The sequence below is a fragment of the Microbulbifer maximicatervae (SeqCode) genome (assembly GCF_052467815.1).
Window position 1 is genome coordinate 900,001 of record NZ_CP174326.1, and the last position, 57,671, is coordinate 957,671.

A 57,671-nucleotide genomic window follows, 5' to 3' on the forward strand; every position below is an offset into this window, starting at 1 on the left:
CCCTGCCGCCTGAAACCTCTTCAAGGTCAGCAACGGTACTAGACTGCCTATATGAAGGGAGTCTGCAGTGGGATCAAAACCGCAATACAGGGTTCGACTCTCCGACAAATGCTGCGTCAGTTCGCCGTCACCAGTCGCTTGATTAATTAATCCGCGACGGTCCAAGTCTTCAAGCAGTGTCATGTCGACCCCAGCCATGCTTTCCCCTCATATATAGGCTTGAAATTAGCGCCACCAAGCGGCGGCAAAATGCGCTGCAACATTACCGAAGTTTGCGGCAAATACAAGCGTGCAGCAGCCCAGTATCCGCACTAAAAACAAAATTCATGAGGAACCAAACCGTGCAAAGACGTGTCAATTATCTCGTGAACCAAGGCGGCTTTTTTGCTATAAAGCCCCTCCAATGCCTGTTTTTTAGACACTCAGTTTTTCAAGCGCAAATAACAACGACCGCCAGTACCATCCGCTAACGCCATGCAAAACCATCGTAAATCGAGTACAGACCTCCGTATTGGCGGCTTACCCAAGCATTTTCCCCGCGTTCATGCGCTGACCGCTGGCATCGCAGCCTTTGTCCTTATGCTGGCCGTTCTGATTCCTTCACCGGAGATTTCCTCTAAGCGCACATCCCTACCCGTCAAACTTTCAGAGGTCCCAAGCGGCGACAGCTCTGAAGCCAAACCTGCACTCACTTATACGCCGGCGGAGACCCCACTGCTTAACGTCAGTGTTGAGGCGGTCAAGTCGTTAAGCCTTGAAGTTCGTAATGGGGATACGCTGTCAGACCTATTTCAACGTGCAAAGATCAGCGCCAAAGAGATGTACCAGCTTCTGGGTAGCGGCAAAGAGGCAAAACAGCTGGCACGTCTAACTCCGGGTGAAGAGCTGACCTTTCAAACAAATAATGATGGCCAGCTGCAGTCCCTGAAATTACAGCGGGACCGACTCAATCAAATTGAGTTTACTCGCACAAATGCAGATAAGTTTGAACACGCACTGATAACTCGCGAGCCCGACAGCCACCCGGCTTACCGACAGGCCCAGATCGATAGCTCCCTATTCCTGGCCGGTAGCGATGCTGGGCTGAGTGACAGCCTGATAATGGAGATGGCGGATGTATTCAGCTCCGATATCGACTTTGCCCTAGATATTCGCAAGGGCGACAATTTTAGTGTGATGTTCGAAGAGTTGTTCCTGGATGGGGAGAAAATTGGCAACGGTCCTATCCTTGCGGTCAGTTTTACCAACCAGGGAAGAACTTTTAGCGCTGTACGCTATGTGGATAACAGTGGTGATGCCAATTACTACACGCCTGAAGGCAAAAGTATGCGCAAGGCATTTATCCGCACACCGCTGGACATAGTCCGCATCAGCTCTCACTTCAACCCGAGCCGCCTGCACCCAGTATTCAAGTCACGCCGACCTCATAATGGCACCGACTATGCCGCTCCAAGAGGCACCCCCGTTTACTCTACTGGCGATGGTCGGGTTATCGCGTCCGGCTATAGCAAACCCAACGGCAACTACGTATTTATCCAGCACGGCGAACGGTATGTAACCCGTTATCTCCACCTGACCAAGCGCAAAGTCAAAAAGGGCCAGCGCGTTAAGCAGCGCCAGGTTATTGGCACTGTGGGGTCTACCGGTTATGCCACCGGCCCGCACTTGCACTACGAATTCCTGGTGGATGGCAGACATCGCAACCCCGCCACCATTGTGCGCAAATTGCCCAAGGCAAAGTCGGTACCGACTTCCGAGATGATCCGTTTTAAAAACCAGACCCAGCCACTTCTGGCGAAACTAGAGAACTTCCAGGGGCCGGCTCTGGCTCAACTGGATGAAGAAAGCCCCTAACAAGCGCCAACGAATATGCCCGATCTGTTTATCGGCCTGATGTCCGGCACCAGCGTTGACTCCATTGACGCGGTGCTGGTCGATTTTGGCGATGAAGAAAAAATTAACACCCGTATCCTGGCTGCGCTAGCCCACCCGATTCACAGCGGCCTGCGCGAAGCTATCCTCAGCCTCTGCGCCCCCGGCCCTTCAGAGTTGGATCGCGCCGGACAGTTAGACCGGCAACTGGGACAGGTTTTTGCCGAGGCCACCAATACCCTGCTAGCCCGAGCCGGTGTTGAGGGTCAGTCTGTTACCGCCATTGGCAGTCACGGCCAAACCGTACGCCATCGCCCCCCAGGCACAGTGACTTCTCCCTTCACTTTGCAACTCGGTGACCCCAACACCATCTCAGCACTGACGGGCATCTGCACCGTTGCGGATTTCCGTCGCCGGGATATCGCTCTCGGTGGTCAAGGAGCGCCTTTAATGCCGGCGTTTCACCAGGCCGCCTTCAAAACTGATGGAAGCCGTGCGGTGGTCAATATCGGGGGGATGGCCAATATCACTGAGCTGACGGCAGATGGCCAGGTTTACGGCTATGACACAGGTCCAGGTAATGCATTGCTCGACTACTGGGTGAACCTACACAAAAACCAGCCCTACGATAGAAATGGAGACTGGGCCGCGAGCGGTCGCGCCAATGCTGAACTTCTCAACCGCCTGCTTTCAGATCCCTATTTCTCCGCCGAACCACCCAAGAGCACTGGCCGTGAAACTTTTAACCCCAGCTGGCTCGAACAGGCCTGCGCCGGTTTGGAAGTGGCGCCGGTAGATGTGCAGGCGACCTTGTCTGAAGTGACCGCAGCCAGTATCGCCGATGCCGTGCATAATTTTGCCGAAGGCGGCGAGCTGCTCACTTGCGGGGGCGGGGCAAAAAATAAGGACTTGGTTGCGCGATTACAGCGCCGCTTGCCCACCTGGTCTATTACTGACACAGGCAGTTACGGTATTGACGCAGACTGGCTTGAAGCCGTTGGATTTGCTTGGTTGGCCCGCCAGACATTGAGAGGGCTGCCCGGTAATTGCCCGGGAGTGACTGGCGCGCAGAAAGAGGCGGTGCTAGGGGCTATTTACCCGCCCTGATCAATAGGGCGGGTTAGGATTTCTCAAATAGAGAAAGAGGATCCGCAGCCACAGGTAGCGGACGCATTGGGATTTTGTACTACGAAGCGCGACCCCGAAAGGCCTTCTTCGTAATCAACATTGGCGCCAACCAGGTAGGGGTAGCTCATCGCATCCACCAAGACCTGAATGCCATCCTTTTCTATGATGGCATCATCTTCGGCAACCAATTCATCAAAGGTAAAACCGTATTGGAAACCGGAACAGCCGCCTCCGGTCACGAACACCCTGAGTTTCAACTCCGGGTTGCCCTCCTCTTCCAACAGGCTTTTTACCTTGGCCACAGCCTTGTCTGTGACCACGAGTGGCGCGGGAGAAAAGGATACAGCTTCTGACATAAGTCTCTCTCAACTCATCGGGACATTCACCGCTCGTATAAAAGTTATAACGAGTGCAGCCCCGGGGGCGTCATCTTGCTTAAACCCAGCAATTCAGTCAAGTATTAACCGGCAGGTGGGCCGGTACTACAAAGTACCAGCGCCAGCCAATACTACCCGGACTTAAGAGGCTTCAATGACAGTTTCATCTTCGGAATAGCCGAGCATATGGGGCTCACCCGCGCTACTCAAGTCGGCACTGGATACCAGAGCACCGTTTACCTGGGCACCTTTCAGCATCTCGATCAGCTTATAGTGTACATTGCCTTCTACCATTGCCTTGGAAGCCAGTTCCAGGTGGCGCGCAGCAAACACATCCCCTTTCACATTGCCATTGATCACTACCTGAGGCACACGAATTTCACCCTCAATGATGCCGCCATCCACAATTTGCAGGCGCGCATCACTATCACTGTGAGCGGTAACATTGCCACGCACCTTACCTTCGATGACCAGGTTGCCACGGAAGTGGATATCACCGCTGATCTCAGTCTGACGAGCGATCAAAGTCGTGTGGTTACTACCGGTATTGGCCATAGTTATCTGTTTCTCTTTTTTTCTTAACATAATCCCCAAAACCTCGTGCCTTTGGCACCTATGCTAACTTTCCTGTACTAACCAACCGTAGCGCTGCTCAATATTAAAGCCCTTGCGCCCAGAAGATTTAAGTGACAACTCCACACCTTCGGGCACAAACCCCTCCGGCAAGCGCAGCTCTCCCTCGATATTCTGAAAATATTTAAAACGCAGCTGAATCGACTCACTATTCACCTGCTCCGACAGTTCCTTCAGAGGGTAACTCTTCGGTTCCCCATCCTGACGGCCCACTACGGTAAATGTGGCCGTGCCTTTTACAACATCCCGACGCGCTGCGGACTGTTTGATCTGTAACTTGTACTGGTAACTTTTTGGATCGCCGGTCTGCGAGAGGATAAAGCGTCCAATGGACACCCCCTCACCCCCATCTTCAGGGGCCATGACGCCGCGATAGAAAGAAATTTCCTGCTTTAGCTCTGCGATCTGGCTCTCTTTCTGCACCAGTTCCGCACGCACCGACTCACTCGCCTGCTCACCGATAGTCAGCGACTGCTCTGCAGTGGCAACCCTCATTCGCAGGGATTCATTCTCACTCTGAAGCGCGGTAACACGATCGAGTACTTGAGTATGCTCCAGTGTCTTGCGATCGAGGCTCTGGCGCAGCTGATACTGCCCGGCGAAATAGGACCCGGCCGAGGTCACTAATACCAAAAAAACGACCCCCACTACGGCAATGACACCAGAGAAGGGTTTATGAGGCACCACTTTCATGCGGTACTGCTTGCTGCCTTTAACTTTGAGCACCATGAAATCTGCTAAGTCTTATCCGGGATTTATCGATTGTCGGGAAACACCCGATTCTAAGGCAGCAGTGCCGGGCTATCCAGGCCCAACGTCTCAGTTAAGCCAAACATAATATTCATATTCTGGATTGCCTGGGCGGACGCGCCTTTGGCCAGGTTATCAATGGCCGATAATACCAGTACCGTATCCCGCTCCTGGGGTTGCAATACCGAGATGCGGCACATATTGGTCCCTCTAACCGTACGAGTCTGAGGGTGGCTGCCCGCCGGCATCACATCTACAAAAGGCTCATTTTTATAGCGGTTTTCAAAGATCTGTTGAAGCTCATCGGCATCAACCTTCCCCACTGACCGGGCAAATAAAGTAGCGTGGATACCGCGAATCATGGGAAGTAAATGCGGTACAAAAGTCACCTGCGCGGGAGAGGATTCAGTGGCCTGCACTCGACGAAGCCCCTGTTCAATCTCGGGTAAATGACGGTGCCCGGCGGCAGAATATGCGCGGAAGTTGTCGCTATTCTCAGCCATAATCAAGTCGGTCTTACCCTGTCGCCCCGCACCACTGATACCACTGGCCGCACTGGCGATCAGCTCACCAGGTTCTACCAGGCCCTTTTCCAAAAGCGGTATCCATCCCAATTGAATCGCGGTGGGATAACAGCCCGGGCAGGCTATCAACTGCGCATTGGCAATCTGTTCCCGATTAACTTCTGGCAAACCATAAACAGCGCTTTGAGCTAATTCCGGAGCGGCGTGGGCCTGACCGTACCACTGCTCCCAGGTAGGTATATCTTTCAAACGGAAATCGGCGGACAAATCGATCACTCGAACTCCGCGTTCAATAAGTGCCGGTACCTGGGCCTGGGCAACGCCATGAGGTGTAGCGAAGAATACAACGTCACAATCCGCCAGCTGTTCGAGATCGGGGCTACAGAAAGACAGCTGCGAGTGCCCTCTCAGGCTAGGGAAAAGCTCGGCAACCGGGGTACCATTCAACGAACGGGAGGTGATTGCGGTAACTTCCGCTTGTGGATGTGTTGAGAGAAGCCGAAGTAATTCCACCCCTGTATAGCCGGTGCCCCCGACAATCGCTACTTTTATCACCTTGCTAAAATCTCCGGTATATCCGCCAACTGAGACGATAATCGTAAAACCAGACAGGCACTCTACCACAAGCCCCAGCATTTTAAGGATGTGCGGTGTCACAGCCCCCAAGGAACTCGCTAAAAAAGTCGTTTTCGCGTTATTTAGTTAGGCCTGGCAGCCTCGAAAATATACGCTTACAGCTTTCCTCCAAAGACGCGCTGGCGCCTTTACTGGGGATGGCCCTGATCACCGGCATCCTGGCCGGAGGGGTAACTGTACTTTTTCGGCTGGCGATGGAGTGGCCGACCACGCTGTTTTTATCAATCCCACAAAATTACGAATCCCTTCCCCCTTTCTGGCGCTTCGCATTGCCAGTCATCGGCTCTCTGGTAGTGGGATGTATCTATTTATTTCTAAATCCCAGACGCCGCCAGGTGGGAGTGGTCCATGTCCTGGACCGGCTCTACAATCACCAGGGGCAAATGCCAATGCAAAATGCCCTGCTACAGTTTTTTGCCGGCGCAATAATTTTAATTAGCGGCCACTCGGTGGGGCGGGAAGGCCCAGCTGTACACTTGGGGGCCGCCAGTGGCAGCTGGTTAGCTAGGGCGCTGAAGCTCCCCAATAATTCCGGTCGCAACCTACTGGGGTGTGGTGTAGCCGCAGCAATTGCGGCCTCCTTTAATACCCCGCTGGCGGGCGTAGTATTCGCGATGGAAGTCGTGATGCTGGAATATACTGTGGCAGGTTTTTTACCGATAATTCTCGCGGCTGTTGCCGGTAGCGCCATCACCCAGCTGACTTTCGGTAGCCAACCGGACTTTAATGTACCCGCGATTCAACTCAATTCCCTTGCCGAGCTGCCGCTACTTTTTGTGTGCGCACTGGTTATTGGGGTTCTCGCCGGATTATTTATCCGCTCCCAGCGTATTTTAATTCCCCAGCAGCGTTACTCCCCACTTCTTCGATTTCTCTTGGTTGGCCTTGTTACTGGCACCTTGGGTATCTGGGTACCGGAAATCCTGGGCGGTGGATATGACACTTTGCAGATGGCAATGCTGGGAGAGTTGGGGGTAGCGACACTCATTGCTATTGTCGCCGCGAAATTAGTTGCAACCGCTTTGGGGGCAGGGCTCGGAATTCCCGGTGGGGTAATAGGCCCCAGCCTGATTATCGGTGCCTGTATCGGTGGTATTGCCGGTGGCCTGGCTAACTTGTGGCTGGGTGAGCACACCGCGAGTCCAGGCTTTTATGCCATGGTGGGTATGGCGGCAATGATGGCTGCCATGCTCAATGCGCCTCTAGCTGCGCTACTCGCTATCTTGGAACTTACCTATAACCCACATATTTTATTCCCTGGAATGATGATGATCGTGGTGGCCACATTAGTAAGCCGCCAACTCTTTTCCACTATCGGTCTCTATCACGAAACGCTGCGAGCCCTGAATAAAGCGGGAATGCCAAGTTGGCGACAGCAAATGCTGAGCAGTGTCGGAGTTGCCAGCGAAATGAATCAGAGCTTTGTTGTGACTCCTAGGGAAATTACCCGCGCTGCAGCAACAGAATTAATTAATCAACACCCCGAGTGGATTCTTATCGATTTACCCAAGGAGCCGGCACCGCAACTACTGCGTGCAGCAGACTTGGCAACTTTTCTTCGCGGTGGTGCGAAAGAGGCGGCCGAGAGCGAAAAACAAGTTTCCTCCGCATCAGATAAATTACTAGACCCGGGAGAAATGATCGATTTATTGAGACTACCCGGCGAACGCAAACAGCTGGCGTCCCTAAGCTGGCGAGCGACAATGCTGGAGGCCTCGCAAAAGCTGGAGAGAAGTGGCGCGGATGGCCTATATGTCTGCCGTCATAAAAGCGGTTCGCTGGACAATCGCACGGCGGGCATTATTCTGCCGCTACAAATTAACAACTTTTACCGGAAGTAATTTTTCTTCCCGTTTCTTTTAAGGGGACTTTCAATGCTGTGGATCAAGGCTTTTCACATTATTGCGATGGTGTGCTGGTTTGCCGCACTTTTTTATCTGCCACGACTGTTTGTCTACCATGTCGATGCCACTGATGCCGTTAGTCGCGACCGCTTCTGTATTATGGAACGCCGCCTTTATCGCGGTATTGCCATTCCTTCCATGCTGGCCACCGTTGCCTTGGGCATTTGGCTCTACAGTTTGAACCCGGCCTACTACACCTCCGCCGGCTGGATGCACGCAAAACTGACTTTTGTTGTTCTCCTCCTGGGCTATCACCATATCTGTGGCGCCTATGTTCGCAAGTTTGCCCGGGGAACCGTTACCCGCAGCCGCCGCTACTTCCTAATATTTAATGAGTTCCCAGCAGTTGCACTTGTCGCCATCGTCATTTTGGTTGTCGTAAAGCCATTTTAATTTGGCGCGTATTCATTCCTTGTCAAAGGCGCTCAGCAACTAGAATTAGGCGCACAGCTAATGGCCGTCATGTAGAGCACTTATGGATACACCTCAGCCCGTTATTCTGACCGTTACTCACCACGACCCCAGCGGCAGCGCCGGAATTGCCGCAGATACTGAGACAGCGGTCAGTCTCGGCTGCCATGCGGCCTCGGCAGTTACCGCCATCAGCGTGTGTAACACCGGTGAATTGCTGGGTGTCGCCCCAGTCGACGACAGCCTGCTAATTGAACAAACCCGGGCCGTTTTGGAAGACATGCCGATCGCCGCGATCAAGGTCGGCTATCTGGGCTCCGTAGAGAATGTGCGCGCGCTTCACAGCGTACTCCACGACTACCCCGATATTCCCGTCGTTATCGACCCCGATGCCACACTGGCCGACAAAGAGAGCGTTCTCGCCCCGCCTCTGTGGGAGGCTATGGTATCGCTGTTGTTGCCCAAGGCGACCATGGTGTGCCCCAACCGCAGGGAAGCTCGCGCCATGGCTGTGGAGGCCGATGTCCTCGACGCCATGGCCCAGGAAATCCTCGAATCCGGCTGTCGCTACCTGTTGCTGACTGGCGTGCCCCACGAGCAACAATTACAGAACCGGCTCTACGATGAGCGCGGCCTCATGCGAGAGTTCAAGTGGGAGCGCTTGCAGCCAGCGGCCTATGGCGTCTGCGGCACCCTCGCTACTGCCATTGCCTGCCATATCGCCCACGGGCTGACCATTATCGAAGCCGTTACCCGCAGTCAGCAATACGCTTGGAGTGCGATCAAAGACAGCCGGCGCCTGGGCATGGGAAGGCCGATTCCCAACCGGCTGTTCTGGTGCGAACGCTAAACCTGGAGCTGCTGACACAAATTTCGCCCCTGCCCCGATCAATCTCACCGTCCCCATGACGGTGAGATCTTCTGTCTACACAGTCTGTGACCGGTCGTCGCCAATCTACACATTGTCCTCAGGCGCCACCCCCGCGATAATGCTCCCCAGGCCCTTTATGCAGAACCTGAATATAAGTTTATGAGTAAATCCGAGCAGCTCTTCGCAGAAGCACAGCAGTACATTCCCGGCGGCGTTAACTCTCCGGTACGGGCTTTTCGCGCAGTCGGCGGTACCCCGGTGTTTATCCGCCGTGCCGAGGGCGCCTACCTCTACGATGCAGACGAGAAACGCTACATCGACTACGTACAGTCCTGGGGCCCCATGGTGCTGGGCCACGCACACCCGGAAGTCATTGAAGCCGTGGTGGAACAGGCCCAATCGGGACTGAGCTTCGGTGCACCAACCGAACTGGAAACCGAACTGGCCGAAGAACTCTGCCGCCTGTGGCCGAATATGGACCTGGTGCGCTTCGTCAATTCCGGTACCGAAGCCACCATGAGCGCGATTCGCCTGGCCCGTGGATTTACCGGCCGCGACAAGATTGTGAAGTTCGAGGGCTGCTACCACGGCCACTCCGACTCCCTGCTGGTTAAGGCCGGCTCCGGGGCCCTGACCATGGGTGTACCCTCTTCTCCCGGCGTTCCCGCCGCCCTGGCAGATCACACCATCACCTTGAGCTACAACGATGCTGATAGTGTGCGCAGCTGCTTCGAAGAGCTGGGCGATCAAATCGCCTGTATCATCGTCGAGCCTGTTGCCGGCAATATGAACTGCATTCCGCCGGTACCCGGCTTCCTGGAAACCCTGCGCGAAGTTTGCGACCAACACGGTGCCCTATTGATTCTCGATGAGGTTATGACCGGCTTCCGGGTGAGCTTGACCGGGGCCCAGGGCCTCTACGGTATCGAAGCGGATATCACCACCCTCGGCAAAGTCATCGGCGGCGGTATGCCCGTTGGCGCCTTTGGCGGTAAACGCGAGATCATGGAACAAATCGCACCCCTGGGTCCGGTTTACCAGGCGGGCACCCTGTCCGGTAACCCTGTAGCTATGGTCGCGGGCTTGGAAACCCTGCGTTTGGTGGAAGAACCCGCCTTCTACGAGCCTTTAATTGCCAAAACCGACCGTTTGGTAGAGGGCATCCTGGCGGCTGGTAAAGCCGCAGGTATCCCAATTACCGCCAATAAGGCCGGCACCATGTTCGGATTCTTCTTCACCGAAGAACCTAAAGTAACTAACTATCAACAGGTAATGGCCTGCGATAACGAGCGCTTTAACCGTTTCTTCCACGGCATGCTGGAAGAAGGTGTCTACCTGGCACCGGCCTCCTATGAGGCAGGGTTTATGTCCGCAGCTCATACCGATGAGGATATTGAGGCCACAATCACTGCCGCTGAACGCGTCTTCGCCCGCCTCGGCTAATTGCCCACCTCTCTCCAGCACCCGCAGCCTGCGGGTGCTGCTTCTATGCCCGTTTAACTTTACCCCCCTCCAATAAAGCCTCAGTCGCTTCACCGCAAAGTTATTGCGCTCAAAAAAACTAACAGCTAAAAATGTATACAAAATATAAAAGGTATACATTTTGAAAAACTCACCGTTTTCAGATACCAGTTTGTCCGCCATCAGCGCAGGCTTTGTCGCCGTGCTGGTGGGAGTAGCCAGTTCCGCCGCCATAGTCTTTGAAGCCGCGCGTGCAGCTGGCGCAAGTGAAGCGATGATCGCCTCCTGGATTGGCGCCCTGGGCCTGGGGATGGGCATTACCTGTATTGCCTTCTCTTGGTATTACCGCGCCCCGGTAATCACTGCCTGGTCGACTCCAGGTGCTGCACTCTTGGCCACCAGTTTAAGTGGCATACCCATTGCTGAGGCGATTGGTGCTTTTGCGTTTAGCGCCCTGTTAACACTCCTCGTGGGCTTGTCCGGAGCCTTTGAACGGGTAGCGCGAATGGTGCCGGCACCGATTGCCAGCGCTATGCTCGCAGGCATACTTCTGCAATTTGGTCTCTCAGTATTTACTTCTCTGCAGGCACAACCGCTATTGGTCGGCATCATGTTACTGACCTATCTAGTCGGGCGCCGTTGGGCGCCTCGCTATGCCATTATTTTGGTACTAGCGGCTGGGGTGGCGACTTGCTGGAAGTTGCAACTCATTGCATCGGCCCAGATCAGCTGGCAAGCGGCACACCCTGTTTGGGTCACGCCAGAATTCCGCCTCTCCACTTTAATTGGCATTGGCCTTCCTCTTTTTATCGTCACTATGACCTCTCAGAACCTGCCCGGAGCGGCAACCCTGGCCGCCAGTGGCTACAGTAGAGTGCCTATATCTCCTGTTATTAGCGGCACCGGCCTCACCTCTTTATTGCTGACACCGTTTGGTGGCTTTGCATTTAATCTGGCAGCTATTACCGCTGCTATTTGCACCGGCCCGGAAGCCCATCCCAACCCCGACAAACGCTATACCGCCGGCATTGCCGCCGGTATTTTTTATCTGCTGGTGGGCCTCTGCGGCGCTAGCGTTGTGGCATTATTCAGCGCCTTTCCCCAGGCACTGATTGCCGGCCTCGCCGGCTTGGCACTGATTGGTGTCATTGGTAGCAGCCTGGCTGGCGCAACAGCCGAAGCCGACAGTCGCGAAGCCGGAATTATTACTTTTCTGATCAGTGCTTCCGGTATCAGCCTCTTTGGCATTAGCTCTGCCTTTTGGGGGCTGCTGGGGGGGCTGGTGTGTTACTGGTTTTTCAAGCGCAGGAATTAATAAACATCGATGGGCCTCTACGAAAAAATTAAGTCGGACTTGCAGCAAGGGCGATTCGCCGCCGGCCAGGTGCTAAAGCAAGCCGATCTGGCAGAGCTTTACGCCGTGAGCCGTATTCCGGTTAGGGACGCTCTACAAAGATTGAAAAATGAGGGCTGGTTAACCGGGCACGGGAAACGCGGCATCGCAGTGCCGCAGTTTGACCCTATTGAAGTGGAAGACCTCTACCTGATGCGCATGCGCCTGGAACCGCTGCTGCAATCCCTGGCACTGGAAAACCTTAATGGAGAGATCCTGGGGCGGGCCAGAGATATTCTGGAATCCATGCAAGCCAAACCTGAACTCTCCGCCGAGCAGATCGGAAAAATGAATTGGGAGTTCCATGCCTGTATTTACCGGGCAGCTGCAAGACCCACGCTATTTAGTACCGTCGAGCAACTGCACCGGCAATGTGAGCGTTATATCGGTTACCAATCCCACGGTCTGAATTACCAGGACACCAGTCAGGACGAGCACTTTGCAATACTCAATGCACTCCAAGAGGGAAACGGGGACCAAGCCGCCGCACTGCTGGCAAAACATATAGAAGCTGCCGGCAAACTATTGGTAAGGCACTTACATCAGCCCCATTTTTAAACCGCTTTCCCTCAGCAATCGAAAATCACCCACTGCGGCAATTTGATATGATGGCTGCCAATTGCGGCTGCGGGGTTTCTGCGGCCCTATGGATAGCCGGAGTAATTTCCCGATGAGCCAAAGTTTCGGCCGTGGTGCCTACCCCAACACTCGCCTGCGTCGCCTGCGTGCAAAGGATTTTTCCCGTCGACTGGTGCGGGAAACCCAGTTGAGCAGTGACGACTTGATCCTGCCACTGTTTGTTATTGAGGGGCGTAACGAAACCCAAAAAGTCGCCTCAATGCCGGGTGTTGAACGCCTGAGCGTGGACCTGTTGGCCAAGAAAGCGAAGACAGTTCAAGAGCTGGGAATCCCCGCAATAGCCCTGTTTCCGGTAGTCGACCCGTCGGCAAAGTCCGATTGCGCCAGTGCCGCCCACGACGCCGATGGCTTGGCACAAAGGGCTGTTCGCGAGCTGAAAAATGCGGTACCGGAATTGGGAGTTATCACCGATGTAGCCCTGGACCCCTTTACCAGCCACGGCCAGGACGGGCTGATGGACCACAGCGGTTATATCGTCAACGACGAAACCGTTGAGGTATTGGTACAGCAGGCCCTGTCACACGCTGCAGCCGGTGCCGATATGGTGGCCCCCTCGGATATGATGGATGGCCGTATCGGAGCCATTCGCGATGCTCTCGAAGGCGCGGGCCACAGCAATACCCTGATTATGTCCTACGCCGCTAAATATGCCTCCGCTTACTACGGCCCCTTCCGCGATGCAGTGGGCTCTGCCGGGAACTTGAAAGGTGGCAATAAAGCAAGCTACCAAATGGACCCCGCCAATACCGATGAGGCATTGCACGAGTGCGCCCTGGATCTGCAAGAGGGCGCAGATATGGTGATGGTGAAACCCGGTATGCCCTACCTGGATATAGTGCGTCGGGTAAAAGAAGAATTGCGGGTTCCCACTTTCGCCTATCAGGTGAGCGGGGAGTATGCGATGCACTGCGCCGCCTTTGAAAATGGCTGGTTGAAGCGAGAGGCGGTTATTCTGGAGTCCTTACTGGCCTTTAAGCGCGCCGGTGCCGACGGCATCCTCACCTATTTCGCCGAAGAAGCCGCACAGTTGCTGCAAGACTGATAGCCGGCGATAAAGCGCGCGATTCAATCGCGCGCTACCTTCCCTAGGGCCACTGATCTTCCAGATCAGGCCCCACCGGCTGGGCTTCCTCTACCGGTACGCTGTGAGCCCTCCCGCCAAAAGTATTATCTCTTGGCAGCTCCAGGGGCTCCTCTTCATAATCGGAGCCATACTCGGGATCTACACCAAACTCTTCCGCATCGTCACCTCGAAGTTGTTCCTGCAATTGTTGGCGGCGCTGATCGCGCATCTGCTGCTCACTGGTATCCACCCCCCAACCGGGACTCATCTCCTCTCTGGGAGCCGCTTCGTCGCGACCATTGCCAAATAGATTGCGGAACCAGCGCCAGCGGTTCTGCCCCCGACATTCCGGCGCCGGTTGCAGCTGGCTCTCGTAGGAGAAAGGAATCTCATAACCACCGCGACAGTAATCCGGGTCCATAAACTGCCCCCGGGAGTTCACTGACTTAAGCTCCACTCCTCGGGGCATCTCTGCCGGTCCATGTTGATGGGGCAGCTTGCGCATAATCTCCGTCCAGATCGGCAGTGCGCCGGTGGAGCCAGTTAGGCGCGTGCGCTCATTGTCGTCGCGCCCGAGCCAGACTACAGCGGTTACTTCCGGCGAGAAGCCCGCAAACCAACTATCGCGGTTATTGTTAGTGGTTCCGGTTTTCCCGGCAAAGGCGATGCTACTTGGCAAGCGCTTGGCAGAGCGGCGTCCGGTACCCTCACGCATGGCCTGCTCCAGCCCCCAGCGCAACAGGTAAGCTGGAACGGGGTCGACACCGCGATTAGCCTTGCGGCGGAAGTGCTGTACACGGCCGCCCTGGGCATCGGAAACCGCCAGCAGTGTGCGCGGCTGTACCGTCTCACCATTGTTCGCGATGGTCTGGTACATACCGGCAACTTCGAACGGGGTCATCTCCACAGCACCAAGCAACATCGCCGGCACTCGGGGGAGCCTGGATTCAACACCCAGGCGGCGAATCGTCTGGCGCACATTCTGCAGGCCGAGATCCAATCCCAAATGGGCCGTCGCCAGGTTATAGGACTTGGCCAGAGCGATATATAGCGGTATCTGTCCGTGAGCGCGCTTATCGAAGTTCTGCGGCATCCATACATCGCCATCCGCCTCTTCAATTCTCACCGGGGCATCATCGATCAGGGTGGCCAGGTTGTACTCTTCCGGTCGCTCTAGAGCAGTGAGAAACACAGCCGGCTTAATCAGGGAGCCCACCTGGCGGCGGGCTTCCAGCGCCCGGTTGAAGCCTGGGTAGTCCGGGTTCCGATCTCCCACCATGGCGAGCACATTGCCGTTGCGATTATCCAACAATACTGTCGCGGCCTGGAGTGAATTGGCTTTGATCCCTCGGTCTTTCTCCAGCTGGCTAACGCCCTGACTGATGGACTCCTCCGCCAACTTCTGCACCGAAGGGGCCAAGGTGGTGTAAACCCGTAAACCCGAAGTGCGCAATTCCTCGTAGGAGTAGTAGGGACGCAATTCAATCAACAGCCGCTCAGTAAAGGCCGGGTAAGGATTCTGCGCACCGACACCACCCTTGACCACCCCCAGAGGCTTGGCGGAATACTTCTGGAACTCCTCCTGGGTAATCAGCCCCTGCTCCAGCATCAATTCCAGCACGGTATTGCGCCTTTGCAGTGCTCTCTCGGGATTGCGCCAGGGGTTGTAGTAAGACGCACCTTTCGCCAGCCCCACCAACAGCGCTACCTGATGGGGTTCCAAGGTGTCCAGGGGCTGCTGGAAATAGAATTCAGAGGCCAACCCAAAGCCATAAATACCTCTGGCACCCTGCTGACCCAACCACACTTCGTTGATGTATTCCTGCAGGATATAGCGCTTGTCGTAGTGCACCTCCATCAGGATGGCCATCAGGGCCTCGTTGAATTTACGCCTCAGGCTGGGCTTATGGTCAAAAAAGATATTTTTGACCAACTGCTGGGTAATTGTGGAGCCACCCTGTACCAATCGTCCGGCTTTTGCGTTGGCCACCATGGCCCGGGCAATACCGCGAGGGGAAACACCAAAGTGATTGAGAAAGTCCTGGTCCTCAACAGCAATCAGGGTATTGGCTACCAAGGGAGGAATATCATCGAAACGCACTGGATTGCGGTCGTCACCTCCCCCTAGTAGAGAGCCGATATTAGCTGCGTCCAGGCGAAACTCTGCCAGGCTTCGGCCATTGTCATCACGCAGGCCGCTGATTTGATCATTGCGCAGACGGAAGGAGACCACCGCAGCAGGCTGGCGGCCATTGGCATGGATAAAGTCCCGGCGCCAGACCTTGTAATTCATTCCGTCCTGAACCCAGGAACCAGGCTCACTCAGAGTGCCCTGCTTGCGGTAATTCAAGGCAGCAAATTCGGACTCCAACTCATCCGGATGCATTGCCATACCCTCGCGCAGCACCAGCGGACGAGCGTAGACTCGGGCGGGGAGTTGGTATTGACGGCTATCCAGTCGCTCGCGCAGCTGCACATCCAGGTAAGCCATATACGCTGCCAGCGCCAGGGAGCCCACCAGGGCTAAAAGCACTAGCAGCTTGAGCCAGCGATATCGTCGTTTGGGCTTTGACGCTCTGACGCGCCGGCGTTTCGTTGATGCCATATGAGGATTCAGTCCCGCTGCCAACTCAGTACATCAAGCGACTCATGAGACCTAACCAGCCCCAATCGAAGAGTCGAAGGCAGGGTACCAGCAGGTGGCAGCTCCGCTGGTATCTTGCTGCCAGTGCCTTTCAGCACTGGCGGGCCCACTCAATTAGCGGGCTAAAATCCAGGCTTGGCAGTATCTATCACCTGGCGGTTTACGTGAAGGTGCTATTTACACCTGTGCGAGGATTGACCGCAGCAACCGCCTATAAGTTCACCAAGATGTAACAAGCGCCTATGTGAGGGTTTGCTGTCGCCAGCCCTCCCCAATGCCTTGCACTTGGCAAAATCACGTCCATAATGCGGCGGAAATGTAGACAATAAGCCCGAATAGGAATGATATGCAGCAATACGATCTCTACGGCATAGGTGCCGCCCTACTCGATACAGAAATCGAAGTGTCGGACCAGGATTTGAGCAGCCTTGGCGTGGAAAAGGGAATCATGACCCTGGTAGATGACGCCCGTCAGCAACAGCTGGTAGACGACCTTCAAAACCATATGGTCACTGCCAAATTGGCCTGCGGCGGCTCCGGTGCCAATACGGTCATTGCTGCCAGCTATTTCGGTCTCCGCACCTTCTATTCGTGCAAAGTTGCCGCTGACGAGAATGGTGATTTCTACAGAAACAACCTTAACAGCGCCGGGGTCGACTACCCCGAAACACTGAAGCAAGCTGATGAGGGCACTACCGGCAAATGCCTGGTGCTTATCACCCCGGATGCCGAACGCAGTATGAACACCTATCTGGGAATGAGTGAACAGCTCTCAGTCGCTGAGCTGGATAGCGATGCACTGTCCGCCTCCAAGTGGGCCTATATCGAAGGCTACCTAGTTTCCTCTGAAACGGGCCGTGCCGCAGCGATCAAGCTTCGCGAAGAAGCCGAAGCCCACGGAGTTAAAACCGCTCTCAGCCTGTCTGACCCGGCTATGGTTCAGTTCTTCGGCGAAGGGCTGCGGGAAATGATTGGCGGCGGTGTGGATATGCTGTTCTGCAACCGGGATGAGGCTCTGGGCTTTACCGGTACCGACTCTGTGGAGGGCGCCGTTGAAGCGCTGCGCGATTACTGCCGCAGTTTCGCGATTACCCTGGGCGCCGATGGCGCACTGCTATGGGACGGCAACGACGTTCACCGCATAGAGAGTCCCGAAGTCCGCGCCATCGATACCAACGGCGCAGGCGATATGTTTGCCGGTGCTTTCCTCTACGGTATCAACCGCGAAATGAGTTTTACCGAAGCCGGCGAACTCGCTTGCCGCGCTGCCGCCCAGGTGGTGAGCCAATACGGCCCGCGACTAGAAGCCGAGCAGCACTCCGAATTACTCGCACCGGTTGTTTAATAGCAATTGCCTAATAGCAGTTATCTATAGGCACATGATTTCCAGGGGCCCCTAAGGCTTGGGCCCTCTGGAATGGTGGAGCATCCCCGGGTAGCTATCCAGCTCCGGCAGCCCCGTCGCTGCGGAAATACCGAACCCCTGGGCATAGTCCACTCCCATCTGGCTCAACTTTTCCATTAACTCCGGGCTCTCTACATACTCGGCGATAGTGCTGATACCCATTCTCTTCGCCAAGTGATCAATAGTGCTCACCATTGCGCTATCAATTTCATCCTCGAGCATATTCCGCACAAAGCTTCCGTCGATTTTAAGAAAATCTACCGGTAGCTGACGCAGATAAGCCAGGGAGGAAACACCGCGACCAAAGTCATCCAGGGCAAAGCTGCAACCGGCGGCTCTCAGCTTGTGGATAAATATCAGGGCTCGTTCAAGATTATTGATGGCGCTAGTTTCTGTAATTTCAAATTGAACCCGTGAAGGCGTTACACCGGCATCGGACAGAGACTGCAGCACAAAATCAGCAAAGGTCTCATCCCCCAGGCTGATACCGGAAATATTGACCGCATAATTAATTCCGACCATCCCCAGGCGCTGCTCCTGGGCCATATAGTCAAAGACCCGGCGAATTACCCAGCGGTCCACTTCCTCGATCAAGCCGTAGCGCTCTGCGGCTGGCAAAAACAGCCCCGGTGAAATCACTCCACCATCACGGCCGCGCATCCGCACCAGGATTTCATAGTGGTGGACATTGCGGTCCCCCTTTAGTGAAACCACTGGCTGTCGGTACAACATCAGGCGATCTTCCCGCAAAGCCGCGTGAATTTCCGCAACCCAGGTGGTCTCGCGACGCTTCTCCAATACCTTGCGGGAGTCACCAAACAGCTTAACGCGATTTCTGCCCTGCTCCCGGGCACTGCAACAGGCATCATTGGCCGACGCCAGTAACTGACTGGCACTGGGGGTAAAGTGATCGACACCAACAACACCAATCGACACCGCGACCCGGTTGTCATTCCCCTCCCAGAAAAAACTGAAGTTCTGCACAGAGTCGCGCAGCCGAGCCACCACACGACCACCCTCTTCCAGGGTGCAGTCGCGCAATAGTATCGCAAACTCATCACTACCGACTCGGGCAAACAGATCGTCGCTGGAGAGGCAGCGCTTGATTAACTCCACCAACTGAACCAACAACTGGTCCCCGGCAACAAAGCCCAGTGTGTCGTTAATAACTTTGAATTGATAAACATCCAGGTAGAGCAATACATGGTGCTGGCGTTTATCGATACAGAGGCTGAGTTGACTTTGCAGCTCACTCTCAAAGAATTGTCGGTTGGGCAGTCGGGTTAAGGCGTCGTGGCTGCTCTGCCACATAAGGCGGGTGGAAACCCGGCGCGCGGCAGAGGTATCCCGCAGCACCAAAACATAATTTTTTAGCACCCCCATATCCCAAAGAGCCATTACCTGCACGGTCACTTCAAGCGGGACATGCTCTTCCCCTGGGCGCTCAATACAGGCATTAAACTCTCTGGTTCTGGGTACTTCACCCAGGTCACTGGATGCCGGCAGTATCGGCTCTATCGCATCGCCCCGGCTATTGCACAGGCGCAAACCTTCGCTGAGTGGCTGGCCGGGCAGCAGTCCAACCAGGTCCCCAGTCATTTCGTTGACCAGGGGGTTGGTGTAAACCACCGTACCCGCAGCATCGGTGACAATGACACCATCGGCAACTTCACCGAGAGCCGCCTCCGCCGCCTGTAAACTGATCTGCTCACAGGGGCGCAGCCCCTCTTCCAACTGGGCGAGGGGGCCGAGGTAACTTGCGGCCTCTGGATTAAACAGCGTCACGGGAAAACTCACTCAAAACACAACAGAGCAAAGCGCAAACCTTTCCCAGTAGCGGGGAGGTGCCTTGCGACAGGCCATAACCGAAAAAGGTTACCGACATCATCGCCCACGATCGCCGATTTTATTCAATTATCCAGCCTCCCAGCCGAGTTTTTTCTACAAATGTATAAATTGCACATTCACAGATTGCTGCGCAAGAAATTTTTTAATTTCTCGTCTTCAAATACTCGTTGTAGAGTTGTGCTGAGCAGTCCATTCACACGGCTTTGGACTTCTTCACGGCTGGGCTTAACCAGGTTCCGATCTTTGCCGGAAGCGCTGTAAGTGCCGAAATAAGTGCGAGGACCAATTTTCACTTCCAGGTGAATTTCAGCAGAGGTGTCAATCTCGGTGGTATAAACCGTATTTGGACTGTTGTAGGTGAGTTTTACCAATTTTGCGATCACCTGAACTTCCGGCGCGCTATCGGTAATTCGGAATGACCAATTTGAAAAACCCTCACGCAATCCCGCCGCAATAGCCTCACCAGCGTCATTGCCAATACTTACCTGAGCAGTATCCGCATAAACACCACCCAATGATCCCAAGCCGCCAGAGGGCAGTTCATTAACTCCCATCACACTCATACTAAAGCCTTCGCCTATCGCTTCAGGAGCAACCTGAACCTGAGGCTGCAGCCAAATTTGCAGCGGGCTGTGAGCACAAGCGCTGAGTAGCAGCGCACCGGCAAAAACCAATAACTTCTTCATGTTTAATTCCCCCTCACTTCAAAAAAACTGCCAATTCAGCCATGGTGATGGTGGTGGTGCTCCCCCTCATCACTCATCCGAACTATTGGCACAAGAATATCTACACTGCTGCCATCGGCAAAAAGCAGTCGCAACGGCAACTCTTCCCCCGCCTGCAAGCGCAGACCTTTAATCATTAAGTGAACTCCACCGGGAGCCATATCTACACTTGCCCCGGCGGCAATCGTCAGCTGATCCAGCGGGCGCATCCGGTTTATTCCATTCTCCGATATTGTGGTATGCAGGTCTGCCGAAGCCTGTTCAACACCCGGCAACTCCACACCCGTGAGTACCTGACTCGAATCACCAGTGTTGTGCAGCGACACAAAGGCAGCGCTCATCGAAGGTCCCGGAGGAGTTTCCCGGGCATACCCCTCCGCCGTAATTCCTATGGAATAGGCGCCTTTAGACACAAGGAGTGCGGTGATTAAAAAGGCAAATGCCAATACTTTTTTCATGGTGCCCCTCCGCTGGGCTTAATCAGAATCAGTTTCGCCGGATTCCCGACTTTGATATCTCCACGCACCCGATACCCGGGTACAGCCTCGCGCAGTTGCTGATAAACCCAACGGCCCTCAGCATCAGTGCGCGCTACGATAATGACGCGCAGCTGCTCGCTGCGAATCCTGCCCGCTACTCGCTGCAACTGTTCCACCAACCCGGCAGACCTTGTTGCGAGTTCACCGGCTGGCAGACCTATCACCTCCCCTTGCGGTAAATCGAGCTGCGCTCTCCCCCGCTCGCGGACCAACTGTGTACGCACTTCAGCCACCAGCGGATTGGCCGGGGCCAACATCTCGGCCCGTTTCAACAGGGTATTCACCGCCCCAAAATCCCTGCGACGCAGGGCGTCCCGCGCCCGCTCAACATAGGTGACCACAATGGTTTGAATACCGGTTTCTGCCTTGCTGTTATCCGGTTGCAGTTGCAATACACGCAGGTAATAGTCGTAGGCACTGGCACCGGCAGGCTGGGTTAGATGCCCTTTGCGTAGCGCCTGTTCCGCACGACTCAAAAAAAAGGAAATATTGTTGCGCCGAACCTGGTCTTGGGATGGCGTCTTTTTAGGGGCGGGAGGAGGGACAACCGTTTTAGGTGCGGGCTTATTGGATGAGCAGGCCCCCAGGCAAAATGCCAGTAGCAGTAAAACCCCAAGGCTGTGAAGGCGTTCAAATGACGGCAAAACAATCCCCTATTGTTGTTTTTTTGTACCACTGGCGTCGCTATACTGCTGCGGCGACTGAACCCCCGTCTGGTGCAGCAGTCTGAACTATGCGCCCGACTATAATGAATTTTTTCATCTATGGCTGTGATGACCAAAAGTTTCCGAAAAAATTTCCTCGTTCTGCTGACAATCCTGCTGGCCATAACCAGCATTGGAGCTGCAGCGCAGAATTCCGATAACCCTTTTGCCTCGCTGAGCAGCGCCCAGGAAAACTCTTTCCTGCCGGTCGATGAAGCTTATCAGCAGGATCTGCTCTTTGATGCCAACGGCCTCAGTGCACTCTTCCAGATTGCCCCAGAGTACTACCTCTATCGCGAAAAACTGGCGCTGTACAGAGTCGATAATGGTGAAAAAACTCCCATCCCCCTGAACCTGCCAACCGGTGAAGTCATTTGGGACGACTATTTCGAGAAAGAGACTGAGGTCTACCGAGGCCAGCTCGAATTTGCCCTGGATATCCCTGAAACCAGCGGTTCCACCCAACTGGAGCTCCACTATCAAGGCTGCGCAGATGCTGGCCTTTGCTATCCACCTCAGACCCGATACTACAGTGTGGATTTTGCCAGTCAGGATATAGAACCGCAGGACAGCGCCTTAATTACAGGCGCGCCCACTCCGCCAGCGAGTGCTGGCGGTGCCGCAGGCAGTAGCAATGTCACCTTATCACTGGCGCTGCTTCTCGCATTTGCCGGTGGCCTGATCCTGAACCTGATGCCCTGTGTCTTCCCAGTACTGTCGATTAAATTACTGGCAGTGAGCCAGGCGGCACAAAATGCAAGCCAAAGGCACCACCACGGCTGGGCTTATACACTGGGCGTAGTTTTGAGCTTTGTGGCTATCGCCGCTGTGATGCTCGCCCTTCGCGCCGGCGGAGAAGCTGTCGGCTGGGGCTTCCAGCTTCAATCCCCCTGGTTGGTGGCAGCACTCGCCTACCTGTTTTTTATCATGGGGTTGAGTCTGTCCGGAATGACCGAGCTCGGCAGTAACCTGATGGGTATTGGCGGCAACCTGAATAAACGTCAGGGATTGTCGGGCTCTGTGGCATCCGGCGCGCTGGCAACCCTGGTGGCCAGCCCCTGTACTGCACCGCTGATGGGCTCCGCACTGGGGTTTGCTGTTACGCAGCCCGCGCTAATTGCGCTAAGTGTTTTTGCCGCCCTTGGCGCCGGTATGGCGGCCCCCTTCCTGTTGTTGACCTATATCCCCGCTCTGGCGGAAAAGCTGCCCAAACCCGGCCCCTGGATGGATCGCCTAAAGCAGTTGTTGGCATTCCCGATGTATCTCACTGCGGTATGGCTACTGTGGGTTCTGGGCCGACAAGCCGGGGGGGATGGAGTTGCCCTGGTACTGGCTGGTGCTGTAGCCATTGCATTTTCCCTGTGGCTTTGGCCGCGTCCGCAATGGCACTGGCTGCGCGGTTCCCTGGCCCTGGCCTCCCTGGCCTTGGCGGTTTTTCTACTTCCGCAACTGAAAACCATCAATCAGTCTGAACAATTGTCCAGCAGCGATTACTGGGAGCCCTATTCGGCAGAGAGACTGGAGACTGCACGCAGTGAGGGGCGTGCAGTTCTGGCCAATATGACAGCGGCCTGGTGCATCACCTGCCTGATGAATGAGAAAGCTGTGCTGTCGAGCACCGAGGTCAGTGATGCTTTGGAGCGCCTCAACGTGGTCGCGCTGAAAGGAGATTGGACCAACCAGGATCCGCGAATCAGCGAATTATTGGCCAAATACGGGCGTACCAGTGTGCCGCTGTATCTCCTCTATCCCGCCGATGGGGGCGACGCAAAAATACTGCCGCAAATACTTTCTCAAGATGATTTACTACAGGAATTGGAGAACGCTGTGGACTCCCCTTTGAGCACTGGGGTGACTCAGTAAAGTTTTTGACGCCTTTGTAGCCAATAACCCAAGGTAAACAGGCCACAGCCCGGATATTTTGAACTAATTTTTTGCCCAATATCGCCGAACTGCTGCTAACTTCGATAAACTCCGAGTCTGGCATGGACAGGGAGTCACTTTTGCGGCAGACTCGGTTAATGAGTTCGGGCAGCTAGGCCGAAATTTCGAGTTTGCCCGCAAGATAGCCAATTTTAACCCACTTTATATGGGTTTTCGGCAACTTTCTTCAGGGCGAATTATGGCTAAACTTCTTCTCCTTCACGGCCCCAACCTAAATCTTTTAGGCAGTCGCGAACCGCACATCTACGGGTCTACCACCCTGGCGGATATCAATAAAGCCGCCGAGCGCCAGTGCGACGCCGCCGGCCACGAACTGGAAGTCCTGCAGAGCAATAGTGAATCAGCCCTGCTCGAACGAATCCACTTGGCGGCGACCAGTGGGGTCGACTTTATCGTGATCAATCCCGCTGCGTTCACCCATACCAGTGTCGCCTTGCGCGATGCCCTGGCAGCCGTTGCCATCCCGTTTATTGAGCTTCACCTGTCCAATCCCCACGCCAGGGAAGCTTTCCGACACCATTCCTATCTTTCAGATCTGGCCTGCGGCGTAATCTGTGGCTTTGGCGCCAACAGCTACACCCTGGCTCTACAGGCAGCCATCCATCAACTGGATGCCACACCTGCACAACAATGAATCAAACTGCGAGTAAATAACTATGGATATCCGCAAAATTAAAAAATTGATTGAGCTGCTCGAAGAATCGGATATCGGCGAGCTGGAAATCAAAGAAGGCGAAGAGTCCGTGCGCATCAGTCGCGGCGTCAGCAGCGCAGCCCAACCCGTTGCACCGATTTACAGCGCGCCTCCCGCACCGGTTGCCGCCCCCGCTGCTCCGGCGCCCAGCGCTCCTGCTGCCCCAGCTGAAAAAGAGTCCAAGCCGGCTATCAGCGGACACGCGGTAAAATCCCCGATGGTAGGCACCTATTACGCTGCACCCAGCCCTGGCGCCGAGGCCTTCGTGAAAGTGGGTCAGCAGGTCAAAGTTGGCGATGTTGTATGCATCGTCGAAGCGATGAAAATGATGAACCAGATCGAAGCCGACAAGGCCGGTACTATTGAGTCGATCCTGCTGGAAGACGGCCAACCGGTTGAGTTTGACCAGCCCCTCGTGACCATCGTCTGAGTGGGGTAAGTCACAATGTTCGACAAAATCCTAATCGCCAACCGCGGCGAAATCGCATTGCGGATTTTGCGCGCCTGTAAAGAGATGGGCATCGCCACTGTGGCGGTGCACTCTTTGGTAGACCGCAATCTCAAGCATGTACGCCTGGCCGACGAATCTGTATGTATCGGCCCCAACCCATCCCCGCAGAGCTACCTAAATGTGCCGGCCCTGATCTCCGCCATGGAAATCACCGACGCAGTAGCCGTGCACCCCGGCTATGGCTTTCTCGCAGAGAACGCCGACTTCGCCGAACAGGTGCAAAAGAGCGGCTTTACCTTTATTGGCCCGGATCCCGATGTGATCCGCCTGATGGGTGACAAGGTGTCTGCAATTGCCGCCATGAAAAAGGCTGGTGTTCCCACCGTTCCAGGCTCTGACGGCCCGCTGCCCGATAATAGCGAGCGCTGCATGGAGATTGGCCGCAGCATCGGTTATCCGGTCATTATCAAAGCTGCCGCCGGTGGCGGTGGTCGCGGCATGCGCGTGGTAGAAAAGGAAGAGGAGCTGGTGAACGCGATTGCCGTGACCAAGTCCGAAGCCCAAGCGGCCTTCGGTGACGGCACCGTCTACATGGAAAAATTCCTGCAGAATCCCCGCCATGTTGAGATCCAGGTAATGGCCGACGGACAGGGCAACGCCGTCCATCTGGGCGATCGCGACTGCTCCCTGCAGCGCCGCCATCAAAAAGTTTTGGAAGAAGCCCCTGCTCCGGGTATTCCCGATGAGGTGCGCGAGCAGGTACATGAGTCCTGTGTACAAGCCTGTATCGATATCGGCTATCGCGGCGCGGGCACTTTTGAATTCCTGTATGAAAATGAGCGCTTCTACTTTATCGAAATGAACACCCGCATCCAGGTGGAGCACCCCGTTACCGAAATGGTAACCGGCGTCGACTTGATCAAAGAGCAGATTCGGGTTTGTGCCGGTGAGAAGCTATCCCTGAAGCAGGAAGATATCGTAATCAACGGTCACGCCTTTGAGTGCCGTATCAATGCCGAAGACCCGCAGACCTTCTTCCCCAGCCCCGGCAAGGTAAACAACTTCCATATGCCTGGCGGCCTGGGTGTGCGGGTCGACTCCCATCTCTACTCCGGATACTCGGTACCCCCCAACTACGATTCCATGATCGCCAAGCTGATCACCCATGCGGAAGATCGTGAAACCGCGTTGGCGCGTATGCGTGTGGCCCTGTCGGAACTGGTAGTGGACGGTATCAAAACCAATATTCCCCTACAGGAAGAGTTGGTACGAGATGAAAACTTTGCCAAGGGTGGGGTCAATATCCACTACCTGGAGAAGAAGTTAGGTCTTTAAGCGCTCGCCAGCCGGGGCAAAGTTAGCGAGAATTGCGGCAAACATAACGACACTGAACCTTGCCAAGGATGGCGTGGCAACCGTCGTTATCTGAGTGCGGCCCGGCCGCAACAATGCCGCAAACATCGCTACAACAATTCCGGAATAATTATGCCCTGGCTACAACTCCGCGTGGACACCGACCGTGATCACGCGGAAAAAATCGAAGACGCACTGCTTTTTGCCGGTGCCGTATCTGTCACCCTGCAAGACAACGCTGACCAACCGATCCTTGAGCCCGGGCTCGGAGAAGTGCCCCTATGGGAGCAAACACGGGTTACCGGGTTGTTCGATGCGGAAGTCGACACCTCAGTTACCGAGGCAAAAGCAGCTTCCTTCCTATGCGAAATACTGCCCAATGCCCGCTGGGAGCAACTTGAGGACAAGGATTGGGAGCGGGAGTGGATGACCCACTACAAACCCATCCAGTGCGGCCCCAATTTGTGGATCTGCCCCAGCTGGTGTGAGCCACCACAGCCGGACGCCGTGAACCTGCTGCTCGATCCGGGCCTTGCCTTCGGCACTGGCACGCACCCAACTACTTTCCTATGTCTGCAATGGTTGGCGCAGCAGGAGCTCGCAGGTAAGAGTGCCATCGACTTCGGTTGCGGCTCGGGTATTCTGGGGATTAGCGCACTTCTACTGGGAGCAGAGCGAGTTCTCGGCACCGATATCGATCCCCAGGCATTGCTCGCCAGCCGCGACAATGCCCAGCGCAACGGCATAGACCCCGAGCGCTTCCCGGTCTACCTGCCAGAACAAATGCCGAGCGAAGCCGCCGATGTTATGTTGGCCAATATCCTCGCCGGTCCCCTGGTAAAACTCGCCCCTCAACTGATACAGCTCACTCAATTGGGCGGAAAAATCTGTCTGTCCGGCATCCTCAGTTCCCAGGCAGAGCAGGTGAAAAATGCTTACAGTGAATGGATTGAGTTCGATCCTGACGGCGAACACGAGGGATGGGTCAGACTGACTGGCAAGCGGGTGCGCTAAATGCGCTCCCCAGCACTACGCGGGACCCCTTTGGGCTGATAAACTTGGCTGCTAAATAAACTGCGCTCTAGTCGAATGTCTCAACTGGTAACCCGCTGCCCTCATTGCAGCACATCATTTCATATTAATGACCAGCAACTGCGCGCTGCCCGCGGCGCCGTTCGCTGTGGGTCTTGCCTGCAGGTGTTTCGCGCAGACGAAAATATCGTTTTCTCAGAAAGTGATAGCGAGAGCCGCAATGATTTGGAGGCTTTGCTGGAAGACGATGACTTCCTGATCCACGACGATATCGAGCTCGACGAGGACGAACCCGCCACCCCGCCATCTCCACCAGCTGTGGATCAAACTACCAATCAGGAGAGTGCAACCAATGAGATTGCACCTGACAGCGCGCCCAAATCTGAACCAAAAGAATATAGTGCAGCAGCGCAGGAATTAATTGGTGACGCCTTTGGCGACCATGAGTGGCAGGAGCTGGAAGCATCTCACACCGAAGAGGAAGCGGAACCCGAAGAGGACCTGGATAAAATCCTCAAGCCGGACTGGGAAGAACTTCCTGATTTTGATTCTGACCCTTCGCCCGAGTACAACGGCCAACCTGAAGTACCGGAGTTTGAAACTTCTAGCTCCCTCGCTGAAGAGCCGTCCTGGGACAACAATGAGCCTGCAGTATCAACCGAGTCTGTAGATACACCTCCCCCCACTGAGGAAAGCCGCCAGGAGCCTTACTTCGGTGGCGAATCTACCACTGCTGAAGAGCCCCAGCGGGAGCAATTAATCTCAGCTATCCAGCCCGCGCCTGTGGAGATGTCGTGGGGAGTACCCAAAAAGAAACGCACAGCCTCTCCCTGGCTGTGGCGTGCATTGATTCCCCTATCGATCCTCGGCATAGTGATTCAGGTTGCATACTTCCAGTTCGATAGCCTCAGCCGCAAACAGCCCTGGCGCGACTTCTATGCTGCCGCCTGCCCACTATTCGGCTGCACCTTACCCCAACTAAAAGATACCCGGGCGATCCAGGCCACAAACTTAATGGTGCGCACCCACCCGCAGCTGCAGGGCGCCCTGGTAGTGGATGCAGTGCTGCTAAATACTGCCCCCTACGCGCAACCCTTCCCCAACTTATTGTTGAACTTCAGCGACCTGAAGGACAAGGCTGTGGCCAGTCGTCGGTTTACCCCGAACGAGTACCTACAGGGGGAGTTGGCCGGACGCAAACTAATGCCCCAGGACAGCCCCATTCATATCGCTATTGAGGTGGTTGACCCCGGTGCAGAAGCGGTAAACTACGAGCTGAACATCACTCACTGAACACACACAAGCTCCCCGGCTAAGTTTTTAGCAAAGGGGATTTGGCGCCATAAACAACCAAACCTGCGCATTCGACAGGCTAAATGAACAGTGATCGATCAAATTGCCCGCTTTTTCGCTTTGCCATTAACGGGCCAGCCGCTATCATAGGCGGCTGTTTTGCCGGGGCACAGATTGCCCTTCCTACAGCCCAAATGGAGCTACCGTGTCTACTGCCATTGGCCCCTATATTATCGACAACCCGGTAATTCTGGCGCCCATGGCCGGTGTCACCGACCGCCCCTTCCGCCAGCTGTGCCGAGAACTCGGCGCCGGATTGGTGGTTTCGGAGATGGTGACCTCGGACACTCGCCTGTGGAACAGCCGCAAGTCCCGCTTGCGCCTGGATCACGGTGGCGAAGCGGCGCCCATATCGGTGCAGATCGCCGGCGGTGATCCTGAGATGATGGCGGAAGCCGCTCGGGAGAATGCTCGTCGCGGCGCGCAAATCATCGATATTAATATGGGTTGCCCGGCAAAAAAGGTGTGTAAGAAAGCAGCGGGCTCCGCCCTGCTGCGGGATGAAAAGCTGGTAGCGGATATTCTTCAAGCCGTGGTCCAGTCTGTTTCCGTCCCGGTGACGCTAAAGATCCGCACCGGCTGGTGCCCGGATTCCCGCAATGGCGTCACTGTAGCCAAAATGGCCGAGGATTCCGGGATCGCTGCACTGGCGGTTCACGGTCGCACTCGCGCCTGTGGCTACCACGGACAGGCTGAATTCGATACCATTGCCGAAATTGTATCCAGGGTAAAAATCCCGGTTTTTGCCAATGGCGACATCTGCAGTGCTGAGAGAGCCCGAGAGGTGCTCGATTACACTGGCGCATCGGCGGTCATGATTGGCCGTGCAGCACAGGGACGACCATGGATTTTTCGGGAAATAGCCCACTATCTCGCCACTGGCGAGCGGCTACCCGAACCGACATTGGATGAAGTCAGGAATATTTTGCTCGCCCATTTGGGCGAACTACACCGATTCTACGGTGAAGTGATGGGGGTCCGTATCGCTCGCAAACATGTGGGCTGGTACTTGAAGACGCTCGCGGATAGCGAGTCCTTCCGCAAGACCTTTTTCCAAATAGAGAGTGCAGAAGTACAACATGCCAGCGTTCACGAGTGGTTTGAACGCCGAATAACGAGAGGGGCACAAGCGGCATGAACAACGAAGTATTAATTCCGGATACTGGCAATGAAGAAGTATCCTCCAGGGGACAGACTCAACTGGCACAGCCACAGCAGCAGTCCCTGCGCGATGCCGTCGAGCACGCAATGGAGAATTACTTCCGCCACCTGGATGGCCAGATGGTAACCGATGTCTACGACATGGTGCTGTCGGAGATCGAAGCGCCCATGCTCGAAGTGGTGATGAAATACACCCGCCACAACCAGACCCGCGCCGCGCAATTACTGGGTCTCAACCGTGGCACCCTGCGCAAGAAGCTGAAGCGCTACGGCCTGCTGTAAGCTTCCCACCAAGCGAAATTTTGAAGGGGGATGAGGTAACTCATCCCCCTTCGCTATTTTCCCGGCAGCGTTTTTGTTGCCACAGTGGACAACCGCTAAAACCCTTTAAACATCCTTTTCGAAAACCAGTTGGATCAAGTGCAATGACAGACAAGGTTTCCATCCGCCGCGCTCTAATTAGTGTCTCTGACAAGAGTGGCATTGTAGAGTTCGCTCAACAGCTCTCCGCAATGGGGGTTGAGATTCTTTCCACCGGCGGAACCCACCGCCAGCTCAAGGAAGCGGGTATTCCCGTGGTAGAAGTTTCCGACTACACCGGTTTCCCTGAAATGATGGACGGCCGTGTCAAAACTCTGCACCCGAAAGTACACGGTGGCATTCTGGGGCGCCGTGGTACCGATGATGCCATCATGGGCGAGCACGGTATCACCCCGATCGATATGGTGGTGGTTAACCTCTACCCCTTCGCTCAAACCGTTGCCAAGCCCGACTGTTCCCTCGAAGACGCTATCGAGAACATCGATATCGGCGGCCCTACCATGGTTCGCGCTGCCGCCAAGAACCACAAAGATGTCACTATCGTGGTCAATGCCAGCGATTACGGCAATATCATCGAGGAGATGAAAGCTAACGATGGTGCCCTGAGCCACACCAGCCGCTTTGATCTGGCGGTAAAAGCCTTCGAACACACTGCGGGCTACGACGGCGCTATTGCCAATTACCTGGGCGCCATTAAAGGCGAAGAAAAGCAGCTGTTCCCGCGCACCTACAACAGCCAATTTATCAAGAAACTGGACCTGCGCTACGGTGAGAACCCGCACCAGAAATCCGCTTTCTATACCGAAGCCAACCCAGCTGAGGCCAGTATTTCCACTGCCACCCAGCTGCAGGGCAAAGAGCTGTCCTACAACAATATCGCCGATACCGATGCCGCGCTGGAGTGCGTTAAGTCCTTCGAGCAACCCGCTTGCGTGATCGTTAAACACGCCAATCCCTGTGGTGTGGCAATTGCTAAAGATATTCATAAGGCCTACGACCTGGCTTTCGCTACCGACAGCGAATCCGCCTTTGGCGGTATCATCGCCTTCAACCGGGAACTCGATGGCGCCACTGCCCGCGCTATCGTCGAGCGACAGTTTGTTGAAGTCATCATCGCACCGTCAGTCTCCGAAGAGGCCAAGCAGGCCGTTGCCGAGAAGAAGAACCTGCGCCTGCTGGTATGCGGCCAGTGGAGCAGCGAGCGCACCCCGGCGCTGGACTACAAGCGCGTTAATGGCGGCCTGCTGGTTCAGGACCGCGACGACGGCCTGATCACCGCTGCCGACCTGAAAGTGGTCTCCAAGCGCCAGCCCACTGAAGAGGAAATCCGCGATCTGCTGTTTACCTGGAAAGTAGCCAAGTTCGTAAAATCCAATGCCATCGTATACGGCAAAGAGGGTCGCACTGTGGGTGTGGGCGCAGGCCAGATGAGCCGCGTAAACTCCGCGCGTATCGCCGCGATCAAGGCCGAGCACGCCGGCCTCGCCGTTGCAGGATCCGTTATGGCTTCCGATGCCTTCTTCCCCTTCCGCGACGGCATCGATAATGCTGCCGCTGTGGGAATCCAGGCGGTCATCCAGCCCGGCGGCTCCATGCGCGATGAAGAAGTGATCGCCGCAGCGGACGAGCACAATATGGCCATGGTATTTACCGGTATGCGCCACTTCCGCCACTAAGATTGTACGCCCGCAAATGCTTACTGCTACGGGCTATGATCAACGGGCTGGGAAGTATCGATACTTCCCAGCCCGCACAAATCATTTGAATCCAGGGGCGAGACTCAGGCCTCAGAATCAATTCCACGTTAAACTAGCACACCTATAACCTGTGCAATGGACCGGATCGGTCGACTTAGGGGGATTTAAGAATGAACGTATTGGTTATCGGATCAGGTGGCCGCGAGCACGCTCTGGCGTGGAAAGCAGCGCAAAACCCAAATGTCGGCACCGTCTATGTTGCCCCGGGCAACGCCGGCACTGCCCGCGAACCCAAGCTGGAAAATATCGCGATCGGTGTGGATAACTTCGCCGCCCTGGCAGATTTCGCCGAAGAAAACGGCGTAGAACTAACTATTGTCGGCCCGGAAGCGCCGCTGGTAGACGGCGTTGTCGATTTCTTTAATGCCCGTGGCCTCGCCATTTTTGGCCCCAGCAAAGGCGCCTCGCAACTGGAGGGCTCCAAAGCCTTTACCAAGGACTTTCTCGAGCGCCACAAAATCCCCACCGCTGCCTACCGCAATTTCACCGAAGTGGAGCCGGCGGTTGCCTACATTCGCGAGCGCGGCGCGCCCATCGTGGTTAAAGCCGACGGCTTGGCTGCGGGCAAGGGTGTAATCGTTGCCGAAACCGAAGAGCAGGCTGAGCTCGCTGTACGCGATATGCTGTCTGGAAACGCCTTTGGTGAAGCCGGCTGCCGCGTGGTTATCGAGGAGTTCCTCCAGGGTGAGGAAGCGAGCTTTATCGTGATGGTGGATGGTGAAAATATCCTGCCGATGGCCACCAGCCAGGATCACAAGCGCGTTGGCGATGGCGATACCGGCCCTAATACGGGCGGTATGGGTGCCTACTCCCCTGCACCGGTGGTGACTGACACCATTTACCAGCGCATTATGCAAGAGGTAATCGAACCCACCGTTAAAGGCCTGGCCTCTGAGGGTACGCCCTACACCGGTTTCCTCTACGCCGGCCTGATGATCGACAGCGACGGTACTCCGAAGGTTATCGAGTACAACTGCCGCTTTGGCGATCCGGAAACCCAGCCAATTATGATTCGTCTGAAGTCGGACCTGGTCGACCTGTGCATGGCTGCTCTGGACAAGAAGCTGGACACTGTCACTGCTGAGTGGGACCCCCGCCCGGCCCTGGGTGTGGTACTTGCCGCGCACGGCTATCCCGGCAGCTACCGCAAGGGCGACGCCATCAGCGGCCTGGACAAAGCAGACGGTGACAATGCCAAGGTCTTCCACGCCGGTACCGCACTGGATGGTGAGCGCGTAGTCACCAATGGTGGCCGGGTGTTGTGCGCCACAGCATTAGGGGATACCGTCGCTGAAGCTCAGGAAAATGCCTATGAATCAGCTCGGGCTATCTACTGGGACGGTGTGTTCTTCCGGAAAGATATCGGCTACCGCGCTGTCGAAAGAGAAAAGGTTTCTGCAGAGCAGCAGGACTAACAGCTGGCATCGGCGGCCGCTCATCAGCGGTCGCCTTCCACAGGGAGCAGAAGACTATGAGTAAACGCAGCCTCAGCGGACTCGACCGCCTGTTAATTCAAGCGGATCGGGCTCTGCGCACCCTGAGTCCCGGCGAACCCTGCCACGGCCGGGCATCCCCGGCCAAGGGTGAAGCCGAGACAGACCTCACCGACAGCGAACGCAAACACGCCGCTGGCCTTATGCGGGTCAACCATAGCGGTGAAGTCTGCGCCCAGGCGCTCTACCAGGGCCAGGCCCTGACCGCCAAGCTGCCCGAGGTGCGGGGGGAAATGGAGCGCGCTGCCGATGAGGAGATCGACCATCTGGCCTGGTGTGAACAGCGCTTGAAGGAATTGGACAGCCGCCCCAGCCTACTCAACCCACTGTGGTACGGCATGTCCTTTGGGCTCGGCGCCGCCGCCGGGAAAATCAGCGACCGAATCAGCCTCGGTTTTGTGGCCGCTACGGAAGACCAGGTGTGTAAACATCTTGAGAGCCACCTCGAAAAGCTTCCCGCCGACGACAAGAGAAGCCGTGCGGTAGTGGAACAGATGTTAATTGACGAAGACGAGCACGCCCACGCTGCACTGGCCGCCGGTGGTGCCCGCTTCCCCGCTCCGGTAAAAGGAGTGATGTCTCTGGTATCTAAAGTGATGACCTCGGCCAGTTATAAAATCTGACCGTTACTCTTCACTCACTAAAACGACTTGGATTTTAGGGAGGTTACGCCCAGTATCCTCCTTCCCTTCCCGGCTAATTTTCCTTCAAGCTTCTTCAACGCTGTAGCTGTGCACAATCTCGACACCCGCATTGCGCAACATGATGGAGCCTGAGCAGTATTTCTCTGCGGAGAGTTCCACTGCACGGGCAACATGGGATTCCTTCAATCCGCGACCGCGCACTACAAACTTCATTTCAATTCGCTCAAACGGCGATGGGGTTGTATCTGGGCGCACACCTTCCAGTTCACAATGACAGGAAATAATGTCTTGTCTCGCCTTCTGTAAAATACTCACCACATCGTAAGCCGCGCAGCCACCGACGCCCAGCAAAATCATTTCCATCGGGCGCACACCATTATTTGTGCGGCCGCCTTCCATCACTACCGAATTACCACTGCCGGCTTCACCGACGAAGGTTAAATCATTTACCCAGGTTACTTTCCCCTGCATCACTCCACTCCCATTAAAACTTCAGCGGCGAAGCTTAGCATATTGGCGAAGTCTATCCCGGCACCTGTATGTTTCCGGTATAGTGTCTGGTACGCCTCCGCGCGAAAGCCGAATGACGCATGATCAAATGCTTTTTCTATGAACGCATCGTGGTTTATGAAGTCCAAGCGACCCAGTGCCATAGTGTCACAGGTCACACTGCGGAACTTTGCCGCGGTCAGCCCCTGTTGGGGATTTTGTTTTCGCGCGATAATTCAATAGTGCTCAGCTGCTAAAGCCGGGATAGAGCACAAGACAAAAAATGAGGAATAAATCCGTGACGGTTGCTATCGAAGACCCCATGACTATCGGCAATATTGAAGACTTTCTGGCCCACTGCCACCGGCGTCGCTACCCGGCCAAGAGCACAATCATCTATGCTGGCGACCGCTGTGAATCCCTTTATTTCATTATGCGCGGTTCCGTTACAGTTCTGATTGAGGACGATGAAGGCCGCGAGATGATCGTTGCCTACCTCAACGACGGAGACTTTTTCGGTGAGATGGGCCTGTTCGATCAGGACACCCGCAGTGCCTGGGTCCGCACCAAAACCGAGTGTGAGGTGGCAGAAATCTCCTACACCAAGTTCCAAGAACTCACTCGCCAGCACCCAGAGTTTCTTTTCGCCCTGGCCACCCAAATGGCAGGCCGCCTGCGCAACACCACGCGCAAAGTTGGCGATCTTGCCTTCCTGGATGTTACCGGACGTGTCGCTCGCACCCTGCTCGACCTCTGCAATGAGCCGGATGCAATGACTCACCCCGAGGGCATGCAAATAAAAATCACCCGCCAGGAAATTGGCCGTATCGTCGGCTGCTCCCGGGAAATGGTGGGCCGCGTATTAAAAACCCTGGAAGAACAGGGCCTGGTTTCCGTTAAAGGTAAAACCATGGTGGTGTACGGTACCCGCTAGTAACCGAATAAATACACCGCATAAAAAAAGGGCGATTTTTACATCGCCCTTTTTTATTTCTACTACTGGAGTAAGCGGTCAGTTAAACATTTCCATCAGTTTCCTGCCCGGCTCCTCCTCCCGCATAAAGGCCTCTCCCACCAGGAAAGCATTGACGTTATGACCGCGCATCGCCGCAACATCATCTGTGGTATGAATACCACTTTCCGTGACCACAAGACGGTCTTCGGGGATCAAGTCCAGTAACTTAAAGGTATTTTCCAGCTGCACATCGAAAGTGTGCAGATTGCGATTATTGATGCCGATTAAGCGGTTAGGCAATGCCAGGGCCCTCTCCAACTCCTTGTGGTTATGCACTTCCACCAAGACATCCAAACCCAACTCCAAAGCGAGCCCGTTGAGATCCGCCATCTGTGGATCTTCCAGGCAGGCTGCAATCAGCAAAATACAGTCGGCCCCAATCGCGCGAGCTTCATAGATTTGGTAGGGATCAACGGTAAAGTCCTTGCGCAGCACCGGTAGGCGTACGGCATCGCGGGCCTGCTGCAAGTAATTATCTGCACCCTGAAAAAAGTCCACATCGGTTAGCACTGACAGACAAGCCGCGCCACCTTTTTCATAGCTAGTAGCAATTTCTGCAGGAAGGAAATCCTCGCGAATCACACCTTTACTGGGAGAGGCTTTTTTAATTTCGGCGATTACTGCAGCCTCACCAGTGGAAATCTTGCGATCCACTGCATCAACAAAACCTCTCGCCGGCTCCTGATCCCGGGCGCGAAGTCGAACTTCGTCGGTGGAGCACTCTGCCTTGCGCTCAGCAACCTCTTGCCACTTGCGCTCGACAATTGTTTTTAAAATGGTCGGTGTACTCACGATTGAATTTCCTCTGGGCGAAACGCACTGGTAAACGCGGCAAGATCGTTAATTTTCTCTCCGGCGAGACCGCTGTCGATAGCATCTTGTGCCATAGCGACACCTTGCTCTGCAGAGTGCGCAACGCCGCTGACATAAATTGCCAGGCCTGCGTTAAGCGCAATAATATCCGCGGCTTTTTGCCCCGCCTCAGTATTGCGCTTACCCAGCGCATCGCGAATCAGGGCCAGGGAGTCCTCGGAACCAGAAACACTAAGATCAGAGAGGTCACGGCGCTGCAAGCCAAAGTCTTCAGGCTTGAGGGTATATTCCTGCAAGGCACCATCCTTTAATTCCACAGCAAAGGTATCCGCAGCAATACTGGCTTCATCGAGCCCGTCTTCACTATGTAAAACCATCACATGCTCTGAACCGAGCTTTTGCAAAACTTCAGCCAACAGGCGGCAGTAGCGCTTGTCATACACACCGATTACTTTGCGCTTTACTCCCGCCGGATTTGTCATCGGCCCGAGTAAATTGAAGATGGTACGCAGTCCCAGCGCCTTGCGCGATGGGCCAACGTGGCGCATCGCATTGTGAAAGCTGGGCGCAAACATAAAGCCAATACCGATAGTCTCTACGCAACGCGCCATCTGCGAGGGACTCAATTCCAAAAATACGCCGGCGTGCTCAAGCAGGTCCGCAGAACCACTACTGGACGACACCGAGCGATTGCCATGCTTGGCTACCTTAGCTCCGGCGGCAGCTGCCACAAAGCTGCTCGCACTGGACACGTTAAACAGATTGGCGCCATCACCGCCGGTGCCGACAATATCAACCGTGTTTTCCAGATCGAGCTCAACCTTTACCGCCAGCTCACGCATGGTTTCCACAGCGCCGACAATTTCATCGACTGTCTCCCCGCGAATGCGCAGTGCGATAAGGAGTGCGCCTATCTGTGACTCCAGCGCTTCGCCACACATAATCTGGCTCACGGTTTCGCGCATTTCTTCACGAGTAAGGTGTTCGCCATCCACCAGTTTGGCAATGGCCTGTTGAATATTCATTTTTCCCCCTTTGCCCCGCTCTGCTTATTGATTCTGGCGGGGCCTGCCCGCCGCGCACTTGTTCTCCGGTCCTCAAGACTCGATAAAGTTTCTCAACATATCGTGACCGTGCATGGTGAGAATCGACTCAGGATGAAATTGCACCCCTTCTACCGCTAATTCCCGGTGCTTCACGCCCATGATCTCGTCAATTTCACCATCCTCTGTCTCAGTCCAGGCGGTGATCTCCAGGCATTCCGGTAAACTGCTTTTCTCCACTACCAGTGAGTGATAGCGAGTCGCCTCAAATGGGTTGGACAAACCGTGGAACACCCCCAAGTTGTTGTGCACTATAGGGGATGTTTTGCCGTGCATAACCTGCCGGGCACGAACTACCCTGCCACCGAAGACCTGTCCAATACTCTGGTGCCCCAGACAAATACCCAAAATAGGGATACTGCCGGCAAAGCGGCGAATGGTATCGAGAGAAATACCCGCCTCATTGGGGGTACAGGGACCCGGCGAAATCACAATTTTCTCTGGCGCCATTGCCTCGATTTCTTCCAGGGTAATTTCGTCGTTGCGTTTTACCACCACTTTTGCACCCAGCTCTTCCAGGTACTGCACTACATTCCAGGTAAAGGAGTCGTAGTTATCGATCATTAAAATCATTGTGCGGCCCCCTTAGCCTCTGGTTGATAAGTGGATTCTTCCATTCTTTTTTGCAGGCGTGCGAGAGAGGCCTGAGTCAATTTTGGGGAAATATTAACTTCGCTCATCTTGCTCGACCTTTACAGAGTCACCACTTTTGGCCAGCGCCATACCGGCGGCACGGAAAAGCGCACGGGCCTTATTCATCGTTTCATTCCACTCTGATTGCGGGTCGGAATCCGCTACCAACCCGGCCCCCGCCTGTACATACAGTTGGCCATTCTTGATAACCGCTGTACGAATGGCGATAGCGGTATCCATGTTGCCATTCCACGCCAAATAACCCACTGCACCACCATAGATGCCGCGTTTCTCGGGCTCCAGCTCATCAATAATTTCCATTGCTCGAATCTTCGGCGCGCCCGACAAAGTACCGGCAGGCAGTGCCGCACGCAGTGCATCCATTGCAGTGAGGCCCGGCTTTAACTGGCCGACAACATTGGAGGTAATATGCATCACGTGGGAATAACGCTCGACAAACATTTGGTCAGTGACTCTGACGCTACCAGTATCAGCCACTCGGCCTATATCGTTGCGCCCCAGATCTATAAGCATCAGGTGCTCAGCGAGCTCTTTCGGATCTGCCAATAACTCCTTCTCCAGGGCCAAATCTTCCTCTTCAGAGGCTCCCCGGTGACGGGTTCCTGCCAGGGGGCGTACAGTCATCTCCCCCTCCTCCAGGTGTACCAAAATTTCTGGACTGGAGCCCACCACATGGTGGTCACCGAGGTCGAGAAAATACATGTACGGCGACGGATTCAAACTGCGCAGGGCACGGTAAAAGTTTAGTGGCGGCGCCTCAAAAGGCGCAGACAGGCGCTGGGAGGGCACCACCTGCATCACATCGCCAGCAAGCACATACTCCTTAACCCGGTCTACAGCGCGCTTGAAGTTCTCTTCACCGAAGTGGGAGTGGAATTCACTCTCATCAATGCCGCGACCATGCAAATCGAGGGGTACCGTATCTGGTAGCGGTTGTGCCAACTGGTTTACCAGTTGATCCAAGCGCTGCTGAGATTTTTCATAGGCAGCCTCTTCATTGGCATCAGCATGGACAATCAAAATTACCGCACCGGCGAGATTATCAAAAACCACCAGTTCATCGCTGACCATCAAAAGAATATCCGGATTACCCAAGGTATCCGGCGGCGCACTGGCCGCAAGGCGTGGTTCGATATAGCGCACGCAATCGTAGCCAAAATAGCCCACTAGACCACCGTTGAAACGTGGTAGATCCTCTAACTCAGGCACCTTATAGCGCTGCTGAAACTGCTCAACAAACGCCAGGGGGTCTGAAGCGCTGTGGCTCTCTACAACCTCTCCATCAGTTTCCACGGTGATATCTGTGCCCTTAACCCTGAGCAGGGTTCGCGCCGGCAAGCCAATAATGGAATAGCGTCCCCACTTTTCTCCGCCCTGAACCGATTCCAGCAAGTAGCTGTAGCGGCCTCCGGCCAGTTTCAAATAGGTGGACAGTGGCGTTTCAATATCTGCCAGCACACGCCTTACCAGGGGGATACGGTTATAACCCTCAGACGCAAGTTGAGCGTATTCAGTAGGGGTCATGGAGACTCCGATCAGTTTTTCATTTTTTATGATTGGCGCCAGAGTATAAGCAGCGCCCACGGGAAAGGTGCCACAATCGCCAAACTCGATTGGGCTTCAGCAGGTCAGTGGCGCCATCGCCAGCTGTTTGTCAGGGAGAAAGAGTGGTTCACGGAAATTCCCTCAGTGCAGGCGCACAAGTTAACAAATCCCGTCTATGGCGGGCAAGAGATTGCCCGCCAGTTTTGCAAATTAAGCCAAACTCTTGCGCATAGCCGCAATCACTTCAGCGTAGTCCGGGGTATTAAAGATGGCGGAGCCAGCGACAAAAGTATCCGCTCCAGCCGCCGCAATTTCAGCAATATTGTCGCGGTTTACCCCGCCATCGATCTCGAGGCGGATATCAAACCCAGACTCATCAATCAACTTGCGGGCTTCTTTTAGCTTGGTCAGGGTATTGGGGATAAACTTCTGCCCGCCAAACCCAGGGTTTACCGACATCAGCAGGATCATATCCAGCTTATCCATCACATACTTGGCGGCATCGAGACCACTGGCGGGATTGAATACCAAACCGGCCTTACAGCCAAGACTGCGGATCAATTGCAGGGATCGGTCCGGGTGGCGAGAGGCTTCTGGGTGAAACGTGATATAGGTGGCACCGGCATCGGCAAACATGCGAATCATTTCATCGACCGGCTCCACCATCAGGTGAACATCAATCGGAGCTTCAACACCGTGTTTTCGCAGGGCCTGGCATACCATAGGGCCAATCGTAAGATTTGGCACATAGTGATTGTCCATCACATCAAAATGCACCCAGTCCGCTCCAGCTGCCAACACATTGTCCACCTCTTCACCCAAGCGGGCGAAATCTGCGGAGAGAATAGAGGGGGCAATCTTGTAATCTGACATCAGAATATCCTTCGGTAACTCAACTTTCGCCAGAGAGTCGGCGATCTAAATTTTCCAGGCGCTCGGGAGTTCCCACATCGCACCAGTCTCCCTCGTAGAGTTCAGCTTGTAACCTGCCCTCATTAAAGGTGAACACTTCTCCAAGCCCAAAACACTCGCGGCGCTTCGGGTATTCAGTAAGGGTTTCAGCTCGCAGCCAACTAATACCGGCAAAGGTATAGCGGGGCTTAGCTGTACCCGACAACAAACCACCCTCCATGCCGAAATCCCCATCGGGGTTATGGGGAGGATTGGGGACCATCAAAAGGCGTCCGGGGCAAGACTCCGGCAGCGCTCTCTCAATCCACTGCGACAAGTCATAGTCACACCAAACATCACCATTAACCACCAGAAAAGATGAATCGCCGATCAATGGCAGAGCCTTGAGAATCCCCCCAGCAGTTTCCAGTGGTTCCTCCTCATGCTCGACAGAGTAGTTAATTTCGACCCCCCAGCGGGAACCAGAACCGAGCTGCTGGCGAATTTTGGGCCCTAAGTAACCCAGGTTAATCACGATCTTTTGCACACCAATAGCGGCCAAGCGCTCAATTGCATATTCAATCAGGGGCTTTCCGGCAACCGGCAACAAGGGCTTGGGTGTTTGGTCCGTCAGCGGGCGCATACGACGCCCAAAGCCTGCTGCCAATACCATGGCAGTCAAAGGGGAATTCTTTTTGGGTTTGCTCATTAAATTTATCTGTACAGTTTCCGTGCAGCCTACTTCGGCAAATCACCTGCACTGCGGTAGTCGCAGTACCAGGGCAGAGACTCTATCTGCGGCAGCAAAATGCCACCGAACCAGTCAGCAAAAGGCTTCAGCTCAGGGTAGCGCCCGGCGGTTTCCAAAACATAGCGAATCACTAGTGGCAGGTGCTGCAAATAGCCCTGTTTTCCATCCCTCAGACTGAGGCGCGGGAACAGGCCCAGTACTTTGATGTGACGCTGTAATCCCATCCAGTCGAACCATCTCAGGTAGAGCTGCGGGTCCACCGGCTGCATAACGCCCGCAGCTTCAGCGGTCGCGGCATAAGCCAGCACCCATCGCTCTACCCGCTCGCGGGGCCAGCGGATATAGCAATCCCTAAGCAAAGACACCAGATCGTAGGTAGCAGGCCCCCACACCGCATCCTGAAAATCGACAATCCCGGGCCGCTCTCCGTCGCGAATCATCAGATTGCGGCTGTGATAGTCCCGATGAACAATAGTGTGGGGCTGCTCTTCAGCACTGTTGAGCAATAACTCAAAGGTTTGCTCCAGTAGCTTCTCTTCTTGCTGATCGAGTTGATGTCCGAGTAATTCTCGCACCAGCCACTCGGGCATAACCCGCATTTCCTTCAAAAGCAGTTCACGGCTATAAGCTGGGAACAGTTGTTCCTCAAAAGGGATCTGTTGAAGGCATAAAAGTTCACTCATTACCTCTGCATAGAGTCCTTCAACACTCTCGTCATCGAGCACACTATAGAGCTGGGTATCCCCGAGGTCCTCCAGTAACAAATAACCTTCCGCAGTATCTGCTGCTACCACCATCGGTGTGTGAATACCATTGCGACGCAAGTAATCGGCCAGAGCCACAAATCGAGCGGGATTGGTCAACTCGGGAGGCGTGTCCACGGCTATCAGTGGCGGCTCGGTTCGAGTACGAAAATAGCGACGAAACCCGGCATCTCCAGCCAGGCTCGACAAATCAGCCGGAGTACCCATATCCAGGGCCACACCAACCCACTCACTCAATGCGCTGCATCGGGGATCGGAGTCGATCTCGCACCCTTGCTCAACTTCACCGCTCGATCTTAAACTCATTTCATGACTTCCAACTGTTTCTAGCTGCATTTTAACCCTGAGCCTCCCTGCGTCCAGAGACGCCACTGTTAATTCTCGGAAGTCCTACTTTGCCTTACACAAAAGCAGAACACGAGTCCCAGGTAATTTGTGTTTCAGGGTCGAATTTCCACCTGTAGCATTACGGCTCCAGTACGGCTATTAACCACTTCTACATTCAAGTAGAATCGGGCGATGATTTTGCGCGCCCCGGCTCGAAAGCTGTCGCACGTATCTATCGATAAAGAAACACTAAAAGATAGCTGGAACATATCGTTTGATGCTTGAAGTCTCCCGGTGGCGTCGCCTCGCTCTGGCGATTGCTAATAACTCCCAAGCCCGCTCTGTCGTTCTCGGCCTGATCGCTGCGCAGCCGTTGTGGGCGCAAGCCAATCAAGGGGAACCAACCCCCGATCCCGATTACAACCCCTATTTGTACCTGGACTGGTTACCCCGCTCTGAGCTAACCCCAGAAGAGCAAGCCAACCTGCCAGCTGTGTGCTCTGGTGCCTTCGTGGCCCCTCCGCGAAACTATCCCGGCTCTGACCTCCCCCCTGGAGAAGCCCCCCTTAGGGCTACTGCGGAGAAGTCACGATGGCTGGAGGACGGTTCCGCTGAGCTGAGCGGAAATGTACATATCACTCAGGGTTACCGACAGTTGTTTGCCGACCAGGTCAAACTGGACCGCCCTGAAAATATTGCCACTTTAAACGGCGCTATTGAACTTCGGGAGCCCGGTTTGCTGATCCGTGGTTCCTCCGCTGAAGTCCATACCGAAAGCGAAGCTGCCTCCGTTGAAGATGCCACCTATGTGGTACACGATGCTTTTATCCACGGTGGGGCCGAGCTGGTAGCACGTCAAACCAGTGGCGAGTTAACCCTGACCGAAGGCACATATACCCGCTGTGAGCCCGGACGTGAGTTCTGGCAGCTCACAGGCCGTGAGATCAATATCGATGAAGTAGAGAGTCAGGGTACTGCGCGGGATGTGCGCTTGAAGATTCTAGACGTGCCTGTTTTATACCTGCCGTATTTCCGCTTCCCGGTGGGCGACGCGCGCATGTCCGGCTTTCTGTTTCCCACACTCAGTAACAGCGACAAGAATGGCTGGGATCTCGCCATCCCCTACTACTGGAACATCGCCCCCCAAATGGACGCCACCATCTCCCCGCGCTATATCCAGCATCGCGGTGCCGGGTTGGAGGTCGAATTCAGACACTTGGCAGAAATGTTCAGTACTGAAATACGTCTGGCCGACTTGCCCGATGACGATGGCGGCAACAATGATCTTGCCCAGGACCTGATTGATGAAGGCTTTCCTGAGGATCTGGTTCTCCCTTATAAAGGTGAGGACCGTTGGCTCATCAGTTTAGAGCAGCAAGGGGGGTACAGCGGCAGTATTTGGCGGACCGATATCGATTATACCAAGGTCAGTGACCCCGACTATTTCCGCGATTTGAGCACAGCTAATCTCGATATCAATGCAGAAACCAGAGTTAGTCAAAAGGTTCAAGGCTTACTGCGAAGCGAACATTGGAAAGCAACCTTACGTACTCAGGATTATCAAGTACTAGAAAACGACGCCTTTGATACATTTGCCCAATATCCCCGCTTTGATGTCGATGGCGATTATCGCTGGGATGACTGGCTACTCACTATGCAAAATGAAGTCACCAGTTGGGATCACAGCGATACGCAGACGATTCGATACATCGAAGATACCGATGATCCCGACAGTGTCGTCACTGAGACAAGAAACTTTATTACTGCAGATAGACTGCGCCTCGACTATGAATTCTTCTGGGATAAAGAATGGCTCTGGGGATATTTTAAGCCGGGAGTGGCCGGGCGCTACCTCGCATATAGTGTGAGTGACCAATTCCTACCCGAAGATGCCGACGATACTCCAGACGCGGCTGCCGCCCAGTTTATTCTGGATACAGGGCTCTACTTTGAACGGGATAGTCACATTTTCAATCGCGATTTTATTCAGACTCTAGAGCCCCGGTTATTCACCCTGATCAGCAGCAATGCCGATCAAAGTGATTTTTTTGATATCAGTGATGGCGCCGATGATATCAACGCTAGCAGTAACAACCTGTTATACGATACATCGCTATACACCTTCAGTTATGACCAGTTATTCCGCGATAGCCGTTTTACCGGTAACGACCGAATCGACGATGCAGACAGACTTGCCCTTGGCCTGACAACCAAGTATATCGACCCCATAAGTGGTCGAGATCTGTTTTCAGCGAGTATCGGGCAGATTTATTATTCCAGTGACACCCAAATTGGCCGCACCTCTTACATTGAGGATACCCCACGGTCAGAACTAGCTGCGCGAATCGAAAGTCGCCCTTTCCAGTCTTTGCGCCTGGGCACTGAACTGGTCTATGAGGATAGTGAGCACAACATCAATCGTGGCAACTTCAGCCTGCGTTATTTTGACGACGAATTCCGCATCTTTAACTTAAGCTACTACTACGAGCGCCCAGACTCCACAGATGATGAGGACGAAGATGAGGATGAAACAGTAAGTCAGCTGAACGCCTCAACGGCCCTCCCACTTAGTACCCATACCTCACTCATGGCAAGTGCCAGCTATGATCTTACTTTGAATCGGGAACTGGAATACTTGGCAGGTATCGAATATGACGACTGCTGCTACCGTACCCGACTAGTGTGGCGTCGCACGCTGGACAATGATCTCGCAGGGGTTGTATCAGCTGAAGACCTAGAGTACGACGAGGGCATCTACCTCGAAGTCGAACTCAAAGGATTAGCGGGTTTTGGTTCAACCGTGACAGAAATGCTGACCCAGGGGATTGCCAACTTTGATCAGAGAGAAGAGCTGAAACAGTGATGAGAATAATTAAGAAGTTCATACCGAAATTGGGCCTGACGCCCTTACTGGCTGTAGGCGCCCTGATTGCCACTACAGCCACTGCGCAAGTCAGGAACCTTGACCGGGTAGTCGCTGTTGTTGATGACGATGTTGTGATGGCCAGTGAACTGACCCAGCGCATGAATACCATCACCAGCCAGATTCAAGCGCAACAGGTGCAGGCTCCGCCTGTAGACATATTGCGCCGGCAGGTACTTGAACAGCTGATTATCGAGCGTTTGCAGCTGCAGATGGCCTCTCGTGCTGGCGTCACTGTCTCCGAATCCGAACTAGACCAGGCTATAGCCCGGGTTCAGCAAAATGCGGGAGTCAGCCCTGAAGTGTTCCGTCAGCGTCTACTCGCAGATGGTATGAGCATGAAAAGCTTCCGCCAGCAAATCCGCCAGGAACTGATGATTCGCCGTGTTGAACAAGGCAGCGTTAACCGTCGTATCCAGATTACAGATCAGGATATTGATAACTTCCTACGCTCCAAGGAAGGGGAGTTTTGGAAGTCCCCCCAGTTTGAGCTAGGGCATATCCTAATTCCCGTAAGTTCCAGCGCTCCCACCAGTGAAGTTACCCAGGCCCGGGAAAAGGCTGAGGATCTAGCTAAGCAAGCCAGAGATGGCACCGACTTCCGCCGCCTGGCAATTGCGAACTCTGCTGGTCAAAATGCTCTTTCCGGTGGCGACCTGGGCTGGCGCAAGACTGTCGAGCTCCCCACTCTGTTTGCCGATGCTCTCACAGACCTAAAAGCCGGCGATGTGACCGAACCTTTCCGTAGTGATGCAGGCTTCCATCTGCTAAAAATTCATGCTCAGAAAGGTGCCAGCGAGCAGCTGGTAGAGCAGACAAAAGTTCGCCATATCCTACTTAAGCCATCGGCTATTCTCACCGACGACCAAGCTTACAATAAGCTGATTGAACTACGTGAAGAAGCTATGGCCAGTGATAACTTTAGTGAATTGGCACGCGAAAATTCAGAAGATATTGGCTCGATGCTATCCGGCGGCGACCTTGGCTGGTCTATGCCCGGGCAGTTCGTACCTGAGTTTACCCAGGCTATGGACGCAACGGAGATTGGTAATATCAGTCTACCCTTCCGCAGCCAGTTTGGCTGGCACATCCTGCAGGTTGAAGATCGCCGTAAACAGGACATGACCGATCAATATATCCGCAATCAGGCCGCTAACTTGCTGCGCAATCGTCGCTACGAAGAGGAGTTGCAAAACTGGCGCCGTGAAATTCGCGACCAGGCATACGTTGAAATCAAGCTGCCAGACTCTGAGACAACTGAGGATTCAGTGGATCAACAGTAAACCGCTTAATCAGCGGGAAAAGCCGGGCCCTGTGCCCGGTTTTTTTTTGTAGCTACAGGAAAGTTATACAAATGATTCCTAAAATTGCCTTCACCCCTGGAGAGCCCGCAGGTATCGGCCCTGAACTCGCCGTGAAAATTGCGCAAGGGGGTTCTTCAGCACAGATTGTCGCAATAGCTGATCCTCAGCTGCTAACAGATACTGCTGAGGCTCTGGGGTTACCAATCAAGCTCCTTCCTCTGTCCGATAAAGCAAATGACGGGACACCACCCGGCAGCCTCTATATTTTGCCGATCACAATGGCCGAGCCAGCCAAGCCAGGACAGCTTAATACAGCTAATGCGCACTATGTTTTGGAAACTCTTTCAGTTGCAGCAGAGGGCTGCCTATCAGGCGAGTTTGATGCCCTGGTAACAGGGCCAGTACACAAAGGTGTCATTAACGAGGCGGGAACATCGTTTAGCGGCCATACCGAGTTTTTTGCTGAAAAAGCCAAGGTTGAACGTGTGGTAATGATGTTAGCCGCAGACGACCTTCGTGTTGCTCTTGTGACAACCCACCTCCCCCTCAAGGATGTGAGTAGTGCGATCAGTCGTCCACTTATTGAGCAGGTTATTACCATCCTCGACAAAAGTTTGCGGGAACATTTTTGTATTCCCAGTCCTCGCATCAGTGTATGCGGCCTCAATCCACATGCTGGAGAAGGCGGGCATCTGGGGCGGGAAGAAATAGAGATCATCGAACCCACGCTCGAGCGCTTACGCAGCCAGGGTATATCCCTGAAGGGCCCACTGCCAGCAGATACCCTTTTTACCCCTCCCCATTTATCAGAATGTGACGCCGTTTTAGCTATGTATCACGACCAGGGGCTTCCAGTGTTAAAATTCAAGGGTTTTGGCCACGCAGTTAATATCACTTTGGGGCTACCCTTTATCCGCACCTCGGTAGATCACGGTACAGCTCTCAATATTGCGGGCACGGGCTCCGCAGAGTGCGGCAGCCTCCAGGCGGCACTAACCCAGGCTATCGCGCTGGCCAAGTTACGCAGTTCCTAACCAACACTAAAATTTGCCTGGAGAAAAGTGTCAACCACACCCTCACTGAAGTGTGTGCAGTAAATGGCCCCGAAGGGCATATCAACTGAAATATTCACTAACATTCCAAGGCTTAACCGCAAAATTAATCCAGGTTACAGATATATCAATGGATAACTTCTTTCAACACAAAGCCCGTAAACGCTTTGGACAAAACTTTCTCGTCGATGAAAATATTATCGAGCGTATTGTTCGTTCGGTAGGCCCCAAGGAATCCGACACCCTGATTGAAATCGGCCCGGGCCAGGGTGCAATCACTGAATTACTATTAAAACGCTGTCCATCCCTTACCGCTGTAGAGCTAGATCGGGACCTGATTCCGATGCTGGAATTTAAATTCAGGGAATACCCCGAGTTCAGCATTATTGAGCAGGACGCATTGAAATTTGACTTTGGCACCTTTGCCGGTAATAAGCAGCTGCGCATCGTCGGTAACCTGCCGTATAACATATCCACACCGCTACTGTTCCACCTGCTCAGCTTTCGCGGACAAGTCCAGGATATGCATTTTATGCTACAGAAAGAAGTAGTAGACCGGCTCAGCGCAACGCCATCCACCAAATCTTATGGACGACTTAGCGTGATGGTTCAATACTACTGTCGCGTACAGGGCCTGTTCCCTGTCCCCCCGCAGTCCTTCCGGCCCGCCCCCAAAGTCGATTCTGCCATCGTGAGGTTGGTTCCCCACAACACCCTGCCATTTACTGCAAAAGATGAAGGACTATTAGAGAGAATCGTCAATATTGCCTTCCAACAACGCCGCAAGACTCTGCGCAATGCCCTTAAACCCCTTTTTCCAGATCTCAACCCCGAGCAACTACCCGTAGATGCCGGCCGCCGACCTGAAACCTTAAGTGTCGAGGACTTTGTTAAACTGGCCGACTACTGTACAAACTTGCAGCAGCAATAATTATTTTTCATATTTTTGGGGGAAACCTTGGCAACTTACGCCATCGGAGATATTCAAGGATGCTTTGCAGCTTTTCAAAGCCTTCTCAAGAAAATCAATTTTAGTGCTGACCGTGACAAACTCTGGCTTGCCGGAGATTTGGTTCACCGGGGTGAAGACAGCCTGAGCACTCTTCGTTTTCTCTATGAGCACCGCCAACAGGTGACAGCAGTATTAGGCAATCATGATCTGCATTTACTGGCGATTGCTCACGGCGCTAAGTCCTTATCTGAAAAAGAACATGACCTTGCCAAGGTTTTAAACGCAAAGGACGCTGATAATTTACTGGAATGGCTACAAAGCCTTCCCCTTCTAGTACACAAGAAGGGTTACACCATGGTGCACGCTGGCATCCCTCCCATTTGGAGTGTTACGAAAGCCCTAAAACTCGCCACTGAAGTCCATAAAGCCCTCGCCGACGAAGCTATGGCAAAAGCATATTTTTATGGTATGTATGGCAATGAACCACATTGTTGGGATGACCACTTGATCGGCATTGAGCGCCTGCGCTCCATTACCAATTATTTTACAAGAATGCGTTTTTGTAAGGCGGATGGCACTCTGGACCTGATCAATAAAAAGGGGGTCCAGGCCTCTCACGGTGAATACCAGCCCTGGTTTAGCTTTCCCGATCGAAAAACCAGAAATGACAAAATTATTTTTGGGCATTGGGCTGCCCTGGAAGGCCGCGCAGATACTGAGAATATCTATGCCCTAGACACAGGTTGCGTTTGGGGAGGGTACCTGACTGCAATGCGATTAAGTGATGAAGAATTTTTTTGTACCGATTGTAGTTTTTAGTAGCCCTAAAAGCCCCCACAAAATAAACAGGAAAAGACTCCTGTTGTAACATTAACTGATTGTTGCCACTTAACCAGCTCAGCAACAATCAGCTCTTAACTTAATAGGCGCAACTACATATTACAGCGGACTTATATTACCTGTGAGAGCTTTTCTAAAGTTGCTTCAGGATTAGCTAATTTACGACTAACCAACTGCCTTATAACCTCAACCAACTCTCGGGAAGTTTCGTTCTCTACTATCTTAAAGAAACTTTTAATCCCTTTTTCTCCCCCGCTTTCAATTTCTTCTCGATAATTTCTCCATAATGAATAAATACTTGCAGAGCCATTACTTTTCTCCTGCAAGGACTGATCAATTGCCCGATGTATAAGTAGGCCACAACTATAATATAGATCAAACCTTCCATGGTTAGCTGCTTCTACCAACGAAAATTTTTTCAAACCGTTCGAACAACTCGCCCTAAATTTATCAACTTTGGCATAAACATACTTTTCAAAATTAGGGTATAAATCTAGCAGAGCCGAGGCTGCCAGCCAGCCCGCATTCCCCTCATGTAACCAGGAGTCTCGAACATCCTCTGACAAGACTTTATCTTTACCTTCCTGATGAAAATGAGCCACTTCATGGGCAAAAAACCAAATAATGTCACTAACAAAATTAGGTTCCGACAATTTTTCATCAAAGTCATTCCAATTCCAGTGCATGAATATCTGGTTGGGTAAGGTCCCCCCCTGATAATCATTACCATCAACTTGGGCGTATGAGGCGTATAAGACTGGTTTTTCTCCAGAATTTTTTCCAAGCTTTCTCTCAAAGTAGGCGATCAGCTTTGGAATGTCTGAATTTAATGACAACCTAATTCCATCTGGTAGACCATCATCAATGACAGCGATAAAGCTACGCTCTTCTACAGGTTTTTGGGTTCCGACATAGACATTCATTCCGCTATCCCGGTCAATCCAACTAGTTGCCCCAGTATATACCTGTCCTCCGACAACCATATATTCGCCTGGGGGAATCTTCATCGAAACTTTCCAGCTAGTGATCTCATCGCTACATTTTTCAATACAGGCAAACAGGCGCCCCGTATATATCAGATTCCCACCATTTGAATAAGGAGAGAACGGTGCATAATCTTTTTTAAGATGTTTATATGTAGGCGTTAACAAAATTTCAGCTCGCTCGAATGAAGCTCTATCCTTTCTGACCAGATACTCGTCACCATCAATAGAAACCATTTCAAAATCTAACGAAAGTGGCTTCCAGCGCTCGATACGAGAAGCATCTGGATTCCTAACAAAACCAATACGGCTTGTCGATCTATCCATTTGATAAACAAGTTTCCAGAGATTTCCTTCCGATTTCTCAATTAAGATATCCACCCCAGAATTTTCTTCAGCTAAAACTGAAACTCCTAGCATTATCAACAATATAAACTGGAAATATTTCAACTCTAACCCCTTTCTGATTGAAGAAAAGAAAATACGGGATACGGAAAACCATTGAGACTTAAACTTAGAATCAGCCAACAAATATTTTTATTAAAATCTAAATAAGTAAGCGGGACACAAGCTCATTAATATAAATAAAGACTTAAGCTCCGAGTAAACACCTAACTCATGAGTACTATAGTTACATTTTTCCAAAGAACTTACGGGAATCTCATTGCCTACAGTAATTCAGGAGGATTAAGTAAGCAATGAGCTGTAAACCTTAAATGAGAAATTCCTATTAACTGAAACTAATAAAGGATTACTGGTTTCCCCTAGCGTATTTATCTATTCAGCGCTATATCCTTTCGGGTTCTTATGCTGCCAGCGCCAAGTATCTTCCACCATACGAACTAAATCGTACTCGGCTTTCCAGCCCAGCTCTTTCTCAGCCAGTTCCGGATCTGCATAACACTCTGCAATATCGCCCGCTCTCCGCGGAGCGATATTGTAGGGAATTTCCTTGCCGCTAACACTTTCGAAAGCGCGTACAACTTGCAAAACAGAGCTGCCCTGCCCTGTACCCAGGTTATGGGTATAGCAACCCTCAGAAACCTCTTCTTTACAAAGCAAATTCAATGCAGCCAGATGCCCTCGAGCCAGATCCACTACATGAATATAATCCCGAACGCCCGTACCATCGACGGTATCATAATCACCACCAAAAACCTGCAATTGCTCCAGCCTACCTACAGCTACTTGGGAAACATAAGGTAGCAAGTTGTTGGGGATGCCACTGGGATCTTCACCAATAGTCCCGCTTTCATGAGCTCCAATCGGGTTGAAATAACGCAACAAGCTCACTTTCCACTGGCTGTTTGGCGCGGCGCAAAGGTCCCGCAACATGTTTTCCACGATCAACTTACTCGACCCATAGGGATTGGTTGCCCCAGTAGGGAAGTCTTCTTTAATTGGTACTGCTTCAGGATCACCATAGACCGTCGCAGAGGAACTAAAGATCAGGCGGTGAACCCCATACTCCTCCATTACCTCACATAAAGTCAGGGTCCCAGCCACATTATTCTGGTAATAGCGCAGAGGCTGAGCAACAGACTCACCAACTGCTTTCAGTCCGGCAAAGTGAATTACAGCGTCAATCTCATGATCAGAGAATACTTTTCGCAACCCCTCCTTATCATTAATATCGAGATGGTGAAAAGGGATAGCTTTGCCACCAATTAACTCAACCCGTCTCAGGGCCTCCTCACTACTATTCGATAGATTATCCACAACCACAGGCTCAATACCGGCAGCAAGTAACTCGATACAAGTATGACTGCCAATATAACCAGCACCACCAGTCACCAAAATCGCCATTTACATTCCTCAATTTTTCTCTAATACCCAATATGGGTCGTAGTAAAACGTAAAACAGCCGCTCAATTCAACCTATATAAGGGACATTCCACTGTCTGAGTGAAAGGGAAAGCTATGCTGGAAAAGCTGGAAGGCATTCATCGCTAGCTCCGGCAAAAAACAAGGTTCACAACGGCAATAACGATAGTGCTTCACGCCAAGCGTATCCCAAACAAGGTCTGGACTTTCAGCTCATGCACCACTCGACCCAATTGGAAAGGTCGCATAGAAATAGCAGCCAAGATCGTACGACATCCTAACGAAAGCAGGAAGCTGAGCTCATTCCGGTAGGCTACAGGGAGGTAGACACCATGACAATTTTCAATCACTACTTGGAAAGATACGAATCTATCCAGGACGAGGAACTCAGTATTCAGGAATACCTGGAACTGTGCAAGACGGACCGCAGCGCCTACGCGTCGCCAGCCGAAAGAATGTTGATGGCCATCGGTGAGGCCGAACTGGTAGACACCTCACGGGACCCCCGCCTATCACGTATTTTCTGTAACAAGGTTATTAAACGTTACAAAGCCTTCAGTGAATTCTACGGAATGGAAGAAGCCATCGAGCAAATTGTTTCTTTCTTCAGGCATGCTGCACAAGGGTTGGAGGAAAAGAAACAAATCCTGTACCTATTGGGTCCTGTTGGTGGCGGGAAATCATCCCTTGCAGAGCGGCTGAAAGCTTTAATGGAGCAGGTCCCAATCTACGCGATCAAAGGCTCGCCAGTCTTTGAATCTCCATTAAGTCTTTTCTCACCCACTGAAGATGGCCGTATTCTTGAAGAGGACTACGGCATTGCGCGTCGATACGTAAACACCATTATGTCTCCCTGGTCGGTCAAACGGCTACATGAGTTTAAAGGAGACATTAGTAAGTTCCGTGTGGTCAAAATTCGTCCCTCTATCCTCGATCAAGTTGCCATATCGAAGACAGAACCCGGTGATGAAAATAACCAGGATATTTCTTCCCTAGTCGGTAAGATTGACATCCGCAAGCTTGAGGATTTCCCTCAGAATGACCCCGATGCCTACAGTTTTTCCGGAAGTCTATGTAGGGCCAACCAAGGACTGATGGAATTTGTCGAGATGTTCAAGGCGCCTATCAAGGTGCTTCACCCCCTACTAACTGCAACACAAGAAGGAAATTACAATAGTACAGAGGGACTGGGATCAATTCCATTCAACGGTACAATCCTTGCCCATTCTAATGAATCAGAATGGCAATCATTTCGTAATAATCGCAATAATGAAGCTTTCCTAGACCGTATTTATATCGTTAAGGTTCCCTACTGTGTGCGGGTACAAGAAGAAATCCGCATCTACCAGAAATTACTGGAAAACAGCTCCTTATCAAAAGCACCCTGTGCTCCAGACACCCTTAGGATGCTGGCACAGTTCTCTGTTTTATCGAGAATTAAAAACCCTGAAAATTCCAGCCTTTACTCAAAGATGCGTATCTATGATGGCGAAAACCTAAAAGATACAGATCCCAAAGCAAAAACCATCCAGGAATACAGGGATAATGCTGGAGTGGATGAGGGTATGAACGGACTATCCACCCGCTTCTCCTTCAAGATCCTCTCAAAAGTTTTCAATTTCGATGCCACTGAAGTCGCAGCAAATCCTGTCCATCTCCTCTATGTTCTAGAGCAGCAAATAGAACAGGAGCAATTTCCTCCAGAAGTTCAAGAAAACTATCTTGGGTTTATCAAGGAATATTTGGCTCCTAGATATGTTGAATTCATCGGCAAGGAAATTCAGACCGCTTATCTGGAATCCTATGCTGAATACGGTCAAAACCTGTTTGATCGATACGTCACTTACGCCGACTTTTGGATACAGGATCAGGAATACCGTGACCCAGAAACAGGAGAAATTCTCGATCGTGGAGCCCTGAATGAAGAGTTAGAGAAAACAGAAAAACCCGCCGGAATTTCTAACCCGAAAGACTTCCGCAATGAAATAGTTAATTTTGTACTTCGCGCAAGGGCTAACAATCAAGGAAAAAATCCCGACTGGAGATCCTACGAAAAATTACGTGCGGTTATTGAGAAGAAAATGTTCTCGAACACGGAGGACCTTCTACCGGTCATTTCCTTTAACACCAAGGCCTCGGCAGATGATAAGCGCAAACACGCAGATTTCGTTGCACGTATGGTCGAACGTGGCTACACCGAGAAACAGGTACGATTGTTATCTGAATGGTATCTACGCGTAAGAAAATCGCAGTAGCAACTTTAACCCAACTTTAAATTGCCAGAGAAATACGAGGAAGCCAAACGCAAATACAGATTAGATCATCAACTTATAGGGAGCCTTTGAACGATTCCGCATTTTCCCTGCTGGACTTTCATAGGCTCGTTATAGTGAAGATACCAGTGCTTAAGTTAGGCTAATCCAGTAGGGAAATTTCTGAATAAATTTGGGTGATAGTTGCCAGTGTATTTTATTCGGAGTAAAGGCAGAAATATGAGCTATATCATCGACCGCCGCTTGAATGGAAAGAAAAAAAGCACAGTTAACCGGCAACGATTCTTAAGGCGCTATAAGGCTCACATTAAGAAAGCTGTCGGTGATGCTATGAATAGCCGCTCCATAATGGATATGGATAAAGGCGAGCGCATCAGTATTCCAACCCGGGATATCAGTGAGCCCCTTTTTTCCCACGGTAGCGGTGGGCATGTAGAACGGGTTCTACCTGGAAACAAACAATTTACTGCTGGAGATCGCATTCCTCGTCAAGGACAGAGAGGTGGTGATGGTAGTGGCGGTGGTGCCAGCGATAGTGGAGAAGGGGTTGACGATTTCGTCTTCCAGATATCGCAAGAAGAGTTTCTGGACTTTATGTTTGAAGGACTGCAACTGCCCAACATGATAAAGCAACGCCTCGCGGGTAACGAATCCTTTCAAATAGTACGTGCCGGAATTAGTAATGAAGGAACTCCGGGCCGCCTTAATGTGATTCGCTCACTCAGGGCTGCCCATGCAAGACGTATCGCCTTGACCAGTAATAAGCGAAGAAACCTGCGCAACTTAGAGGAAGACCTATCCCAAGAAGAAAACAAAGATACTGCTCTGCGAGACCAGCGCAAAATTGAGGCTCTTAAAAACCAAATCGCCGAACTTCGCAGCCGTATCAATCGAGTCCCTTTCCTCGATGATTTCGATCTGAAATATAACCTGTTGATTCGACAACCAAAACCTCGATCTAGGGCAGTGATGTTTTGCCTGATGGATGTATCCGGCTCGATGAACCAAGCCACAAAGGATATGGCCAAACGCTTCTTCTTACTTTTATATTTGTTCCTACAGCGCAGTTATGAATATACGGAAGTCGTATTTATTCGACACCACACTAGCGCCAAAGAAGTTGATGAAGAGGAGTTTTTCTATTCACGGGAAACAGGCGGCACCATTGTCTCAAGCGCGCTCAAATTAATGCGACGTATTATGAGAGATCGCTACCCCGCCAGCGAATGGAATATCTATGGAGCCCAGGCCTCAGATGGTGATAACTGGAACGACGACTCCAGTACCTGCCACCGAATCCTTATCGACGATATTATGCCCCATGTGCAGTATTACTCTTATGTGGAAATTACTCCCAGAGATCACCAGGCCCTGTGGGAAGAATATGAAAGTGTCCGTACTTTATTCCCCGATCACTTTGCTATGGAGCAGATTGTCGATGTACAGGATATTTATCCGGTGTTCCGGCAACTGTTCCGCCAAAAGGTGACTGCCTGATGCTCGACAAATTTGCCAGTGGCGCTGAGGTATCTGAATCTGAGTCGCCTCAGCCCATATCAACCAGCTCAGAATGGACTTTTGAATTAATCCAGGAATATGATCGCGCCATCGGCGCACTGGCAGAAGAGTTTGGGTTAGATACCTACCCAAATCAGATTGAAGTTATCTGTTCTGAGCAGATGATGGATGCCTACTCCTCGGTAGGAATGCCTGTGGGTTATCACCACTGGTCTTTTGGCAAGCAATTTATCAGCGTGGAAAATAATTACCAGCGCGGATTGATGGGGCTGGCTTATGAAATAGTCATTAATTCTAATCCCTGCATCGCTTACCTCATGGAAGAAAATACCATGACAATGCAGGCTTTGGTGATTGCTCACGCCTCCTATGGGCACAACTCTTTCTTTAAAGGGAATTATCTGTTTCGCTCCTGGACAGATGCCAGCAGTATTATTGACTATCTGATCTTTGCCAAAAACTATATTTCCCGCTGTGAAGAGCGCTATGGGCTTGATGAAGTCGAGGCCATTCTCGACTCCTGTCATGCCCTAATGAACTACGGTGTAGATCGCTATAAACGCCCTTACCCAATCTCGGCTATTGAGGAAGAACGCCAACAGCAAGAGCGAGAAGAGTACCGCCAGAGGCAGCTCAATGATTTATGGAGGACCATCCCAAAACTCGGTGACGGTATAGAGGAGACAAAGGAGAAACGTTTCCCCGAAGAGCCTCAGGAGAATATCCTGTACTTTGTTGAGAAAAATGCCCCTCTACTGGAAAACTGGCAACGGGAGCTGGTGCGTATTGTACGTAAGCTGGCCCAATACTTTTATCCACAGCGGCAAACCCAAGTAATGAATGAGGGCTGGGCTACCTTCTGGCACTACACTCTCTTAACCGAGCTGTACAAGCGCGGGCGGGTGACTGAAGGCTTTATGATGGAGTTTCTACAAAGCCACACCAATGTTATCTACCAACCCTCTTTTGACAGCCCTCACTACAGCGGTATCAATCCCTATACCCTAGGCTTCAGTATTTTTACTGACTTACGGCGTATCTGTGAAAGTCCCACTGAAGAGGATCGCCGCTGGTTCCCAGACATTGCTGGAAGCAATTGGCGTGAAACCCTCCAGTTCGCTATGCGCGACTTCAAGGATGAAAGTTTTATTTTGCAATTCCTGTCTCCCAAGGTTATGCGAGACATGAAACTATTTTGTATCAGCGACAACGATAAAGAGAACGATATTATTGTTAGCGCAATTCACGATGAGAGCGGTTATCGCCAGTTAAGAGAGAACCTTGCCGGCCAGTACAACCTGGGCAATCGGGAACCAAATATCCAGGTATATTCAGTAGATACCCGTGGTGACCGTTCACTGACCCTACATCACACACAGCACCGCCGTCGCCCCCTCGGTAAAGATACAGCAGAGGTATTAAGGCATCTTCACCGGCTTTGGGGCTTCGATGTTCACCTGAACAGTTTGAACGGGGATCAAATCACAGCCAGTTGCCACTGCCCGGAGCAGGGCCGAGATCGTCCAGATGGAGAAGAGGAATCTATGTTGATACCGAAACCTATTTAGGTTTCAGCACGGGGACTGTTGAAATACCAGCCCCGTACAGAAGTGGGGAATTAATGCCTGATAGCTGGATTGCTACTTAAGCATCAGCTTCCAACAAAAGTTTGGCCTTTGCAGAAAGTTCACCATGCTCAGAACGGTGAGTCAAAAGGGCATCAGCGCCAGCATCCAGCCAACGAGCTTTTTCCCCATCATCATCAGAGGGCACAACCAGAATACTCAGGTTCGAGTATTCACTGCGGGATCTGAGGTAGTCCAGCACCTGAAACCCACTCTCCCCCAGCAGTCCAGTATCAACCACCAACAATGCCGGCTTGGCACTCGCCATCAGGATACCGGCAGAAAAGCTATCACC

52 protein-coding genes (2 of these 52 only partly in view) are annotated in these 57,671 nt (G+C 53.0%); 30 read left to right on the forward strand and 22 right to left on the reverse strand.

Annotated features, from left to right (window positions below; all coding sequences use genetic code 11):
• Nucleotides 1–198, reverse strand: partial view of a tyrosine--tRNA ligase gene (tyrS, locus tag ACJJIW_RS03880; protein ID WP_444912061.1) — the 5' portion only. The gene continues 1,107 nt to the left of window position 1, outside the view; the window shows 198 of its 1,305 coding nt (coding positions 1–198); the start codon lies at nucleotides 196–198; its stop codon lies off the left edge, out of view.
• A gap of 276 nt (nucleotides 199–474) precedes the next feature.
• On the opposite strand from tyrS, the gene ACJJIW_RS03885 reads away from it, so the two are divergent.
• Both ACJJIW_RS03885 and ACJJIW_RS03890 read left to right on the forward strand, forming a co-directional pair.
• Entirely contained in the window at nucleotides 475–1,854 is a 1,380-nt protein-coding gene (locus tag ACJJIW_RS03885) for an OapA family protein (protein ID WP_444936725.1), read from the forward strand.
• Between the two features lie 15 nt (nucleotides 1,855–1,869).
• Nucleotides 1,870–2,979: an anhydro-N-acetylmuramic acid kinase gene (locus ACJJIW_RS03890; RefSeq protein ID WP_282934416.1), complete on the forward strand. Its 1,110-nt coding sequence runs from the start codon at nucleotides 1,870–1,872 to the stop codon at nucleotides 2,977–2,979.
• 23 nt (nucleotides 2,980–3,002) lie between these two features.
• On the opposite strand, the gene erpA is transcribed toward ACJJIW_RS03890, so the two are convergent.
• The 4 genes from erpA to argC all read right to left on the reverse strand — a co-directional run bounded on the left by erpA (nucleotide 3,003) and on the right by argC (nucleotide 5,839).
• A complete protein-coding gene (gene erpA / locus ACJJIW_RS03895; RefSeq protein ID WP_108731633.1) occupies nucleotides 3,003–3,356 on the reverse strand; it encodes an iron-sulfur cluster insertion protein ErpA in 354 nt (117 codons plus the stop codon).
• Nucleotides 3,357–3,518: 162 nt separating this feature from the next.
• Nucleotides 3,519–3,962: a bactofilin family protein gene (locus ACJJIW_RS03900; protein ID WP_282934417.1), complete on the reverse strand. Its 444-nt coding sequence runs from the start codon at nucleotides 3,960–3,962 to the stop codon at nucleotides 3,519–3,521.
• A gap of 33 nt (nucleotides 3,963–3,995) precedes the next feature.
• A complete protein-coding gene (locus ACJJIW_RS03905) occupies nucleotides 3,996–4,739 on the reverse strand; it encodes a DUF6776 family protein (protein ID WP_282934418.1) in 744 nt (247 codons plus the stop codon).
• Nucleotides 4,740–4,792: 53 nt separating this feature from the next.
• Entirely contained in the window at nucleotides 4,793–5,839 is a 1,047-nt protein-coding gene (gene argC / locus ACJJIW_RS03910; RefSeq protein WP_282934591.1) for an N-acetyl-gamma-glutamyl-phosphate reductase, read from the reverse strand.
• A gap of 218 nt (nucleotides 5,840–6,057) precedes the next feature.
• Between argC and ACJJIW_RS03915 the strand changes: the two genes are divergently transcribed.
• From ACJJIW_RS03915 to hemB, 7 genes are all read left to right on the forward strand, one after another.
• Complete coding sequence (locus tag ACJJIW_RS03915; protein WP_444936726.1) at nucleotides 6,058–7,761, forward strand: chloride channel protein; 1,704 nt, start codon at nucleotides 6,058–6,060, stop codon at nucleotides 7,759–7,761.
• Nucleotides 7,762–7,794: 33 nt separating this feature from the next.
• The gene (hemJ, locus tag ACJJIW_RS03920) at nucleotides 7,795–8,217 is read left to right on the forward strand and encodes a protoporphyrinogen oxidase HemJ (RefSeq protein ID WP_282934420.1); all 423 of its coding nucleotides are present in this window, start codon (nucleotides 7,795–7,797) and stop codon (nucleotides 8,215–8,217) included.
• A gap of 82 nt (nucleotides 8,218–8,299) precedes the next feature.
• The gene (gene thiD / locus ACJJIW_RS03925; RefSeq protein WP_282934421.1) at nucleotides 8,300–9,085 is read left to right on the forward strand and encodes a bifunctional hydroxymethylpyrimidine kinase/phosphomethylpyrimidine kinase; all 786 of its coding nucleotides are present in this window, start codon (nucleotides 8,300–8,302) and stop codon (nucleotides 9,083–9,085) included.
• Between the two features lie 180 nt (nucleotides 9,086–9,265).
• Nucleotides 9,266–10,549 carry a glutamate-1-semialdehyde 2,1-aminomutase gene (hemL, locus tag ACJJIW_RS03930; protein WP_444936727.1) on the forward strand — a complete coding sequence of 428 codons (1,284 nt, stop codon included), beginning with the start codon at nucleotides 9,266–9,268 and terminating at the stop codon, nucleotides 10,547–10,549.
• 160 nt (nucleotides 10,550–10,709) lie between these two features.
• Nucleotides 10,710–11,882, forward strand: coding sequence for a benzoate/H(+) symporter BenE family transporter (locus ACJJIW_RS03935; protein ID WP_444936728.1), 1,173 nt, complete (start codon nucleotides 10,710–10,712; stop codon nucleotides 11,880–11,882).
• Between the two features lie 9 nt (nucleotides 11,883–11,891).
• Complete coding sequence (locus ACJJIW_RS03940; RefSeq protein WP_444936729.1) at nucleotides 11,892–12,518, forward strand: GntR family transcriptional regulator; 627 nt, start codon at nucleotides 11,892–11,894, stop codon at nucleotides 12,516–12,518.
• Nucleotides 12,519–12,630: 112 nt separating this feature from the next.
• Nucleotides 12,631–13,641, forward strand: a complete 1,011-nt coding sequence (hemB, locus tag ACJJIW_RS03945; protein WP_444936730.1) for a porphobilinogen synthase — start codon at nucleotides 12,631–12,633, stop codon at nucleotides 13,639–13,641.
• A gap of 43 nt (nucleotides 13,642–13,684) precedes the next feature.
• On the opposite strand, the gene mrcB is transcribed toward hemB, so the two are convergent.
• On the reverse strand, nucleotides 13,685–16,267 hold the full coding sequence (gene mrcB / locus ACJJIW_RS03950) for a penicillin-binding protein 1B (RefSeq protein WP_444912056.1): 2,583 nt from the start codon (nucleotides 16,265–16,267) through the stop codon (nucleotides 13,685–13,687).
• Between the two features lie 385 nt (nucleotides 16,268–16,652).
• Here mrcB and ACJJIW_RS03955 point away from each other — a divergent pair, with 385 nt between their 5' ends.
• Nucleotides 16,653–17,651: an adenosine kinase gene (locus ACJJIW_RS03955; protein ID WP_413664263.1), complete on the forward strand. Its 999-nt coding sequence runs from the start codon at nucleotides 16,653–16,655 to the stop codon at nucleotides 17,649–17,651.
• A gap of 51 nt (nucleotides 17,652–17,702) precedes the next feature.
• Here ACJJIW_RS03955 and ACJJIW_RS03960 read toward each other — a convergent pair whose 3' ends face one another.
• From ACJJIW_RS03960 to ACJJIW_RS03975, 4 genes are all read right to left on the reverse strand, one after another.
• Entirely contained in the window at nucleotides 17,703–19,496 is a 1,794-nt protein-coding gene (locus tag ACJJIW_RS03960) for an EAL domain-containing protein (RefSeq protein WP_444936731.1), read from the reverse strand.
• Nucleotides 19,497–19,675: 179 nt separating this feature from the next.
• Nucleotides 19,676–20,245 carry a YajG family lipoprotein gene (locus ACJJIW_RS03965; RefSeq protein WP_444914843.1) on the reverse strand — a complete coding sequence of 190 codons (570 nt, stop codon included), beginning with the start codon at nucleotides 20,243–20,245 and terminating at the stop codon, nucleotides 19,676–19,678.
• Nucleotides 20,246–20,280: 35 nt separating this feature from the next.
• Complete coding sequence (locus tag ACJJIW_RS03970; protein WP_413664261.1) at nucleotides 20,281–20,742, reverse strand: copper chaperone PCu(A)C; 462 nt, start codon at nucleotides 20,740–20,742, stop codon at nucleotides 20,281–20,283.
• A complete protein-coding gene (locus ACJJIW_RS03975) occupies nucleotides 20,739–21,467 on the reverse strand; it encodes an N-acetylglucosaminyltransferase (RefSeq protein ID WP_444914844.1) in 729 nt (242 codons plus the stop codon). The genes ACJJIW_RS03970 and ACJJIW_RS03975 overlap by 4 nt, the downstream gene beginning before the upstream one ends.
• Nucleotides 21,468–21,587: 120 nt before the next feature.
• Here ACJJIW_RS03975 and ACJJIW_RS03980 point away from each other — a divergent pair, with 120 nt between their 5' ends.
• From ACJJIW_RS03980 to accC, 4 genes are all read left to right on the forward strand, one after another.
• A complete protein-coding gene (locus tag ACJJIW_RS03980; RefSeq protein ID WP_444936732.1) occupies nucleotides 21,588–23,390 on the forward strand; it encodes a protein-disulfide reductase DsbD family protein in 1,803 nt (600 codons plus the stop codon).
• A 259-nt stretch (nucleotides 23,391–23,649) separates the two neighbouring features.
• Nucleotides 23,650–24,105 carry a type II 3-dehydroquinate dehydratase gene (gene aroQ, locus ACJJIW_RS03985; RefSeq protein ID WP_444914846.1) on the forward strand — a complete coding sequence of 152 codons (456 nt, stop codon included), beginning with the start codon at nucleotides 23,650–23,652 and terminating at the stop codon, nucleotides 24,103–24,105.
• A 22-nt stretch (nucleotides 24,106–24,127) separates the two neighbouring features.
• Nucleotides 24,128–24,595 (forward strand): acetyl-CoA carboxylase biotin carboxyl carrier protein, encoded by a 468-nt coding sequence (gene accB / locus ACJJIW_RS03990; RefSeq protein ID WP_282934436.1) that lies wholly within the window; start codon nucleotides 24,128–24,130, stop codon nucleotides 24,593–24,595.
• Nucleotides 24,596–24,610: 15 nt separating this feature from the next.
• Complete coding sequence (gene accC, locus ACJJIW_RS03995; protein ID WP_444936733.1) at nucleotides 24,611–25,951, forward strand: acetyl-CoA carboxylase biotin carboxylase subunit; 1,341 nt, start codon at nucleotides 24,611–24,613, stop codon at nucleotides 25,949–25,951.
• Here the strand turns inward: accC and ACJJIW_RS04000 are convergent.
• The gene (locus tag ACJJIW_RS04000; protein ID WP_444936734.1) at nucleotides 25,940–26,077 is read right to left on the reverse strand and encodes a hypothetical protein; all 138 of its coding nucleotides are present in this window, start codon (nucleotides 26,075–26,077) and stop codon (nucleotides 25,940–25,942) included. The two genes, accC and ACJJIW_RS04000, sit on opposite strands and share 12 nt — an antisense overlap.
• Nucleotides 26,078–26,101: 24 nt before the next feature.
• On the opposite strand from ACJJIW_RS04000, the gene prmA reads away from it, so the two are divergent.
• The 7 genes from prmA to coq7 all read left to right on the forward strand — a co-directional run bounded on the left by prmA (nucleotide 26,102) and on the right by coq7 (nucleotide 33,709).
• Nucleotides 26,102–26,983: a 50S ribosomal protein L11 methyltransferase gene (gene prmA, locus ACJJIW_RS04005; protein ID WP_444936735.1), complete on the forward strand. Its 882-nt coding sequence runs from the start codon at nucleotides 26,102–26,104 to the stop codon at nucleotides 26,981–26,983.
• Between the two features lie 75 nt (nucleotides 26,984–27,058).
• Nucleotides 27,059–28,294, forward strand: coding sequence for a DUF3426 domain-containing protein (locus tag ACJJIW_RS04010; RefSeq protein ID WP_444936736.1), 1,236 nt, complete (start codon nucleotides 27,059–27,061; stop codon nucleotides 28,292–28,294).
• Nucleotides 28,295–28,499: 205 nt separating this feature from the next.
• The gene (gene dusB / locus ACJJIW_RS04015; protein WP_444892695.1) at nucleotides 28,500–29,492 is read left to right on the forward strand and encodes a tRNA dihydrouridine synthase DusB; all 993 of its coding nucleotides are present in this window, start codon (nucleotides 28,500–28,502) and stop codon (nucleotides 29,490–29,492) included.
• Complete coding sequence (gene fis, locus ACJJIW_RS04020) at nucleotides 29,489–29,797, forward strand: DNA-binding transcriptional regulator Fis (RefSeq protein WP_020411495.1); 309 nt, start codon at nucleotides 29,489–29,491, stop codon at nucleotides 29,795–29,797. Before dusB ends, fis begins: the two co-directional genes overlap by 4 nt.
• A gap of 143 nt (nucleotides 29,798–29,940) precedes the next feature.
• Nucleotides 29,941–31,512 carry a bifunctional phosphoribosylaminoimidazolecarboxamide formyltransferase/IMP cyclohydrolase gene (gene purH / locus ACJJIW_RS04025; protein ID WP_444936737.1) on the forward strand — a complete coding sequence of 524 codons (1,572 nt, stop codon included), beginning with the start codon at nucleotides 29,941–29,943 and terminating at the stop codon, nucleotides 31,510–31,512.
• 191 nt (nucleotides 31,513–31,703) lie between these two features.
• Nucleotides 31,704–33,008 (forward strand): phosphoribosylamine--glycine ligase, encoded by a 1,305-nt coding sequence (purD, locus tag ACJJIW_RS04030; RefSeq protein ID WP_444934792.1) that lies wholly within the window; start codon nucleotides 31,704–31,706, stop codon nucleotides 33,006–33,008.
• A 56-nt stretch (nucleotides 33,009–33,064) separates the two neighbouring features.
• On the forward strand, nucleotides 33,065–33,709 hold the full coding sequence (gene coq7 / locus ACJJIW_RS04035; RefSeq protein ID WP_108731610.1) for a 2-polyprenyl-3-methyl-6-methoxy-1,4-benzoquinone monooxygenase: 645 nt from the start codon (nucleotides 33,065–33,067) through the stop codon (nucleotides 33,707–33,709).
• A gap of 84 nt (nucleotides 33,710–33,793) precedes the next feature.
• Here the strand turns inward: coq7 and ACJJIW_RS04040 are convergent, their stop codons facing one another.
• Entirely contained in the window at nucleotides 33,794–34,201 is a 408-nt protein-coding gene (locus ACJJIW_RS04040) for an OsmC family protein (RefSeq protein WP_282934442.1), read from the reverse strand.
• A 301-nt stretch (nucleotides 34,202–34,502) separates the two neighbouring features.
• Here ACJJIW_RS04040 and crp point away from each other — a divergent pair, with 301 nt between their 5' ends.
• The gene (gene crp / locus ACJJIW_RS04045; protein ID WP_051089460.1) at nucleotides 34,503–35,153 is read left to right on the forward strand and encodes a cAMP-activated global transcriptional regulator CRP; all 651 of its coding nucleotides are present in this window, start codon (nucleotides 34,503–34,505) and stop codon (nucleotides 35,151–35,153) included.
• Nucleotides 35,154–35,231: 78 nt separating this feature from the next.
• Here the strand turns inward: crp and trpC are convergent, their stop codons facing one another.
• From trpC to ACJJIW_RS04080, 7 genes are all read right to left on the reverse strand, one after another.
• Nucleotides 35,232–36,029 carry an indole-3-glycerol phosphate synthase TrpC gene (trpC, locus tag ACJJIW_RS04050; protein ID WP_413665837.1) on the reverse strand — a complete coding sequence of 266 codons (798 nt, stop codon included), beginning with the start codon at nucleotides 36,027–36,029 and terminating at the stop codon, nucleotides 35,232–35,234.
• Nucleotides 36,023–37,072: an anthranilate phosphoribosyltransferase gene (trpD, locus tag ACJJIW_RS04055; protein ID WP_444936738.1), complete on the reverse strand. Its 1,050-nt coding sequence runs from the start codon at nucleotides 37,070–37,072 to the stop codon at nucleotides 36,023–36,025. Before trpD ends, trpC begins: the two co-directional genes overlap by 7 nt.
• Before the next feature lie 72 nt (nucleotides 37,073–37,144).
• Nucleotides 37,145–37,723, reverse strand: a complete 579-nt coding sequence (locus ACJJIW_RS04060) for an anthranilate synthase component II (protein WP_282934444.1) — start codon at nucleotides 37,721–37,723, stop codon at nucleotides 37,145–37,147.
• Between the two features lie 93 nt (nucleotides 37,724–37,816).
• A complete protein-coding gene (gene trpE, locus ACJJIW_RS04065) occupies nucleotides 37,817–39,328 on the reverse strand; it encodes an anthranilate synthase component I (protein WP_444892692.1) in 1,512 nt (503 codons plus the stop codon).
• A 231-nt stretch (nucleotides 39,329–39,559) separates the two neighbouring features.
• Nucleotides 39,560–40,222: a ribulose-phosphate 3-epimerase gene (rpe, locus tag ACJJIW_RS04070; RefSeq protein WP_444892691.1), complete on the reverse strand. Its 663-nt coding sequence runs from the start codon at nucleotides 40,220–40,222 to the stop codon at nucleotides 39,560–39,562.
• Nucleotides 40,223–40,241: 19 nt separating this feature from the next.
• Nucleotides 40,242–40,949, reverse strand: coding sequence for a nucleotidyltransferase family protein (locus ACJJIW_RS04075; protein WP_282934446.1), 708 nt, complete (start codon nucleotides 40,947–40,949; stop codon nucleotides 40,242–40,244).
• Nucleotides 40,950–40,978: 29 nt separating this feature from the next.
• Nucleotides 40,979–42,061: an aminoglycoside phosphotransferase family protein gene (locus ACJJIW_RS04080; RefSeq protein ID WP_444936739.1), complete on the reverse strand. Its 1,083-nt coding sequence runs from the start codon at nucleotides 42,059–42,061 to the stop codon at nucleotides 40,979–40,981.
• A gap of 298 nt (nucleotides 42,062–42,359) precedes the next feature.
• On the opposite strand from ACJJIW_RS04080, the gene ACJJIW_RS04085 reads away from it, so the two are divergent.
• The 5 genes from ACJJIW_RS04085 to ACJJIW_RS04105 all read left to right on the forward strand — a co-directional run bounded on the left by ACJJIW_RS04085 (nucleotide 42,360) and on the right by ACJJIW_RS04105 (nucleotide 49,132).
• Entirely contained in the window at nucleotides 42,360–44,945 is a 2,586-nt protein-coding gene (locus ACJJIW_RS04085; RefSeq protein ID WP_444936740.1) for an LPS-assembly protein LptD, read from the forward strand.
• Nucleotides 44,945–46,288, forward strand: a complete 1,344-nt coding sequence (locus ACJJIW_RS04090; RefSeq protein WP_282934594.1) for a peptidylprolyl isomerase — start codon at nucleotides 44,945–44,947, stop codon at nucleotides 46,286–46,288. Before ACJJIW_RS04085 ends, ACJJIW_RS04090 begins: the two co-directional genes overlap by 1 nt.
• Before the next feature lie 71 nt (nucleotides 46,289–46,359).
• A complete protein-coding gene (pdxA, locus tag ACJJIW_RS04095; protein ID WP_282934450.1) occupies nucleotides 46,360–47,343 on the forward strand; it encodes a 4-hydroxythreonine-4-phosphate dehydrogenase PdxA in 984 nt (327 codons plus the stop codon).
• 148 nt (nucleotides 47,344–47,491) lie between these two features.
• A complete protein-coding gene (gene rsmA / locus ACJJIW_RS04100; protein WP_282934451.1) occupies nucleotides 47,492–48,292 on the forward strand; it encodes a 16S rRNA (adenine(1518)-N(6)/adenine(1519)-N(6))-dimethyltransferase RsmA in 801 nt (266 codons plus the stop codon).
• Between the two features lie 27 nt (nucleotides 48,293–48,319).
• Nucleotides 48,320–49,132 carry a symmetrical bis(5'-nucleosyl)-tetraphosphatase gene (locus ACJJIW_RS04105; RefSeq protein ID WP_282934452.1) on the forward strand — a complete coding sequence of 271 codons (813 nt, stop codon included), beginning with the start codon at nucleotides 48,320–48,322 and terminating at the stop codon, nucleotides 49,130–49,132.
• A gap of 131 nt (nucleotides 49,133–49,263) precedes the next feature.
• On the opposite strand, the gene ACJJIW_RS04110 is transcribed toward ACJJIW_RS04105, so the two are convergent.
• On the reverse strand, nucleotides 49,264–50,586 hold the full coding sequence (locus ACJJIW_RS04110; RefSeq protein WP_444936741.1) for a M1 aminopeptidase family protein: 1,323 nt from the start codon (nucleotides 50,584–50,586) through the stop codon (nucleotides 49,264–49,266).
• A 327-nt stretch (nucleotides 50,587–50,913) separates the two neighbouring features.
• Nucleotides 50,914–51,942 carry a UDP-glucose 4-epimerase GalE gene (galE, locus tag ACJJIW_RS04115; protein WP_282934455.1) on the reverse strand — a complete coding sequence of 343 codons (1,029 nt, stop codon included), beginning with the start codon at nucleotides 51,940–51,942 and terminating at the stop codon, nucleotides 50,914–50,916.
• A gap of 350 nt (nucleotides 51,943–52,292) precedes the next feature.
• On the opposite strand from galE, the gene ACJJIW_RS04120 reads away from it, so the two are divergent.
• The 3 genes from ACJJIW_RS04120 to ACJJIW_RS04130 all read left to right on the forward strand — a co-directional run bounded on the left by ACJJIW_RS04120 (nucleotide 52,293) and on the right by ACJJIW_RS04130 (nucleotide 57,319).
• On the forward strand, nucleotides 52,293–54,215 hold the full coding sequence (locus ACJJIW_RS04120; protein ID WP_282934456.1) for a PrkA family serine protein kinase: 1,923 nt from the start codon (nucleotides 52,293–52,295) through the stop codon (nucleotides 54,213–54,215).
• A 237-nt stretch (nucleotides 54,216–54,452) separates the two neighbouring features.
• Complete coding sequence (locus tag ACJJIW_RS04125) at nucleotides 54,453–55,730, forward strand: YeaH/YhbH family protein (RefSeq protein WP_444892685.1); 1,278 nt, start codon at nucleotides 54,453–54,455, stop codon at nucleotides 55,728–55,730.
• Nucleotides 55,730–57,319, forward strand: coding sequence for a SpoVR family protein (locus ACJJIW_RS04130; RefSeq protein ID WP_282934457.1), 1,590 nt, complete (start codon nucleotides 55,730–55,732; stop codon nucleotides 57,317–57,319). The genes ACJJIW_RS04125 and ACJJIW_RS04130 overlap by 1 nt, the downstream gene beginning before the upstream one ends.
• Nucleotides 57,320–57,395: 76 nt before the next feature.
• Here ACJJIW_RS04130 and ACJJIW_RS04135 read toward each other — a convergent pair whose 3' ends face one another.
• Nucleotides 57,396–57,671: the end of a helix-turn-helix domain-containing protein gene (locus tag ACJJIW_RS04135; protein ID WP_282934458.1), read on the reverse strand. 297 nt of this gene lie beyond the right edge of the window; the window shows 276 of its 573 coding nt (coding positions 298–573); the start codon falls outside the window, past its right edge; the stop codon is at nucleotides 57,396–57,398.

Excerpts from the sequence above, each read along its gene's own strand:
- ACJJIW_RS03885 (WP_444936725.1), top strand. The coding sequence starts at position 475 with ATGCAAAACCATCGTAAATCGAGTACAGACCTCCGTATTGGCGGCTTA.
- ACJJIW_RS03890 (WP_282934416.1), top strand. The coding sequence starts at position 1,870 with ATGCCCGATCTGTTTATCGGCCTGATGTCCGGCACCAGCGTTGACTCC.
- erpA (WP_108731633.1), bottom strand. The coding sequence starts at position 3,356 with ATGTCAGAAGCTGTATCCTTTTCTCCCGCGCCACTCGTGGTCACAGAC.
- ACJJIW_RS03900 (WP_282934417.1), bottom strand. The coding sequence starts at position 3,962 with ATGTTAAGAAAAAAAGAGAAACAGATAACTATGGCCAATACCGGTAGT.
- ACJJIW_RS03905 (WP_282934418.1), bottom strand. The coding sequence starts at position 4,739 with ATGGTGCTCAAAGTTAAAGGCAGCAAGCAGTACCGCATGAAAGTGGTG.
- ACJJIW_RS03915 (WP_444936726.1), top strand. The coding sequence starts at position 6,058 with ATGGCCCTGATCACCGGCATCCTGGCCGGAGGGGTAACTGTACTTTTT.
- hemJ (WP_282934420.1), top strand. The coding sequence starts at position 7,795 with ATGCTGTGGATCAAGGCTTTTCACATTATTGCGATGGTGTGCTGGTTT.
- thiD (WP_282934421.1), top strand. The coding sequence starts at position 8,300 with ATGGATACACCTCAGCCCGTTATTCTGACCGTTACTCACCACGACCCC.
- hemL (WP_444936727.1), top strand. The coding sequence starts at position 9,266 with ATGAGTAAATCCGAGCAGCTCTTCGCAGAAGCACAGCAGTACATTCCC.
- ACJJIW_RS03940 (WP_444936729.1), top strand. The coding sequence starts at position 11,892 with ATGGGCCTCTACGAAAAAATTAAGTCGGACTTGCAGCAAGGGCGATTC.
- hemB (WP_444936730.1), top strand. The coding sequence starts at position 12,631 with ATGAGCCAAAGTTTCGGCCGTGGTGCCTACCCCAACACTCGCCTGCGT.
- mrcB (WP_444912056.1), bottom strand. The coding sequence starts at position 16,267 with ATGGCATCAACGAAACGCCGGCGCGTCAGAGCGTCAAAGCCCAAACGA.
- ACJJIW_RS03955 (WP_413664263.1), top strand. The coding sequence starts at position 16,653 with ATGCAGCAATACGATCTCTACGGCATAGGTGCCGCCCTACTCGATACA.
- ACJJIW_RS03965 (WP_444914843.1), bottom strand. The coding sequence starts at position 20,245 with ATGAAGAAGTTATTGGTTTTTGCCGGTGCGCTGCTACTCAGCGCTTGT.
- ACJJIW_RS03970 (WP_413664261.1), bottom strand. The coding sequence starts at position 20,742 with ATGAAAAAAGTATTGGCATTTGCCTTTTTAATCACCGCACTCCTTGTG.
- ACJJIW_RS03980 (WP_444936732.1), top strand. The coding sequence starts at position 21,588 with ATGGCTGTGATGACCAAAAGTTTCCGAAAAAATTTCCTCGTTCTGCTG.
- aroQ (WP_444914846.1), top strand. The coding sequence starts at position 23,650 with ATGGCTAAACTTCTTCTCCTTCACGGCCCCAACCTAAATCTTTTAGGC.
- accB (WP_282934436.1), top strand. The coding sequence starts at position 24,128 with ATGGATATCCGCAAAATTAAAAAATTGATTGAGCTGCTCGAAGAATCG.
- accC (WP_444936733.1), top strand. The coding sequence starts at position 24,611 with ATGTTCGACAAAATCCTAATCGCCAACCGCGGCGAAATCGCATTGCGG.
- ACJJIW_RS04000 (WP_444936734.1), bottom strand. The coding sequence starts at position 26,077 with ATGTTTGCGGCATTGTTGCGGCCGGGCCGCACTCAGATAACGACGGTT.
- prmA (WP_444936735.1), top strand. The coding sequence starts at position 26,102 with ATGCCCTGGCTACAACTCCGCGTGGACACCGACCGTGATCACGCGGAA.
- ACJJIW_RS04010 (WP_444936736.1), top strand. The coding sequence starts at position 27,059 with ATGTCTCAACTGGTAACCCGCTGCCCTCATTGCAGCACATCATTTCAT.
- fis (WP_020411495.1), top strand. The coding sequence starts at position 29,489 with ATGAACAACGAAGTATTAATTCCGGATACTGGCAATGAAGAAGTATCC.
- purH (WP_444936737.1), top strand. The coding sequence starts at position 29,941 with ATGACAGACAAGGTTTCCATCCGCCGCGCTCTAATTAGTGTCTCTGAC.
- purD (WP_444934792.1), top strand. The coding sequence starts at position 31,704 with ATGAACGTATTGGTTATCGGATCAGGTGGCCGCGAGCACGCTCTGGCG.
- coq7 (WP_108731610.1), top strand. The coding sequence starts at position 33,065 with ATGAGTAAACGCAGCCTCAGCGGACTCGACCGCCTGTTAATTCAAGCG.
- ACJJIW_RS04040 (WP_282934442.1), bottom strand. The coding sequence starts at position 34,201 with ATGCAGGGGAAAGTAACCTGGGTAAATGATTTAACCTTCGTCGGTGAA.
- crp (WP_051089460.1), top strand. The coding sequence starts at position 34,503 with ATGAGGAATAAATCCGTGACGGTTGCTATCGAAGACCCCATGACTATC.
- trpD (WP_444936738.1), bottom strand. The coding sequence starts at position 37,072 with ATGAATATTCAACAGGCCATTGCCAAACTGGTGGATGGCGAACACCTT.
- ACJJIW_RS04060 (WP_282934444.1), bottom strand. The coding sequence starts at position 37,723 with ATGATTTTAATGATCGATAACTACGACTCCTTTACCTGGAATGTAGTG.
- trpE (WP_444892692.1), bottom strand. The coding sequence starts at position 39,328 with ATGACCCCTACTGAATACGCTCAACTTGCGTCTGAGGGTTATAACCGT.
- rpe (WP_444892691.1), bottom strand. The coding sequence starts at position 40,222 with ATGTCAGATTACAAGATTGCCCCCTCTATTCTCTCCGCAGATTTCGCC.
- ACJJIW_RS04075 (WP_282934446.1), bottom strand. The coding sequence starts at position 40,949 with ATGAGCAAACCCAAAAAGAATTCCCCTTTGACTGCCATGGTATTGGCA.
- ACJJIW_RS04080 (WP_444936739.1), bottom strand. The coding sequence starts at position 42,061 with ATGAGTTTAAGATCGAGCGGTGAAGTTGAGCAAGGGTGCGAGATCGAC.
- ACJJIW_RS04085 (WP_444936740.1), top strand. The coding sequence starts at position 42,360 with ATGCTTGAAGTCTCCCGGTGGCGTCGCCTCGCTCTGGCGATTGCTAAT.
- ACJJIW_RS04090 (WP_282934594.1), top strand. The coding sequence starts at position 44,945 with ATGAGAATAATTAAGAAGTTCATACCGAAATTGGGCCTGACGCCCTTA.
- pdxA (WP_282934450.1), top strand. The coding sequence starts at position 46,360 with ATGATTCCTAAAATTGCCTTCACCCCTGGAGAGCCCGCAGGTATCGGC.
- rsmA (WP_282934451.1), top strand. The coding sequence starts at position 47,492 with ATGGATAACTTCTTTCAACACAAAGCCCGTAAACGCTTTGGACAAAAC.
- galE (WP_282934455.1), bottom strand. The coding sequence starts at position 51,942 with ATGGCGATTTTGGTGACTGGTGGTGCTGGTTATATTGGCAGTCATACT.
- ACJJIW_RS04120 (WP_282934456.1), top strand. The coding sequence starts at position 52,293 with ATGACAATTTTCAATCACTACTTGGAAAGATACGAATCTATCCAGGAC.
- ACJJIW_RS04125 (WP_444892685.1), top strand. The coding sequence starts at position 54,453 with ATGAGCTATATCATCGACCGCCGCTTGAATGGAAAGAAAAAAAGCACA.
- ACJJIW_RS04130 (WP_282934457.1), top strand. The coding sequence starts at position 55,730 with ATGCTCGACAAATTTGCCAGTGGCGCTGAGGTATCTGAATCTGAGTCG.